This window comes from Rhodococcus huquni (assembly GCF_055231055.1).
Map to the genome: position 1 here is coordinate 401,096 of NZ_JBUYWE010000001.1, position 57,671 is coordinate 458,766.

Sequence of the window (57,671 nt, forward strand, 5' to 3'; positions counted from 1 at the left end):
TGGTCGACGACGTGCTGTTCTCAGGGCGCACCGTGCGGTCTGCGCTGGATGCCTTGCGGGATCTGGGTCGACCCAAGGCCGTGCAGCTCGCAGTGCTCGTCGACCGCGGCCATCGGGAGCTTCCGCTTCGGGCCGACTACGTCGGCAAGAACGTACCCACCGCCCGTAGCGAGGACGTGAATGTGCTCCTCGAAGAACACGACGGCCGCGATGCGGTCATGATCTCCGGGGGAAAGCACCTGTGAAGCATCTGCTGTCGATCGCCGACCTGAACAAGGAAAGCGCGATCGGTCTTCTCGACGAGGCGGAGAGATTCGAACAGGCCCTTCTCGGGCGTGAGGTGCGCAAACTGCCCACGCTGCGCGGGCGCACCGTGATGACCGTGTTCTTCGAGAACTCGACACGAACGAGGGTGTCGTTCGAAGTTGCCGGCAAATGGATGAGCGCGGATGTCATCAACGTCAGCGCCTCCAGTTCGTCGGTGTCGAAGGGCGAGTCCCTGCGCGACACCGCGATGACCCTGCGTGCCGCTGGTGCGGACGCGCTGATCGTTCGGCATCCGGCCTCCGGCGCCGCGCACCAGATCGCCGCGTGGACGGGTGCGCACGAAGACGGTGGCCCTGCCGTGATCAACGCGGGTGACGGAACGCACGAACACCCGACCCAGGCTCTGCTCGACGCGCTCACGTTGCGTCAGCGGCTCGGAGACATCGAGGGCAAACGAGTCGCGATCGTCGGCGACATTCTGCACAGTCGAGTGGCGCGCTCGAACGCCTTGTTGCTGTCGATGCTCGGTGCGGAGGTCGTCCTGGTAGCGCCGCCGACTCTTCTGCCGGTGGGTGTGTCGACGTGGCCGGTGACGGTGGCCCACTCGCTGGATGCGGAACTTCCCGGGCTGGACGCGGTGCTCGTGCTGCGGGTCCAGGCCGAGCGTATGAACGGTGGATTCTTCCCCTCCCAGCGTGAGTACTCGATCAACTACGGGTTGTCCGAGCGTCGTATGGCTTTGCTTCCCGAGCACGCGGTGGTGCTGCATCCGGGACCGATGCTGCGGGGTATGGAAATTGCGTCCGCGGTGGCCGATTCGTCCCGCACTGCGGTCCTTCAGCAGGTGACCAACGGCGTGCACATGCGCATGGCCGTGCTGTTCGGTCTGCTCGTGGGCTCGGAGGATGTGGCCGGATGACCAGCGGGGACACTGAAACAGGAGATGTGTGGGTGGCTGATCGAAGTTCTGCCGTGTTGATTCGGAACGTACTGCTGTACGGAGAGGGCGAGCCGACCGATGTGTTGGTCCGCGGCGGCGTGATCACCGAGATCGGCGCCGAACTCTCGGCGTCGGATGCCCAGATCGTCGCGGGTGACCGGCAGGTTCTGCTGCCCGGCTTCGTTGATATGCACACCCACTTGCGTGAGCCGGGACGTGAGGACACCGAGACGGTGGACTCCGGCTCGGCGGCCGCCGCGATCGGGGGCTACACAGCGGTGTTCGCGATGGCCAACACGAGTCCGGTCGCGGACTCGGTCGTGGTGACCGACCACGTCTGGCGGCGTGGCCAGGAAGTCGGACTGGTCGACGTACATCCGGTCGGTGCGGTGACGGTGGGACTCGAAGGCAAGCAACTCGCCGAGATGGCGACGATGGCCGGGGGAGTCGGCCGCGTCCGCATGTTCTCCGACGACGGTCATTGCGTGCACGACCCGCTCATCATGCGTCGCGCTCTCGAGTACTCGAGTTCACTGGGTGTGCTCATCGCGCAGCATGCGGAGGAGCCGCGACTGACGGTGGGTGCGGTCGCTCACGAGGGGCCCACAGCTGCCCGACTGGGTCTCGCGGGGTGGCCCAGAGCCGCCGAGGAGTCCATCGTGGCGCGTGATGCTCTCCTCGCGCGTGACGCCGGTGCACGCGTGCACATCTGCCACGCTTCGACTGCAGGCACGGTCGAGCTGGTGAAATGGGCCAGGACGCAGGGTATTTCGATCAGCGCGGAAGTTACCCCGCATCATCTGCTGCTCGACGACTCGCGACTCGAGACGTACGACGCCGTGAACAAGGTCAATCCGCCGCTCCGCGAGAAGAGCGACGTCGAGGCGCTGCGCCGCGGCCTGGCCGAAGGCACGATCGACTGTGTCGCGACCGATCACGCACCGCATGCCGAGCAGGACAAATGCTGTGAGTTCGCCGCTGCGCGTCCCGGCATGCTGGGGCTCGAGACTGCACTGTCGATCATCGTCGAGACGATGGTGCGTCCAGGACTGCTCGACTGGCGCGGCGTCGCACGGGTCATGAGCGAGCGGCCCGCGGAGATCGTCGGTCTCGAGGATCAAGGCCGGCCGTTGGCCGTGGGCGAACCCGCCAATCTGGTGCTGGTCGATCCCGACGCGGAGTGGACGGTCCACGGGCCGGACCTCGCGAGCATTGCATCCAACACACCGTTCGAATCGATGACGCTGCCCGGCAAGGTCACCGCCACGCTTCTGCGCGGACGAATCACCGCTCGCGACGGCGTCGCGCAGCAACGCGAAGGAGCGTGATCGACATGGATCGAGCGTTGTGGGTCATCGGACTCGCCATCTTCTGGGTGGCGGTCATCGGATTGATGTATTGGGGTTGGCGTGGACGCGCACGCCGTCAGACCGATCGCATCGGCGACCTGCCGCCGGTGCCGAACGAGCTGGGCGAGCAGACGGTGGCTCCGGTCACCGGTTTGTACGTCGGCAGCACCATCGCACCGAGCTGGCAGGACCGGATCGCAGTGGGGGACCTCGGTTTCCGTGCTGCCGGTGAGATCGTCCGATACACCGCCGGGATCCTGCTCGAACGCGACGGCGCCACCCCGATCTGGATTCCGGAGTCGTCGATTCGAGCGGTGCGCACGGAGCGAGGCCTCGCGGGCAAGGTCATGACCAAGGACGGCGTGCTCGTCATCCGATGGGAATTGCCCACCGGAACCGAGGTGGACACCGGTTTTCGTGCCGACGACAAGTCGGTGTATCCGAATTGGGTTCGGGACGCCGGGAGCGCCGACAAAGACATCAGCACCGACACTGAAGATTCATCGAATGCGACCGGCTCGGGCCAGGTCGAGCAGAACGGAGAGAGTGCGTGAGCGGCGCAGCGACGACAACGAGCACCCCGATGGGTACGGGACCGGCGGTCCTCGTCCTCGAAGACGGACGGACGTTCCGGGGAACCACGTTCGGAGCATCAGGACAGACCCTCGGCGAGGCCGTGTTCAGCACGGGAATGACCGGGTATCAGGAAACGCTCACCGACCCGAGCTATCACCGCCAGATCGTGGTCTCGACGGCGCCGCAGATCGGCAACACCGGCTGGAATCAGGAGGACGACGAATCGGTCGGTCCTACCGGAAGCAGCGCGGAGGCGAAGATCTGGGTCGCCGGTTTCGTGGTCCGCGACCCGTCACGCCGCACTTCGAGCTGGCGAGCCACCGGTTCGCTGCAGGACGAGCTCGTGCGTCAGAACGTGGTCGGAATCGCCGAGATCGACACGCGGGCCCTCGTCCGGCATCTCCGATCACGCGGGTCGATGCGTGCCGGAGTGTTCTCCGGTGACGCGATCGCCTGGACGGGAGACGCGATCGATACCGAGACGTTGGTCGATCGGGTACGTCAGCAGCCGTCGATGCTCGGCGCCGATCTTGCCGGCGAAGTGACCACGAGCAGCGGGTACGTCGTGGAGCCGGCCGGGGGAGAGGCTCGGTTCACCGTCGCTGCCATCGATCTGGGTATCAAGACGAACACCCCGAGAATGTTCGCCGAGCGAGGTGTTCGAGTACACGTCCTCCCGTCGAACGCGACCCTCGAACAGATCGTGGACCTGAAGGCGGACGGTGTCTTCCTGTCCAACGGACCCGGCGACCCGGCCACCGCGGACGGTGCGGTCCACCTGACGAAGGAGATCCTGGGCAAGGGGCTGCCATTGTTCGGCATCTGCTTCGGCAACCAGATCCTCGGCCGCGCACTCGGGCTCAGCACCTACAAGATGAAGTTCGGACACCGCGGCATCAACATTCCGGTGGTCGAGCACGAGTCCGGCAGGATCGCGATCACGGCCCAGAACCACGGCTTCGCGCTGGAAGGTGAGGCCGGTCAGGAATTCGACACCCCCTTCGGGAGGGGCGTCGTCAGCCATACCTGCGCCAACGACGGAACCGTCGAGGGCGTCCGTCTGCTCGACGGCAGCGCGTTCTCGGTCCAGTACCACCCGGAGGCGGCGGCGGGCCCCCATGACGCCGCCTACCTGTTCGATCGTTTCGCCAGCCTGCTCGAGGGAGAGAAGAAGTAATGCCACGTCGTGAAGATCTCTCGCACATCCTGGTGATCGGATCCGGTCCGATCGTGATCGGTCAGGCCTGCGAATTCGACTACTCGGGAACGCAGGCGTGCCGGGTGCTGCGCGAGGAGGGGCTGCGCGTCAGCCTCGTGAACTCCAACCCGGCGACGATCATGACCGACCCCGAGTTCGCCGACGCCACCTACGTCGAGCCGATCACCGCCGAATTCGTAGAGAAGGTCATCGCGCTCGAGGCCGAGAAAGGCCACCCGATCGACGCGGTGCTCGCGACGCTCGGTGGGCAGACGGCACTCAACACCGCGGTCGATCTGCACGAGCAGGGAATTCTCGAGAAGTACGATGTCGAACTGATCGGCGCCGACTTCGAAGCCATCCAGCGCGGTGAGGATCGGCAGAAATTCAAGGACATCGTCGCGAAGGTCGGTGGCGAATCGGCACGTTCACGGGTCTGCTACACCATGGACGAAGTGCGGGACACGGTGTCGGAACTCGGATTCCCGGTGGTCGTGCGTCCGTCGTTCACGATGGGCGGCCTCGGTTCGGGTATGGCCTACGACGACACCGACCTCGACCGGATCGCGGGCGGCGGCCTGGCTGCGTCGCCCACGGCCAACGTGCTCATCGAGGAGTCGATCCTCGGCTGGAAGGAGTACGAGCTCGAGTTGATGCGCGACGGGCGCGACAACGTCGTGATCGTTTGCTCGATCGAGAACGTAGACCCGGTGGGCGTGCACACCGGCGACTCCGTGACCGTGGCTCCGGCGATGACATTGACCGACCGCGAGTACCAGGCCATGCGGGACCTCTCCATCGACATCCTGCGTGAGGTCGGTGTCGACACCGGCGGTTGCAACATTCAGTTCGCCATGGATCCGACCGACGGGCGCCTCGTCGTCATCGAGATGAATCCGCGCGTGTCGCGGTCGTCGGCCCTGGCGTCCAAGGCGACCGGCTACCCGATCGCCAAGATGGCGGCGAAGTTGGCCATCGGCTACACGCTCGACGAGATCGTCAACGACATCACCAAGGAGACCCCGGCCTGCTTCGAGCCGACTCTCGACTACGTGGTCGTGAAGGCGCCTCGGTTCGCGTTCGAGAAGTTCCCGGGTGCGGACGGCACACTGACGACGACGATGAAGTCCGTCGGTGAGGCCATGTCGATCGGCCGAAACTTCACCGAGGCGCTCGGCAAGGTGATGCGTTCGCTCGAGACCAAGAAGTCGGGATTCTGGACGGGTGCTCCTGTCGAGGGCGACCTCGGAGAGGTGCTCGAGTCGCTGCGTACGCCGCACGACGGTCGGCTGTACGGCATCGAGCGGGCTCTGACACTCGGCGCCACCGTCGAGCAGCTCTTCGAGGCCACCGCGATCGACCCCTGGTTCCTCGATCAGTTCGAGCAGATCCACGAACTGGGGGAGCGGATCCGGGACGCCGGCGACATGTCGGAGGAGCTGCTGCGTCGCGCGAAGCACCACGGTCTGTCGGACCGTCAGTTGGCCGTGTTGCGCCCGGAGCTGGGTTCCGAATCGGCAGTTCGTGCGCTGCGCGAGTCGCTCGGCGTGCACCCGGTCTACAAGACGGTCGACACCTGCGCTGCCGAGTTCGAGGCCAAGACGCCGTACCACTACTCGACGTACGAGCTCGACCCCGAGGCAGAGTCCGAGGTCGCACCGCAGGCCGAGCGCCCGAAGGTGCTGATCCTCGGTTCCGGACCGAACCGCATCGGACAGGGCATCGAGTTCGACTACTCGTGCGTCCATGCTGCGCAGACGTTGTCCGAGGCCGGGTACGAGACCGTCATGGTCAACTGCAACCCCGAAACGGTATCCACCGACTACGACACCGCCGATCGGCTGTACTTCGAGCCGCTGACCTTCGAGGACGTACTCGAGGTCTACCGGGCCGAGTCGGAGTCCGGAACCGTGGCAGGCGTGATCGTGCAGTTGGGTGGTCAGACACCCCTCGGCCTCGCGCACGCGCTGCAGAACGCGGGTGTCCCGATCGTCGGTACCAGCCCGGAGGCCATCGACCTGGCCGAGGATCGCGGTGAGTTCGGCAAGGTGCTGGTGGAGGCCGGCCTGCCGGCGCCGAAGTTCGGTACCGCGACCTCGTTCGAGGGTGCGCGCGACATCGCGAGCCGGATCGGCTACCCGGTGCTGGTTCGCCCGTCGTACGTGCTCGGTGGCCGCGGCATGGAGATCGTCTACGACGAGCCCTCTCTCGAGAGCTACATCTCGCGCGCGACCGAGATCTCCGACGACCGCCCGGTGCTGGTCGATCGCTTCCTCGAAGACGCCATCGAGATCGACGTCGACGCCCTGTGCGACGGAACAGAGGTGTACCTCGGTGGGATCATGGAGCACATCGAGGAGGCCGGTATCCACTCCGGCGACTCGGCTTGTGCCTTGCCGCCCATCACATTGGGCAGGGCGGACATCGAGAACGTCCGTCGCTCGACGGAGGCGCTCGCCAAGGGCATCGGAGTCAAGGGGCTGCTGAACGTGCAGTACGCGCTCAAGGACGACGTTCTCTACGTGCTCGAGGCGAACCCGCGTGCGAGCCGCACGGTGCCCTTCGTGTCGAAGGCGACGGCGGTGCAGCTGGCCAAGGCGTGTGCACGGGTCATGCTGGGCGAGAGTATTGCGGATCTTCGTGCGAGCGGGCTGCTGCCGGCCGAGGGTGACGGTGGAACCGTGCCCCAGGGCGCACCGGTTGCGGTGAAGGAAGCGGTTCTTCCGTTCAACCGGTTCCGGCGTGCCGACGGCACCGGTGTCGACACGCTGCTGAGCCCCGAGATGAAGTCGACGGGCGAGGTCATGGGAATCGACGCCGACTTCGGCACCGCTTTCGCCAAGAGTCAGGCTGCTGCCTACGGGTCGCTGCCGACCTCCGGGTCCGTCTTCGTCTCCGTCGCGAACAAGGACAAGCGCTCACTGATCTTCCCCGTCAAGCGTCTCGCGGATCTCGGATTCACGATTCTTGCGACCGAGGGCACGGCGGACGTGCTCCGACGCAACGGAATCGCGTGCGAGCAGGTGCACAAGCACTCCGGCGAGGAACTCGAGGAAGGTGCCCGCACCATCGTCGAACAGATTCGTGACGGCGAGGTGGACATGGTGATCAACACTCCGTACGGCAACTCCGGTCCACGCGTGGACGGCTACGAGATTCGCAGCGCCGCAGTGTCGGCGACCATTCCGTGTGTGACCACCGTGCAGGGTGCTTCCGCAGCCGTACAGGGCATCGAGGCGGCCATCCGAGGGGACATCGGTGTCCAGTCGCTGCAGGACCTGCATGCGCGACTGCGCGAGCCGGTGAAGGCCGCGAAGTCGTGACGGCAGGGCATACCTGGGGGCAGCGGCTGCGTGGCGCCGTTGCCCACCGGGGCCGCCTGTGCGTGGGGATCGATCCGCATCCCGAGCTGATGCAGGCCTGGGGCCTGCCGCTGTCGGCCGACGGCCTCGAAACCTTCGCCGAGATCTGTGTCGAGGCGTTCGTCGGCGAGGTGGCCCTCGTCAAGCCTCAGGTGGCCTTCTTCGAGGCCTACGGGTCCGCTGGGTACGCGGTCCTCGAACGCACGATCTCGGTGCTTCGCGATGCCGGCACCTTGGTGGTGGCGGACGCCAAGCGTGGCGACATCGGCTCGACCATGGCGGCATACGCGCAGTCGTGGCTGGGTGACGGCGCACCGCTGGCTGCGGACGCCGTGACCGTCTCGCCCTACCTCGGGTACGGGTCGCTGGAACCTGCGCTCTCGCTGGCGCGAGAGAACCACCGTGGCCTGTTCGTGCTCGCCCGCACCTCGAATCCCGAGGGCGGCGTCGTTCAACAGGCCCAGACCGCCTCCGGAGTGGCCGTCGCGCAGTCGATCGTCGACGAATCGGCGGCGGTCAACGCGGGTGAACCGGACATTGCAGGGCTGGTGGTGGGCGCGACACGCGGACACGGCTTGGATTTGTCGAAATTTTCCGGACCGATTCTTGCGCCCGGTCTCGGCGCCCAGGGCGCGACCGTCGCCGACCTCGCGGATATTTTTCCGCATTCACGAGAGCTGTTGCTTCCCAACACATCTCGCGGAGTTCTCCGCCACGGCCCCTCGGTGGAATCGCTCCGTGAGTCTGTGATGAAGGTTCGCGACGAGATCGAAGCCGGACTCGCATAGCCCACCCGAATCCGCGTCTGACCTTGGGGGGTGGGTTCGCAATCGGCGCCAAGCCTGAGTACGGTCGCTATCGCCGCTGGTTAACCAGTGGTTTGGACTGTTTGCCAACGATGAGACGGAGGAACCGTGGCCCTTCCCCAGTTGACTGATGAGCAGCGCGCCGCTGCTTTGGAGAAGGCGGCTGCTGCCCGTCGTGCCAGGGCTGAGCTCAAAGATCGCCTCAAGCGCGGCGGCACGGACCTGAAGCAGGTTCTGGCCGACGCCGAGAAGGACGAGATCCTCGGCAAGATGAAGGTGTCGGCGCTGCTCGAGGCCCTGCCCAAGGTGGGCAAGGTCAAGGCGCAGGAGATCATGACCGAGCTGGAGATCGCTCCGACCCGTCGCCTTCGTGGCCTCGGTGATCGGCAGCGCAAGGCTCTGCTCGCCAGGTTCGATTTCGAGGCCTGAGTACGACAGTGGTGGCTGACGCACAAGTGTCAGAGCGCAAGACCGCAGTGCGGAGGGGTCGGCTGGTTGTTCTGGCCGGCCCCTCGGCTGTCGGTAAGTCGAGTGTGGTGCGGATGCTGCGTGAGCGGCTTCCGGAATTGATGTTCAGTGTGTCCGCGACGACGCGGGCACCCCGCCCCGGTGAGGTCGACGGCGTCGACTACAGATTCATCTCCGGTGCGGAGTTCCAGCAGATGATCGACGACGGAGACCTGCTCGAGTGGGCCGAGATCCACGGCGGCCTGCAGCGGTCCGGAACGCCGGCCGAGCCGGTCGAGGAAGCTCTCGGAGCCGGTAGGCCGGTGCTGGTGGAGGTCGATCTGGCGGGCGCGCGCGCGGTGCGGGCGGCGATGCCGGAAGCGGTGCTGGTCTTCATGGCACCGCCGAGCTGGGACGTTCTCGTCGACCGACTGACCGGCCGAGGCACCGAGCCGCCCGAGGTCGTCGAGCGTCGGCTCGAGACCGCACGCGTCGAATTGGCGGCTCGAGACGAGTTCGACCAGGTGGTTGTGAACGAGGATGTCAGCCGTTCGTGCGACGAGTTGGTATCCTTGTTGGTCGGACGGCTGTGACCGCCGCCCAGTAAGCACTGTTCGTTCCTGTCGAATCGCGAATCGTCGCAGGTCGAACAACCCGAACCTAGATCCAATTCAGGAGATACCGAGTGAGCAGCACCCCCGCAGCAGCGTCCGCAGCCGAGGCCCACGGCCTGCCTGCATACGACACCCCGCTCGGCATCACCAACCCGCCCATCGACGAGCTCCTCGACCGGACCTCCTCGAAGTACGCGCTGGTGATCTACTCGGCGAAGCGAGCTCGCCAGATCAACGACTACTACAACCAGCTCGGTGACGGCATCCTCGAGTACGTCGGCCCCTTGGTGGAGCCGGGTCTGCAGGAGAAGCCCCTCTCGATCGCACTCCGCGAGATCCACTCCGACCTGCTCGAGCACACCGAAGGCGAGTGAGCGGAGGAGTCGCGATGCCCGAGCATGCATCCGATTCGTTCGATACCCCGGTGCGTGGGTCGACGCCGTCGGTTCGTAAACGGATCATCGTCGGTGTCGGCGGCGGAATCGCGGCCTACAAGAGTTGCGCGATCATCCGGAGTTTCACCGAGAGCGGCCATCACGTCCGGGTGATCCCCACCGAGTCCGCGCTCGAATTCGTCGGCCGCGCGACGTTCGAGGCACTCTCCGGAAATCCGGTGCAGACCGGCGTGTTCGCCGACGTGCCCCAGGTCCCGCATGTTCGCCTCGGGCAGGAAGCCGACCTTGTCGTCATCGCACCCGCAACGGCGGACCTGATGGCGCGTGCCGCCACCGGACGTGCCGACGACCTGCTGACCGCGACTCTGCTCACGGCGCGGTGCCCGGTCGTGTTCGCCCCGGCAATGCACACCGAGATGTGGGAACACTCCGCAACCGTTGCCAACGTCGCCACTCTGCGCGAGCGCGGTGTCACCGTCATCGAACCCGCATCCGGCCGATTGACCGGCAAGGACACCGGCGCAGGACGCCTTCCGGAGCCGGAAGAGATCGTCGGTTTGGCATCGTTGCTGCTCGAACGTGCCGACGCACTACCTCGTGACCTCGTCGGGATGCGGATCGTCGTGTCTGCCGGCGGCACTCGCGAGCCCCTCGACCCGGTGCGTTTCCTCGGAAACCGCAGCTCCGGCAAACAGGGGTACGCGATCGCGCGTCTCGCGGCTCAGCGCGGCGCCCACGTCACTCTTGTCGCTGGATACACCGCAGGCCTCGATGCGCCCGCCGCAGTCGATGTGGTGGACGTCAAGACGGCAGAAGACATGCGCGTAGCGGTCGACAAGCAGGCGTCGGCGTGTGACGCGGTGATCATGGCGGCCGCCGTCGCGGACTTCAGGCCCACGACGGTAGTGGCCAGCAAGATCAAGAAGGGCGCGGACGAACCGAATGCCATCGCGCTCACTCGGAACGAGGACATCCTCGCGGGGTTGGTCCAGTCACGGGCGTCCGGCGACATCGACGCATCCACCGTCATCGTGGGGTTCGCCGCGGAAACCGGCGATGCTGACGGCGACGTCCTGTCTTATGCGCGCGCGAAACTGCGCCGAAAGGGCTGCGACCTTCTGGTCGTGAACGCAGTGGGGGAGGGCAAGGCTTTCGAGGTCGATCACAACGACGGGTGGTTGCTGGGCGCGGACGGATCCGAATCCGCCCTCGAACACGGGTCGAAGGCTCTGATGGCGAGTCGAGTGCTCGATTCGTTGACGCCGCTGCTCGCAGCAGGTCGATAACCCACGATCTCAGCTGAAAGTAAGTCTGTCCCCGGTCGGATGCGGGCGCTAAGGTCGTCCGCGATGCGTCGTGACTAAGCTGAGTCACGAGGGTGGGAATCACTTTCCGCCACTGACCGTTCCTACAAGAACACGTCGTCGAGAGGGTATGTCTGTGAGCAAGTCCGGTAGTCGGCTATTCACCAGTGAGTCCGTGACGGAAGGTCACCCGGACAAGATCTGTGACGCGATCAGCGACTCGATTCTCGATGCGCTTCTTGCCGACGACCCCCGTGCCCGCGTGGCGGTCGAGACCATGGTCACCACCGGCCAGGTTCACGTTGCCGGTGAGGTCACCACCACCGCGTGGGCAGACATCCCGAAGATCGTGCGCGACACCGTCCTCGAGATCGGATACGACTCGTCGGCGAAGGGCTTCGACGGAAACTCGTGTGGCGTCAACGTCGCGATCGGCGCACAGTCGCCGGAGATCGCCCAGGGCGTCGATCACTCGCACGAGGTGCGTACCGGCGAGCTGAGCGACGACGAGGTGGAGCGTCAAGGCGCCGGCGACCAGGGCCTGATGTTCGGTTACGCGAACAAGGACACCCCCGAACTGATGCCGCTGCCGATCGCGCTCGCGCATCGGTTGTCGCGCCGGCTCACCGAAGTCCGTAAGTCGGGTGTGCTGCCTTACCTGCGTCCGGACGGCAAGACCCAGGTCACCATCGAGTACGACGGTGACAAGCCGGTCCGGCTGGACACAGTGGTCATCTCCACCCAGCACGCTGCCGATATCGATCTCGACAATCTGCTCACCCCCGACCTTCGCGAGAAGGTGCTGGGCCACGTGCTCGGCGAGCTGAACCTTCCGGATCTGGACACGTCCGAGGTGCGCCTTCTGGTCAATCCGACCGGCAAGTTCGTGCTCGGTGGTCCGATGGGCGACGCCGGTTTGACGGGCCGCAAGATCATCGTCGACACCTATGGCGGTATGGCTCGGCACGGCGGCGGCGCCTTCTCCGGCAAGGACCCCTCCAAGGTCGACCGGTCGGCCGCATACGCCATGCGTTGGGTTGCCAAGAATGCTGTCGCCGCCGGGCTTGCGGACCGCATCGAGGTGCAGGTCGCGTACGCGATCGGCAAGGCCGCACCGGTGGGTCTGTTCGTCGAGACCTTCGGGACCGAACACACCGATACGGCGCGCATTCAGCAAGCCATCTCGGACACGTTCGACCTCCGTCCGGGCGCGATCATTCGGGACCTGGACCTGCTTCGCCCGATCTATGCGCAGACTTCCGCGTACGGGCATTTCGGTCGCACGGACATCGACCTTCCCTGGGAGAACACCGATCGCGCGGAGAAGCTCCGAGCTGCCGCCGGCCTCTAGATCGGAGAAGTCCGTAGCCCGCACCAACGTGGCCAAGGAGAGAACAGCAGCGGCGGAGAATCCCGTCGCGCGGGTTCTGCCGATGCTTCCCCTGGCTCACCTCGACCGTGAGTTCGACTACCTAGTTCCGGAGGAGTCGGGCGAGGAGGCGCAGCCCGGCGCCCGCGTCCGGGTGCGGTTCGCTGGTCGTCTCGTGGATGGGTTCGTGGTTTCGCGAGCCGCGAGCAGTGACCACCAAGGCAAGTTCGGCTGGATAGAGCGGGTCGTGTCTGCCGAAGTTGTCCTCACACCCGAGATCGCGAAGCTCGTGGATGCGGTTGCGGACCGCTACGCCGGCACTCGTGCCGACGTGTTGCGTCTCGCGATCCCACCGCGGCACGCGCGAGCGGAGTCGGAGAAGACGTCGGATGGGGGCTCGCCGGAGGTCACCGGCGAGGTGGACGTCGCGGGGTGGAATCGGTACGTCCACGGCGGCGCATTCGTCGACGCGCTGGCAGACGGGCGGATGCCGCGAGCGGCGTGGCAGGCTCTGCCCGGTGAGGATTGGCCGCGGCGCCTCGCCGAACTGGCGGCCGTGACTGCGGCAGGCGGCCGCAGCGCGGTTCTGGTCGTCCCGGATCAGCGTGATCTCGATCGGTTGGTCGAGGCATGCTCGGCGGCTGTCGGTGGTGACCGTGTAGTCGGCCTGTCGGCAGGACTGGGGCCTGCTGCCCGGTATCGGAGATGGCTCGCCGCACTGAGAGGTACCGCGAAGGTCGTCGTGGGAACGCGAGCCGCTGTCTTCGCCCCTACGCCGAACATCGGTCTGATCGCGCTGTGGGACGACGGCGACGACAATCTGGCCGAGCCGCGCGCCCCGTATCCCCACGCGCGCGAGGTCGCCCTCCTGCGTGCACACGGCTCGGGATGTGCGCTGGTGCTCGCCGGCCACTCGAGGACTGCGGAGGCACAAGCCCTCGTCGATTCGGGATGGGCGCACGACCTGGTCGCCACACGCGAGACGATTCGATCCTGTTCGCCGAAGATCACCGCCCTCGCCGACAGCGATCAGGCACTGGCGCGCGATCCCGGTGCTCGTGCGGCGCGCCTGCCCGCCATTGCGTTCGCTGCCGCACGTGAGGCGCTGAAGGCCGGCATGCCGGTGTTGGTTCAAGTTCCACGTCGGGGCTATGTGCCCAGCCTGGCGTGCGGGAAGTGCCGCGCGCCGGCGCGTTGTCGCCGTTGCAACGGGCCGCTCGCTCTTCCGGCCGCCGCCGGTGCGGACGGTGCCGTCACGCCTGCGTGCAAATGGTGCGGGATCTCGGACCCGGCGCACAGGTGTCACGCCTGCGGCACTCGAAAGCTGCGTGCTGTGGTGGTGGGCGCGGGCCGGACGGCCGAAGAATTGGGGCGTGCGTTCGCGGGTGTGACGGTGCGAACGTCGGGGGGACAAGATGTTCTGTCGGAGGTGCCTGCGGGCCCGGCGCTTGTCGTGGCGACTGTGGGGGCAGAGCCGCCCGCGCACGGGGGATACGGCGCGGCGCTGCTTCTCGACGGTTGGGCGCTCCTCGGCCGCGCCGATCTGCGGGCGGCGGAGGAGACGATGCGCCGATGGATGACTGCTGCGGCGCTTGTGGTGCCGTTCGACTCCGGCGGTCAGGTCGTTGTTGTCGCCGACTCGGGAATCCCCACAGTTCAGGCGTTGGTCCGGTGGGATCCGGTGGGGCATGCGCGTTCTCAAGTCGAGGAACGCGCAGAGGTGGGGTTTCCTCCGATGGTGCATCTGGCCGCGATCGACGGCAGTTCCGAGGCGATCGGTGAGTTGGTGGCTGCGGCCGACCTCCCGCCCGGGGCCGAAGTGCTCGGCCCGGTGGACCTGCCGGTCGGTGCCAGGCTGCCGTTTGCCGAGGACAGTGCTGAACCCGAAGAGGTGCTGCGGATGCTGGTGCGCGTTCCGCGCACACAGGGACGCGAAGTGGCGAGAGCGCTCTCGGCTGCTCGAGCAGCGCGGAGTGCACGGCGTTCGTCGCAGCCAGTGCGCATTCAGATCGATCCATCGCGCATCGGCTAGGACGGCAGCGGGGTCAGGACTGCGTGGAGGTCGGGCGCCTTGTCGTATCCGAATTGGCGATATATCGTTGATGCATCACCAATACGTCAATCAAGGAGAGTGACATGGAAGGATTCGAACGCGGCAGAGGTCCGCGACAGGGTCAAGGAGCCGGACACCCCCGGTTCACGAACAGCGAAGGGCCGTATCGCCGCGGACCGCGGCGAGAACGCTTCGGTTTCGACGACGGCATGCACGGTCCCGGAGGCCACTTCGGTCGAGGCCGTGGCCGGGGCGGAAGAGGTCGGCGCGGCGACGTCCGCGCGGCAATCCTCCTTCTGCTCGGAGAGAGTCCGATGCATGGCTACGAACTGATCCAGCAGATCGTCGGGCGCAGCGAAGGGGTGTGGAAGCCAAGTCCTGGTTCGATCTACCCCGCTCTCGCCCAGTTGGAAGACGAGGGGCTGGTAGTCATCGAGAAGGTGAAGGGACGCAAGACCGCACGCCTGACCGAAGAGGGAACCACCTATGTGGAGACGAACCGTGACGACCTGGGATCTCCCTGGGACGATGTCCGGGACACGGTGGGCCGGTCGGCTCAGGACCTCCGCAGTCTCATCGGTTTGCTGATGGGTGCTGCAGGACAGGTGGCAGCAGTCGGGGACGACGAGCAGAATCGTCGCGCTGCCGACGTTCTCGCAGAGGCACGTCGATCGTTGTACCGCATCCTGGCCGAGGAGCCCGACTCCACAGGCGCGGACACGTCCGATGCCGAGGGGCAGTCGGGCGACGCCGAGAGATAGCGGCGCGATCGCAGGGTGCTCACACCGAGCATCGTCGATATCGAATGGACGTGGTTCCGCTACGCAAACGTGATCGTGGCGCGCCATCTTTCACTCCCGACGGAGGGCAGGCTCGAAGAGTCCGCCGGTACGGATCGGAGAGGAAGTGGTGTGCATGGAACGGTGCCGAAAGACGAAGTCGCCGAGTCGGCTGGCATGTATCTGTGTCGGCGTGACGATCGCCTGCGGAGGTCATGTCGCAGTCGCGAATTCGCAGCCCGCCCAGACGGTGCAAGGACCGGTTCAGGAGACTCGGAGTGCAGCGGTCGCGTATGCGGAATCGCATCCGGGAAACTCACCGAGCGGTGCCAACGACTTCGGATGCACACCGTCTCCTGAGCACCCTGATCCGGTCGTGCTGGCTCACGGCACCGATTCGAGTGCATACCGGGACTGGGCGAAGTTGTCGCCGATGTTGGTGGAAGACGGCTACTGCGTCTTCGCTCTCGATTACGGCGGCGATCCGAGCGATCGATCGGGTGAGGAATCCTTCGGCACTGGCGATCTCGTCACGAGCGCACACCAGTTCGGCGGATTCGTCGACGAAGTCCGCCGCGCGACCGGGGCGTCACACGTCGATGTGGTCGGGTATTCGCAGGGCGCGAACGTCTCGCGGTACTACGTGAACAAGCTGGGCGGATCGGCCCATGTGCGGGAGTGGGTCGGGCTGGCTTCGCCGACTTACGGCGGCACCATGTACGGCCTGGGGCCGGCGCTCCACGCCCTGCCGGGCGGAGACGGCGTCGTCGTGAAGGCCACCTCGGTCGCGGTGTTGGAGCAATTGCAAGGTTCGCCGTTTCTGAACGAGCTGAACAGTCCGGACGACACCGTGCCGGGCGTTGCGTACACCACCATCGGCTCGCGTTACGACGAGATGATCCAGCCGTACACGAACCAGGCGCTACGGAATCCGGACGCGACGAACGTACTCGTACAGGACGTCTGTCCACAGAACGCGTCCGGCCACTTCCGGGCCCCCTACGATCCGTTCACTCTGGATCTGGTGCGGACCGCTCTCGACGCGAAGGCGAAGCCGAAGGCGCAATGCGCTTTCGTGCCGCTCGGCGCGGACATTCCGCAGGTGATCATCGACAGCAATTCGTGAGGGCGGCAGGACACTCGAGTGTCCTGCCGCCCTCACGGTGTGCTTGTTGCCGGTGTGTCTACTCGGCGAGCTTCGCCACCGCCTGCGCCCACAGGAAGAACTTGTTGGTGCCCAGATCCTTGACGGTCTTGATGTTGAACGCTGCCTTCAGGTGCTCGGCGTCCGAATCGCTGACACCCTGCAGGGCCTCGACCGGTGCGTTCACCAGTTCCTCGATCGGCTTGGTCTCGTACGCCTTGTCGAACTTGTTCTCGATTCCTGCCATGTGTTGTCTCCAAACCTCGGGGTTTCGGGTACCGGCCCGACCGTAAGCGTCGATAACGGGCCGTGCAACAGTCGACACGCCGCGAGGCGGGTGTTGCGGAAGGCGCGCCGGTGGACGCCCGTCGTTTGCCGAATGTTCTCGTAGACGCCGAGTCCTTAGACTGGTCCTCGCGCCGGGCAGTCCGGCGCCGATCTGTCGAGGGAGTCTTCTTGGTGTCGGAGCATGTGCCCGCGTTCGCCGTTGCCGCGATGGGGTGGTCCGAGTGCGCATAGTCTTCGCCGGTACCCCGGACGCGGCAGTACCCTCCCTCGAGCGTCTGATCGGGTCGACCAGGCACGACGTCGTCGCCGTGGTGACGAGGCCGGACGCAGCGGCGGGACGCGGCCGCAAAGTGGTGCGGTCACCGATCGGCGCCCTCGCCGACTCCCACGGCATCGAGGTACTCACCCCGAATCGTCCGTCGGACCCCGAATTCGTCGACCGCCTGAGTGCATTGGCGCCGGACTGTGCTCCCGTCGTCGCATACGGCGCACTGCTGCCCGAGAACGTTCTCGAGATTCCCGTCCACGGCTGGGTGAACCTGCACTTCTCGCTGCTACCCGCCTGGCGTGGGGCGGCACCGGTTCAGGCTGCGATCGGCGCCGGCGACGACATGACGGGTGCGAGCGCCTTTCGCCTCGAGGCCGGTTTGGACACCGGACCGGTGTACGGAGTCGTGACGGAACGGATCCGCGACACCGACACGTCGGGGGAGCTGTTGGCTCGCTTGGCCACCGGTGGCGCGATTCTTCTCGACTCCGTACTGGACGGCATCGAGGAAGGGGCACTGTCGGCTGTTCCGCAGTCGTCGGACGGAGTGTCGTACGCACCCAAGGTGACCGTGGATGCTGCGCGCATACGGTGGGATCTGTCCGGCGCGGCGATCGATCGTCACATTCGGTCGGTCACACCGGCGCCGGGTGCGTGGACGACGATCGGCGATCTGCGGGTGAAGATCGGGCCGGTGACCTTTGCGGAGGATCGACTCGAGCCAGGACGGATAGCGGTGTCGAAGGCCGGCATGTTGGTGGGCACGGCCACGAACGCGGTACGACTCGATCGAGTACAGCCGCAAGGCAAGAAGGAAATGGCTGCGCTCGATTGGGCACGCGGCGCACGACTCGACGCGGAGGTACGAGCACAGTGAGCGAATCCAGACGACCGTCGAGGCCGGGCCGCGGTTCCGGGGCGCGGGACGACAAGACGTCCCGCGGCAACAGAGGATCGCGCGGTAACCGCGCTCGGAACGACCGGCCGAAGCAACCCGGGCGTCCCGACGCTTCGCAGGCCGGCCTGGATCAGCCACGCCTGGCCGCGCGCGATGTTCTGCGGGCGGTTCGCGAACGCGATGCGTACGCGAACCTCGTACTGCCGGGGCTGCTTCGCGAGCGTCGCCTCGACGGGCGTGATGCGGCGCTGGCCACGGAACTCGCCTACGGGGCCTCGCGTGCCCAGGGGTTGCTCGACGCGGTGATCACGGAATGCGCAGGCCGACCGATTGCGGAGGTCGACGGCGAACTGCTCGATGTTCTACGCCTCGGCGCCTATCAGTTGCTGCGGACCCGAGTCGCACCCCATGCCGCAGTGGCCACCTCGGTCGATCTGGCTCGGGCGGAAGCCGGGCCGGGAAAGTCGGGATTCGTGAACGCCGTTCTGCGACGGGTGTCGGAGAAATCCCAGAAGGAGTGGGTCGATCAACTGGCTCCCGCCGACCCGGTGGGACGGATCGCTTTCGAGCACGCACATCCCACCTGGATCGCGCAGGCCTTCGCCGACGCGCTCGGTGCGGATGCGGGGGAGCTAGAGGACGCACTGGTCGCCGACGATGCGCGGCCGGCAGTTCATCTGGTCGCCCGTCCAGGGGAGATCTCGGCCGAGGAGCTCGCGCTCGTCACCGGGGGAGAGATCGGCCGGTATTCGCCGTACGCCGTGTATCTCGACGGCGGTGACCCCGGCCTGCTGGACGCCGTGCGTGAAGGGCTGGCGGGCGTGCAGGACGAAGGTAGCCAGCTCGTCGCCCGTACGCTCGCCGAGGCTCCGGTCGAAGGCCCCGATACTGGTCGCTGGCTTGATCTGTGTGCCGGGCCGGGCGGTAAAGCGGCCCTCCTCGGTGCGCTCGCCGGAATCGAGGGTGGACGACTCGATGCGGTGGAACCGGTGGAACATCGCGCCGAACTCGTCCGTAAGACGACCCGTGAACTTCCGGTGGACGTGCGGGTGGCGGACGGGCGTGAGTCCGGTCTCGATCCCGGCTACGACCGGATTCTGGTCGATGCGCCGTGCACCGGCCTCGGCGCACTTCGGCGTCGACCGGAAGCGCGGTGGCGCCGACAGCCGTCGGACGTCGCCGGTCTCGCGAAGCTGCAGCGGGAACTGCTGGCGGCCGCGATCGAACTGGTGCGCCCCGGCGGTGTCGTGCTCTATTCGACGTGTTCACCCCATCTGTCCGAGACCGTGACGGTTGTCGCGGACGCGGTTCGCCGGTACGGGATGGAGCAGCTGGACACACCGAGTCTGCTGCCGAACGTGCCGAACCTCGGCTCGGGGCCGGGCGTGCAGCTGTGGCCGCATCGGCACGGCACCGATGCGATGTTCCTCGCAGCGCTGCGGAAGCCGATCGAGTAGTCCGTCATTTCTGGAACGTGTTCCAGAAAATGCTAAAACGTGTTCTACTTCCAGTCTCGTCATGCATCACACCGACTGGAGGATTTCGATGAATCGCGTTGCCGGCAAGGTCGTCCTCATCACCGGAGCTGCCCGCGGACAGGGGCGTAGTCACGCAGTGCACCTCGCGGACGAGGGCGCTGACATCATTGCGTTCGATCTGTGCGAGAACATCGCGTCCAACGAGTATCCGCTCGCGACGGAAGCGGATCTCGAGGAGACGAAGAAGCTGGTCGAGAAGTCCGGTCAGCGAATCGTCACCGCGAAGGTCGACGTTCGCGACCGGGCCGCGCTGAAGGCCGCACTGGATTCGGCAGTGGCGGAGTTGGGCAAACTCGACGTCGTGGTCGCGAATGCAGGAATCGCGCCGCTCGGTCCCGAGGTTCCCGTCGAAGGATTCGTCGACGCGTTCGACGTCGACTTCATGGGCGTGATCAACACGATCCACGTGGCGATTCCGCACCTCGACGAAGGTGCGTCGATCATCGCCACCGGTTCGGTCGCGGGACTCGTTCCCCAAACGGGGCTCAACGGGCAGCAGGCGCTGCAGGGTCCGGGCGGCGACGGCTACGGGCTCGCCAAGAAGATGATCTGGACCTACACGAACTCACTTGCCCTGACCTTGGGGCCCAAGTCGATCCGGGTCAACGCCGTTCACCCGACCAACTGCAACACGGACATGCTGCAGAGCGCCCCGATGTACCGCACGTTCCGTCCCGATCTGCCGAACCCCACGGCCGAGGACGCAAAGGTCACCTTCCCGTTCATGCAGTCCATGCCGACCCCGTGGGTCGAGCCGTCGGACGTCTCGCACGCCGTCGTCTTCCTCGCCTCGGACGAGTCACGGTTCGTGACGGGCCAGCAGCTTCGGATCGACGCCGGTGCAGGATTGAAACTGGGAGTCTGATCTACGGATGCGATCGCGGCTCGTCGTCGAGGAGTGCGACGAGTCGCGCGGGCGCCTTCGCACGCCAGGCGTCCTCCACGAGTTCGGCGAGCCGACGCTCGTCGGCCTGTTCGAGATTCACGAGGATTGCGCCGTAACCGTCGTAGTGGGGCGTGGTGTAGAACGGTGCGCCCTCGGCGAGGAGTGCCTGCTTCTCGTCGAGGGCGCACATCAACACCAGTCCATCGTCCGATTCGGTGCGCAGGCGCGCGAACGTCTTGCCGCGCACCTTCAGTGCAGGAGTTCGGTAGGACGTGCTCTCTTCGACCTCCGGAAACCTCCCGGCGACCGCCACGACCTGTTTCCACGTCGACATCCCTCCATTATCGCGGTGGGTCGCCGAACGTGTAGGTCCAACCGACTAAACTTCCCCGCGTGGCACATCCGATGATCGCACCGTCCATTCTGTCCGCCGATTTTGCGCGCCTGGCCGACGAGGCCGCCGCCGTCGCGGGATCCGACTGGCTACACGTGGACGTCATGGACGCACACTTCGTACCGAACCTCACCCTGGGTCTACCGGTGGTGGAGAGCCTGCTGAAGGCCACCGACATTCCACTCGACTGCCACCTGATGATCGAGAATCCCGGCCGCTGGGCGCCGCCGTACGCCGAGGCCGGCGCCCACAACGTGACGATCCACGCCGAGGCGACCGACGACCCGCGTGCGGTCGCCCGTGATATTCGGGCGGCGGGCGCAAAGGCCGGTCTCAGCGTGAAGCCGGGTACCCCCATCGAGCCCTATCTCGAAATCCTGAAGGACTTCGACACACTTCTCGTCATGAGCGTCGAGCCTGGATTCGGTGGTCAGTCGTTCATGGCCGAGGTGCTCGACAAAGCACGCGCCGTCCGCAAACTCGTCGATTCCGGTGAATTGACCCTCCTCGTGGAGATCGACGGCGGCATCAACACGAACACGGTCGAGCAAGCAGCAGAGGCCGGAATCGACTGCTTCGTCGCCGGATCGGCTGTCTACGGTACGGAGGATCCCGCAGAGGCCGTCCGCTCCCTGCGCCGGCAGGCAGCGAAGTCGTCACCGCACCTGACGCTGGCGATCTGACAGATTCGTGGCCCACACCAACAGTCGCGCCGACATCGAGGCGTCGATGGCGATCGCGATCGAGGCCGCCGAGTCGGCCCGTGGGTTCAGCACGCCGAATCCTCCCGTGGGAGCTGTGATCCTGGCGACGGACGGCACGATCGCCGGCGTCGGCATGACGCAACCGCCGGGTGGCCCGCATGCGGAGATCGTCGCGCTCCGACAGGCCGGTGATGCTGCCCGTGGTGGAACTGCCGTGGTGACGCTGGAGCCGTGCAACCATCAAGGCCGAACGGGACCGTGCGCCCGCGCGCTGGTGGACGCCGGTGTGAAAGTGGTCCACTACGCGGTCGCGGACCCCAACCCGACCGCAGCGGGGGGCGCCGCCACTCTGGAGGACGCAGGGGTCCAGGTCACGGCCGGCATCGGCGCCGACGCAGCTTCCAGGGGAGCGTTGCGAGCGTGGTTGCACAGGCAGCGCACCGGTCGCCCCCACATCACCTGGAAGTACGCCGCGACCCTCGACGGGCGAAGTGCGGCTGCGGACGGAACGAGTCGATGGATCAGCGGACCTGCCGCCCGGGCCCGGGTGCACGAGGACCGCGCGAAACTCGATGCCATCGTGGTGGGCACCGGAACGGTGATCGCCGACGATCCGTGGCTCACGGCGCGGATGCCGGACGGATCTCTCGCGGCCAGACAACCGTTGCGCGTGGTCGTCGGTACCCGCGACATTCCGGCAGGTTCGCGCATTCTCGACGACGTGGCTCCCACTCTGCACCTGCGAACGAGAGATGTCCGTGAGGTCATCGACACGCTCGTAGATCTCACCGATGTGCTGGTCGAAGGCGGCCCGAAGCTGGCCGGCGCCTTTCTCGCGGCCGATGGCGTCGACCGCATCCAGGCGTTCGTCGCGCCGAAGATTCTCGGTGCGGGCGTACCCGCCGTGGGCGACGCAGGTGTGCAGACGATTGCGGACGCTCGCGTGTTCACGCGCGAATCGGTGGAATCTATCGGGCCCGACATCATGTTGAGCTTGATACGGGACGAGAACTAGCTTGATTCGGGATCAGAACTAGGGAGTAGCCGAACGTGTTCACTGGAATTGTCGAAGAACTGGGTGAGGTAGTCGCCAAGGAAGAGTTGGTCGATGCCGCGCGCTTCACGGTTCGTGGTCCGTTGGTGACCTCCGACGCGTCCCACGGTGATTCGATCGCCGTCAACGGGGTCTGCCTGACCGTCGTGGACGTGCTCGCCGACGGTTCTTTCACCGCCGATGTGATGAAAGAGACTCTCGACCGGTCGAGCCTCGCGGGTATCGATGCCGGTAGCCGAGTGAATCTCGAGCGTGCGGCGGCCCTGGGGAGCCGGCTCGGTGGTCACCTCGTACAGGGGCATGTCGACGGAACCGGTCACGTCGTCAGCCGCAGTCCGTCCGAGAACTGGGAAGTGGTTCGAATCGGTCTGCCCGACACCGTCTCTCGGTACGTCGTCGAGAAGGGGTCGATCACCGTCGACGGAGTATCGCTGACGGTGTCTGCGTTGGGCGGCGAGAAGGGAGCCGAGTATTTCGAGATCTCGCTGATTCCCACCACGCTCGAGATGACGACACTCGGTGGTGCCGAAGTGGGCTCTCCGGTGAATCTGGAGGTCGACGTGATCGCGAAGTACGTGGAGCGACTGAATGCCGCCTCCGGCTAGGTCGTACTGTTGGGTTGCATCCCTGGGATGCGTCCGCATGTATTCGTAGATGCTCTAGTGAAGACTTTGGAGACCGAGCACGTGACCAGGTTCGACAGCATCGAGCGCGCAGTCGCCGATATCGCCGCAGGCAAGGCGGTCGTCGTCGTGGACGACGAGGATCGCGAGAACGAGGGCGACCTCATCTTCGCGGCCGAGATGGCAACGCCGGAACTCGTGGCGTTCATGGTCCGATACACCTCGGGCTACCTGTGTGTTCCGCTCGACGGTGCGGATTGCGACCGTCTCGGATTGCCGCCGATGTACGCGACCAATCAGGACAAGCACGGAACCGCGTACACCGTGACCGTCGATGCGCGCGAGGGCATCGGAACCGGTATTTCGGCGTCCGATCGGGCCGCCACGATGAAGCTGCTGGCCGACCCGTCGACCGGTGCCCAGGACTTCACCCGGCCCGGCCACGTCGTCCCGCTGCGTGCGAAGGAAGGCGGAGTGCTCCGTCGTCCAGGACATACCGAGGCCGCCGTCGACCTTGCGCGGATGGCAGATCTGCGTCCCGCCGGAGTCATCTGCGAGATCGTCAGTCAGAAGGACGAAGGCGCGATGGCGCAGACGGACGAGCTGCGCGTGTTCGCCGACGATCACGATCTGGCCCTCATCTCCATTGCCGATCTGATCGCGTGGCGTCGTAAGCACGAGAAGCACGTCGAGCGCATCGCCCAAGCCAGAATTCCCACCAGGCACGGCGAGTTCACGGCCGTCGGATACCGGAGCATCTACGACGATGTGGAGCATGTGGCTCTGGTTCGTGGCGACATCCCGGGGACCGACGGCGACGGCAGCGACGTCCTGGTGCGCGTGCACTCGGAGTGCCTGACCGGCGACGTGTTCGGTTCGCTGCGCTGCGACTGCGGACCGCAACTCGATGCGGCGCTCGACATGGTGGCGCAGGAAGGTCGCGGGGTCGTGCTCTACATGCGCGGTCACGAGGGACGCGGCATCGGGTTGATGCACAAATTGCAGGCCTACCAGCTACAGGACGCAGGCTCCGACACCGTCGACGCCAACCTCGAACTCGGCCTCCCGGCCGACGCCCGTGACTACGGCATCGGAGCCCAGATCCTCGTCGACCTCGGAATCTCGTCGATGCGGCTCCTGACCAACAACCCGGCGAAGCGGGTCGGTCTCGACGGCTACGGACTGCACATCACCGAACGGGTATCGATGCCCTTGAGGGCGAACGCGGAGAACCTGACGTACCTGCGCACGAAGCGCGACCGGATGGGGCACGACCTGATCGGGCTCGACGAATACGAGGCCGGTGAAGTGCGGTGAGTGGTGAGGGAGTCCCACAGCTTGCCGTCACCGATGCGAAGGACCTCAAGCTGGCGATCGTCGCCGGTCGTTGGCACACCGACATCTCGGACGCACTTGTCGCGGGCGCCCACCGGGTCGCCGCGGAAGCCGGGATCGAAGAGGTGACCTTCGTGAGGGTCGCCGGTGCCATCGAGTTGCCGGTGGTCGCGCAGACGCTGGCGCGGTCCCACGATGCAGTGGTCGCACTCGGGGTCGTCATTCGCGGTGGAACGCCGCATTTCGAGTACGTGTGCGACGCGGTCACCGCCGGCCTCACCCGGGTCTCGCTCGACGAGAGCACCCCGGTCGGCAACGGCGTTCTGACGACCGACACAGAGCAGCAGGCTCTCGATCGCGCGGGCCTCGTCGATTCCAAAGAAGACAAGGGTGCCGAGGCGTGTGCGGCCGCCCTCGACGCAGCAGTGACCTTGAAGCACCTGCGTCAGCCGTGGACGGAAGAGTCGTTCCGGTGACGCGCGACGACAACGACGGGGCCGCCGACGGTCCGTGGGAGCTGATCGCTCGTCCACGCAAGTCGAGAAATGCCGCGATAGCAGTCGCCGTACTGTTGGTGGTGATCCATGTGACGTTGGGCATCCTGCTGCGTACCGAGCAGACAGGGGTGTTCTTCCAACGGTCCGATCAGCTCGCGATGGCCGGGCTCGGATGCATCCTGGCTGCCGGCGTACTGCTGCTCACACGGCCCCGCCTGCGCGTAGGGCCTCAGGGCATCGCCGTCCGAAACGTACTGGGCGAGAAGATCGTCGACTGGGATCTCGCCCAGGGTCTCTCCTTTCCCGACGGTGCGGCCTGGGCCCGAATCGAACTTCCCGACGACGAATACATCCCTGTGATGGCCATACAGGCGAACGATCGTGGGTACGCCGTCGACGCGGTGCGTCGCTTCCGTGCCGTGGAGGCGGAACAGACGTCGTCCTGAGATCGGTTGCGTCGGTAGCTGCCGCTAACGTGGTGGTGTGCCTGATCCCTCGACCTACCGACCGGCAACCGGAACCATCCCTGTCGCGCCAGGGGTGTACAAGTTCCGGGACCCGCACGGTCGCGTGGTCTACGTAGGAAAGGCGAAGAGTCTCCGTTCGCGGCTCAACTCGTACTTCGCCGACATCACCGGCCTTCATCCGCGGACTCGCCAGATGGTCACCACCGCTGCCAGCGTCGAATGGACGGTGGTGAGCACCGAGGTCGAGGCACTGCAACTCGAGTACAACTGGATCAAAGAATTCGATCCTCGCTTCAACGTCCGATACCGGGACGACAAGACCTATCCGGTGCTGGCCGTCACTTTGGGTGAGGAGTTTCCGCGCCTGTTCGTGTACCGGGGCCCGCGTCGCAAGGGGGTCCGCTACTTCGGTCCCTATTCGCATGCCTGGGCGATCAGGGAAACCCTCGACCTGCTGCTGCGGGTGTTTCCCGCCCGAACCTGCTCGGCGGGCGTGTTCAAGCGACACCAGCAGATCGGGCGCCCGTGCCTGCTCGGGTACATCGACAAGTGTTCGGCACCCTGTGTGGGACGCGTGTCGCCGGCCGAACATCGGCAGATCGTGGAGGACTTCTGCGACTTCCTGGCCGGACGGACGGATCGCCTCGTCCGCGAAGTGGAACGTCGCATGCAGAACGCGGCGGAAGAACTCGACTTCGAACTGGCCGCGCGGTTGCGAGACGACCTCGGCGCTCTGAAGAAGGCGCTCGAGAAGCAGGCGGTCGTGCTGGGCGACGGCACGGATGCAGACCTCGTCGCCTTTGCCTCGGACGATCTCGAGGCGGCGGTCCAGGTGTTCCACGTCCGCGGCGGTCGTGTGCGCGGTCAGCGCGGCTGGGTGGTCGAGAAGTCCGGTGACGTGGCCGACGCAGCAGCAGACGAACGCCGCGGCGAGTCGGATCTGCCCGCGCTCGTCGAGCAGTTCCTGACCCAGTTCTACGGCGAACAGGCTGCGTTGTCCGGCGACAGTGGGGCGGAGTCGCCCACCAACGCAGTGCCTCGCGAGGTACTGGTCCCGGTTCTACCGGACGGCGCTCCGGAGATTGCGGAGTGGCTGAGCGAACTTCGGGGATCTGCAGTGCAGTTGCGGGTCCCACAGCGCGGCGACAAGAAAGCGCTGGCAGAGACCGTACAGCGCAATGCCCACGAGGCGCTCACTCAACACAAGCTGCGGAGGGCAGGGGACTTCACCTCCAGAACCGCTGCTCTACAGGGGATACAAGAAGCCCTGGATCTGGATTCCGCACCGCTGCGGATCGAGTGCGTCGACATCAGCCATGTCCAGGGAACCGATGTGGTCGCATCGCTCGTCGTATTCGAGGACGGATTGCCCAAGAAGTCGGACTACCGCCACTACGGGATCAAGGAGGCTGCGGGGGACGGGCACTCCGACGACGTCGCGAGCATCGCAGAAGTCACGCGGCGCCGATTTCTGCGTCACAACAAAGACGTCGCGATTTCTGCCGACGACAACGCCGGCGTGGGGACCGAGGGCGGAGACGGCGGCGATCTGGCGCCGGAGGCGGCCCTGGACCCGCAGACCGGTAGACCAAGGCGGTTCGCGTACCCCCCGAACCTCTACGTGGTCGACGGCGGTCTGCCTCAAGTGAACGCGGCGGCCGCGGTCATGGACGAACTGGGCGTGACGGATGTCGCCGTCATCGGTCTCGCGAAGCGGCTCGAAGAGGTATGGGTGCCCGGCGAAGAAGATCCCGTCATCCTTCCGCGTGCGAGCGAGTCTCTGTATCTGCTGCAACGGGTGCGCGACGAGGCGCACCGATTCGCCATCACGTTTCACCGCAGCAAGCGTTCGCGGCGCATGACCGCGTCGGCTCTCGACTCGGTGCGGGGCCTCGGGGAGACCAGGAGGAACGCACTGGTGACGCACTTCGGTTCGGTGGCGAAGCTGAAGGAAGCCACCATCGAGGAGATCACCGCTGTGCCGGGTGTCGGCGCGGCCACCGCACGCGCCGTACTGGACGCTCTCGCGCCTGGCGAGGCGCACACCAATGAACAGTCCGAAGCTGCGGGGGAGTCGGCTGCGCCGGTGATGCCCGTAAGGGATGATGAAAACGGTGGACGGCCAGTGGACGGACCGTCCGGTATGCAAGATCCACACACCCGAACACAACGAACAGGGCAGAGTGTCGAGTGAGCGATCAACAGGGGCAGGGTGCGGCAGATCAGGATGTGGACGTGCAGGCGGACATAGACGAGACCACCGACGAGATCACGATGGAGTTCCTTCTCGTCACCGGGCTCTCCGGCGCCGGCCTGCAGACCTCTGCGAAGGTGCTCGAGGACCTCGGGTGGTACGTCGCGGACAACCTCCCGCCGGAGCTGATCTCGAGGATGGTGGACCTGTCGCTCGAGTCGGACTCGCGTATCGAGCGGTTGGCGGTCGTGATCGATGTTCGGAGCCGGCTGTTCACCGGTGACTTCGGTTGGGTGCTCACCGAACTCTCGTCGAAGCCGATCCGTACGCGGGTTCTCTACCTCGACGCATCGGACGATGTGTTGGTCCGCAGGTTCGAACAGGTTCGGCGCAGCCACCCGCTGCAGAGCGACGGAATCGACGGCACGCTCTCGGAGGGGATCGCGGCCGAGCGAGATCAACTGGCGACCGTCAAGGCCGCCGCCGATCTGGTGATCGACACTTCGGCACTCGCGGCACATCATCTGCGTCAGAAGATCGAGGACGCGTTCGGTGGCGATGCGAACAGCACCGTCCAGGTGACCGTTCAATCCTTCGGATTCAAGTACGGTCTGCCGATGGACGCGGACGTGGTCTGCGACGTCCGGTTCCTGCCGAATCCACATTGGATACCGGAATTGCGCGAACACACCGGACAGTCGGCGGGCGTGCGTGACTACGTATTGGCGCAGGCGGGCGCTGTCGACTACCTGACTACCTACCATCATTTGATGGAGCTGACGATCGCAGGCTACCGGCGGGAGGGTAAGCGCTACATGACGATTGCGGTGGGTTGCACCGGTGGTAAACATCGGAGTGTGGCCATGTCCGAAGCCCTGGCAAGTCGTCTGGGGACCGACGCGGGTCTGAACGTGCGCGTCGTACATCGTGACCTGGGGCGCGAATGACGTCGGCCGATTCCGCGGTGACAGCGCCGCGCACGGTGGCCCTGGGTGGGGGACACGGACTCTTCGCGACGCTGAGCGCAGCGCGGCGGCTCAGCCGGGACGTCACCGCCGTCGTGACCGTGGCCGACGACGGCGGATCCTCCGGGCGACTGCGGTCCGAACTGGGAGTGTTGCCGCCCGGTGACCTTCGCATGGCGCTCGCGGCGCTGGCCGCGGACGACCCCGATGTTGCCGACTGGACCGAGACCATTCAGCACCGCTTCGGAGGAATCGGCGCCCTGGCGGGACATTCTGTCGGGAACCTGATGCTGGCCGGGCTCACCGAGGTGCTCGGAGATCCGGTTGCGGCGCTCGACGAACTTGCAAAGCTACTGCGGATCGACGGACGCGTGCTGCCGATGTCACCTATCGCGCTGGACATCGAAGCGGACGTGCAGGGATTGGAAGCCGATCCGCGGGTGAGTCGGTGCATTCGAGGGCAGGTGGCAGTCGCGACCACACCGGGCAAGGTTCGTCGCGTTCGACTGTTGCCCTCCGGACCACCTGCCTGCCCGGACGCAGTGGACGCGATCGAGCGCGCGGACGTAGTCGTTCTCGGTCCCGGGTCCTGGTTCTCCAGTGTGATCCCGCATGTCCTCGTGCCCGAGGTTCTCGAAGCGCTTGCCGGCACTCGGGCTCGCAAGGTGCTGGTTCTCAATCTTGCGCCGGAGCCGGGTGAGACCGCCGGATTCTCTGCAGAACGCCATTTGCACGTACTCTCCCAACACGCACCGGACTTGAAAGTCGATGATGTCGTAGTCGATTCCGGCTCGGTGCCGGCCGGGCGCGAACGCGAACACCTCGACCGTGCCGCACGTAAGTTCGGTGCACGGACGCTGTACGCCGACGTGGCGAGGAACGGCACTCACACGCACCATGCAGACAAACTGGCCGCAGTGTTCGAACGGCTCTGGATCGAAACCTCCTCGGCGGTTCCGGTCGGCGCCGACAGCGAGCATGCGGTGAACGAGAGGGAGAGCGCTTCGTGGCAATGACACCGGAGGTTTCGTCGTGGCAATGACAGCAGAAGTCAAGGACGAACTCAGCCGTCTGGTGGTCAGCCAGGTGAGCTGCCGAAAGGCCGAGGTGTCGGCCCTGCTCCGGTTCGCCGGGGGACTGCACATCGTCGGTGGGCGCGTGGTGGTCGAGGCCGAACTCGATCTCGGAAACACGGCACGCCGGCTGCGTCGTGAGATCTTCGACCTCTTCACCTACAGCTCGGAAGTTCACGTCCTCAGTGCCGGTGGCCTCCGCAAGTCGTCGAGATACATCGTCCGGGTCGCGAAGGACGGTGAGGCACTTGCGCGACAGACCGGGTTGCTCGACCTTCGCGGTCGACCGGTTCGCGGACTTCCTGCGCAGGTCGTGGGCGGTAGCGTTGCCGATGCAGAGGCTGCGTGGCGTGGAGCGTTCCTGGCGCACGGTTCACTCACGGAACCGGGACGGTCGTCGGCGCTCGAGGTCAGTTGCCCGGGCCCGGAGGCTGCCCTCGCCCTCGTCGGTGCGGCGCGGCGGCTCGGTATTTCGGCGAAGGCCCGAGAAGTTCGTGGAACGGATCGAGTTGTGATCCGCGACGGCGAGGCGATCGGTGCACTCCTCACTCGCATGGGTGCCCAGGACACCCGCCTCGTGTGGGAAGAACGCCGCATGCGCCGCGAGGTCAGGGCGACGGCGAACCGCCTCGCGAACTTCGACGACGCGAACCTACGTCGGTCGGCGCGAGCGGCCGTGGCAGCGGCGGCGAGGGTCGAGCGGGCATTGCACATCCTGGGAGAGGACGTGCCCGATCACCTGGCAGCGGCGGGCCACCTCCGCGTCGAGCATCGGCAGGCTTCGCTCGAGGAACTCGGCCAGTTGGCCGACCCGCCGATGACGAAGGATGCCGTCGCAGGGCGTATACGCCGGCTCCTGTCGATGGCGGACCGCAAGGCGAAGGAGACCGGGGTCCCTGACACCGAGTCCGCGGTGACGGCGGATCTGCTCGACGACGCCTGAACGACGGCTTTGCCCGAAGTGCGGGATCGCGCGGTGGCCACACCTGCAAGGGTGGGCTTCGCACTGCTCGGCCTCGCGCATTAGGGTATGGAACACATCGACCGATGAACCGTGTCCGACCGATCACTCACACGTGTTCGGTGTACGGGCGCGAAAGAGCTGCACCACAGATGATGATGGGCAAAGGAGCTAATTGTGACTGTCCGGGTTGGCGTAAACGGTTTCGGCCGTATCGGACGTAACTTCTTCAGGGCGGTGGATGCGCAGAAGGCGCTGGGAACCACCGACATCGAGATTGTGGCGGTCAACGACCTCACGGACAACGCTTCGCTGGCTCACCTGCTGAAGTACGACTCGATCCTCGGTCGTCTGCCGTACGACGTCTCGCTCGAGGGCGACGACACGATCGTCGTCGGCGATCAGAAGATCAAGGCGCTCTCGCTGCGGGAAGGCCCCTCCGCACTTCCGTGGGGCGACCTGGGTGTCGACGTCGTCGTCGAATCCACCGGTATCTTCACCGACGCCACCAAGGCGAAGGGGCACCTCGACGCAGGCGCCAAGAAGGTCATCATCTCCGCGCCCGCCAAGGGCGAGGACATCACCATCGTGATGGGCGTCAACGACGACAAGTACGACGGCAGCCAGAACATCATCTCCAACGCTTCGTGCACCACCAACTGCCTCGGCCCCATCGCCAAGGTTCTCGACGACGAGTTCGGCATCGTCAAGGGCCTAATGACGACGATTCACGCATACACGCAGGATCAGAACCTGCAGGACGGCCCGCACAGCGACCTGCGTCGTGCTCGTGCTGCCGCACTGAACGTCGTGCCCACCGGAACCGGCGCAGCCAAGGCCATCGGCCTCGTGCTCCCGCAGCTCCTCGGCAAGCTGGACGGCTACGCACTGCGCGTGCCGATCCCCACGGGTTCGGTCACCGACCTCACGGCGAACCTGACGAAGTCGGCTTCGGTCGAGGACATCAACGCCGCGATGAAGGCTGCTGCCGAGGGACCGCTCAAGGGCATCCTCAAGTACACGGATGCGCCGATCGTCTCCTCCGACATCGTCACCGACCCGCACTCCTCGATCTTCGACTCGGGACTCACCAAGGTCATCGACGACCAGGTCAAGATCGTGTCCTGGTACGACAACGAGTGGGGCTACTCCAACCGCCTGGCCGATCTCATCGGTCTCGTGTCCAAGTCTCTCTGAGCGAAGGTTCGATTACCGTGGCAGTTCAGACACTGAAGGATCTGCTGGACGCTGGGGTGGAGGGGCGCACCGTACTTGTGCGCTCCGACCTCAACGTCCCGCTGGACGGTCCGAATATCACCGATCCCGGACGCATCATCGCTTCCGCGCCGACGCTGAGCGCGTTGGCCGAAGCCGGTGCGAAGGTCGTCGTCACCGCCCATCTCGGTCGCCCGAAGGGTGAGCCGGATCCCAAGTTCTCGCTCGCCCCGGTGGCGGCGAAGCTCGCAGAGGTGCTCGGACGTAACGTCCAGCTCGCCGGCGACGTGGTGGGCCAGGACGCGTTGGCGCGTTCCGAAGGGCTCACCGACGGCGACGTTCTCCTCCTCGAGAACATCCGTTTCGACCCCCGTGAGACCAGCAAGGACGAGGCCGAGCGAACCAAGCTCGCAAAGGCGCTCGTGGAGCTGGTGGGAGACGACGGCGCCTTCGTGTCCGACGGTTTCGGTGTGGTTCATCGCGCTCAGGCGTCGGTGTACGACGTCGCCAAGTTGCTCCCGCACTACGCGGGCAACCTGGTTGCAGCCGAGGTCGACGTACTCACCCGATTGACGGAGGACGCCGAGCGCCCGTACGCGGTCGTGCTCGGTGGCTCGAAGGTGTCGGACAAACTCGCAGTGATCGAGGCGTTGGCTCCCAAGGTCGACACCCTCGTCATCGGCGGCGGAATGTTCTACACGTTCCTCGCTGCCCAGGGCCTTTCGGTCGGCAACTCGCTCTGCGAGGAGTCGATGATCGACACCTGCAAGGATCTGCTCGACCGGTATGCAGACGTGCTGCACATTCCGCAGGACGTCGTGATCGGCGACTCGTTCTCCGCCGACGCGGAAGCGAAGACGGTGCCCGTCTTCGAGATTCCCGACGGGTGGATGGGTCTCGACATCGGACCCGAATCCGTGAAGCGTTTCGGACACATCCTGAGGGGTGCCAAGACGATCTTCTGGAACGGACCGATGGGTGTCTTCGAGTTCGAGAAGTTCGCGGCCGGCACCAAGGGTGTGGCCGAGGCGATCGTGGAGGCGACCGGCAAGGGTGCGTTCAGTGTCGTCGGCGGAGGTGACTCCGCTGCGGCGGTTCGCCAGCTGGGGCTTCCGGACGACGGGTTCTCCCACATCTCCACCGGTGGTGGAGCGTCGCTGGAATACCTCGAGGGCAAGCAGCTTCCGGGCATCTCGGTTCTGGAGGGATGAGGGTGGCAAGGAAACCGCTCATCGCGGGCAACTGGAAGATGAATCTGAACCACTTCGAGGCCATCGCCTTGGTTCAGAAGATTGCCTTCTCGCTCCCGCCGAAGTACTTCGACAAGGTCGATGTCACGGTGATCCCGCCGTTCACCGACATTCGTAGTGTGCAAACGCTGGTCGAGGGCGACAAACTGCTACTCACGTACGGTGCCCAGGATGTGTCCGCGAACGACTCCGGTGCGTTCACCGGTGAGATCAGCGGAGCCATGTTGGCGAAGCTGGGGTGCACCTTCGCAGTGGTGGGGCACTCCGAGCGACGGACACTCCACGGGGAGACCGACGAGACGGTGCTCGCGAAGGCGAAGGCTGCCTTGAAGCACGGTCTCACCCCGATCGTGTGCATCGGTGAGGGACTCGAGGTCCGCGAAGCAGGCGAGCACGTCGCATACAACGTCGAGCAGCTTCGTGGGTCGCTGGCCGGCCTGTCTGCCGACGAGATCGCAAAGGTCGTCATCGCCTACGAGCCGGTGTGGGCCATCGGTACCGGCAAGGTCGCGTCCGCTGCCGATGCGCAGGAGGTGTGTGCGGCCATTCGTGGCGAGCTAGCCACCTTGGCCTCGCCGGAGGTCGCGCAGTCGGTGCGGGTGTTGTACGGCGGTAGTGTGAGTGCCAAGAACGTCGGCGAGATCGTCGGGCAGACCGACGTCGACGGTGCGCTGGTCGGCGGCGCGTCACTGAAGGCGGACGAGTTCTCGACGCTGTCGGCTATCGCCGCCGGCGGTCCGCTGCCCTGACATGCCGCTGTTCTGACATCCTGCATCCCGCGGGTACGCTTCCTCTGTCGCTTCGGCGACCAGAGCGGCGCGCCCGCGGGACGCGTCTGTAATGTGGACATGATTGTCGTACCGTATTTGTCGTTATCGGATGGGTGGACGTAAACAGACATGGCACTGTTCCTCGATATCTTGCTGGTTGTGACCAGTCTGTTGCTGATCGTTCTGGTACTGCTGCACCGTGCCAAGGGCGGCGGTCTGTCGAGCCTGTTCGGTGGCGGCGTGCAGTCGAGCCTCTCGGGCTCGACCGTTGTCGAGAAGAACCTCGACCGCCTCACCGTGTTCACTGCTGCGGTCTGGGTGATCGCCATTGTCGGTATCGGCTTGGAGATCAAGTTCGGCTGATCCAGCCCCGCGTGGATCTGTGAATCGGATCCAGCCCCGCGTGGATCGAAGCCCGTGGTGCCGCTGTGTCGCCATGCATGTCGGGCGGCTCCGGTCGATACTGGGGAGATGACCGATACGGAATACGGCGCTTCTTCTGCCAGCCTCGGCGACAGCGATGAACAGCGGGAGCTCACAGAGCCGCTACGCGACGATATTCGCCTACTGGGCGGCATCCTCGGACAGATCGTCCGCGAGCAGGCCGGCGAGGATATTTTCGACCTCGTAGAGAAGGCGCGGGTCGAATCCTTTCGGGTGCGCAGGTCGGAAATCGATCGCGCGGATCTGGCTCGATTGTTCGACACGATTTCGACCGGTGATGCGATCCCGATCATTCGTGCGTTCAGCCACTTCGCGTTGCTCGCGAACCTCGCCGAGGACATTCACCGCGAGCGCCGCCGCGCCGCTCACATCGACGCCGGCGAATCACCACCGGACAGCACTCTTGCCGCAACCTTCGCAAAGCTCGACGCTGCGCAACTGAGTTCGGACACCGTGCGCGATGCCTTGCGCGGTGCACTCGTGGCGCCGGTGATCACCGCTCATCCCACGGAGACCCGCCGCAGAACCGTGTTCGAGACGCAAACTCGTATCACCGAACTCATGCGGTTCCGTGAGCGAACGGCATTGAACGGCGACGAACTCGCCGAGGTGGACGTGAAGCTCCGCCGGCAGATTCTGACGTTGTGGCAGACGGCGCTGATTCGGTTGTCTCGACTGCGGATCCAGGACGAGATCGACGTCGGACTGCGCTATTACGACATGTCGCTCTTCGAGGTCATCCCACAGATCAACGCCGATATTCGCCGCGCCTTGCGGTCACGGTGGCCGGATGCAGAGCTACTCGACGAGCCGATTCTTCGTCCCGGTTCGTGGATCGGCGGTGACCGCGACGGCAACCCGAACGTCACCGCTGAGGTGGTGCGCGCCGCGACCACACGAGCAGCAGGCACCGCGTTCGCGCACTATCTGGGTGAGTTGGAGGTTCTCGAACGCGAACTCTCCATGTCGGAGCGGCTGGTTCGCGTCACGCCCGCCCTGGACCTGTTGGCGGCAGCGTCGGGCGACGAGTCGCCGTTTCGGGCGGACGAGCCGTATCGGCGTGCCGTACGGGGCATTCGCGGGCGGATGACCGCGACGGCAGCGTCGATGCTCGAGCAGATGCCGGTATCGGGCCTCGACGTGGGACTGGAACCGTATGCGGGGCCGGGCGAGTTGTCGGAAGACCTCGCGATCGTCGACGAGTCGCTACGGTACGGCGGCGACGCCAGTATCGCGGACGATGGTCTGGCTCGTCTGCGTGACGGGGTGGAGGCATTCGGGTTCCATCTTTCGAGCCTGGATATGCGGCAGAACTCGGACGTGCACGAGAGCGTGATCGCGGAGTTGTTCGCATGGTCGGGTGTGCATGCCGACTACACGTCGTTGAGTGAAAGCGAACGGGTCGAATTGCTGACCGCCGAATTGTCGACGCGGCGGCCACTGACGTCGCCCGACGCGGAGTTCGACGAACTGACCACCAAGGAACTCGGGATCCTGAGGGCAGACGCCGAAGCCGTGCACAACTTCGGTGCGGGCGCCGTGCCCAACTACATCATCAGTATGTGCACGTCGGTGAGTGACATGCTCGAGGCAGCCGTACTCCTCAAGGAGGTCGGACTGCTCGATCCAGGTGTCGGGGACGCGCCGCCCTCGTGCCCGATGGGAATCGTGCCGCTGTTCGAGACGATCGAGGACCTGCAACAGGGGGCCGCGACTCTCACGGCGATACTCGACGTGCCCGTCTATCGTGCGCTCGTGTCGTCGCGTGGCGACTCGCAGGAGGTCATGCTCGGCTACTCGGATTCAAACAAGGACGGCGGGTATCTGGCCGCGAACTGGGCCCTCTACCGCGCAGAACTCGATCTCGTCGAGGTGGCCCGAGAGACGAACATTCGCCTACGGCTTTTCCACGGACGTGGTGGCACGGTGGGGCGCGGCGGCGGCCCCAGCTACGACGCGATTCTCGCTCAGCCTCCCGGCGCAGTCACGGGTTCGCTGCGCATCACCGAACAGGGCGAAGTGATTGCTGCCAAGTATGCCGAGCCGCGATCTGCACGCCGAAACCTCGAGACGCTTCTGGCGGCGACGCTGGAATCGACCCTCCTGGACGTGGAGGGACTCGGTGAGTCCGCCGACGAGGCGTACGAGATCTTCGACGCGCTGGCGGCGTCGTCTCGGCGGGTCTATTCCGACCTGGTGCACGACACACCAGGATTCGTCGAATACTTCGAGACGTCGACTCCGGTGGCAGAGATCGGTGCTCTCAACATCGGCAGTCGGCCCACTTCCCGCAAGCAGACGAAGTCGATCTCGGATCTACGTGCGATTCCGTGGGTGTTGTCCTGGAGTCAGTCTCGGGTGATGCTGCCCGGCTGGTACGGGACGGGCGCTGCGCTGGAGGAATGGATCGGGGACGACCCGGCGCGCGTTGCGACTCTGACGAGGCTGTACGAGACATGGCCCTTCTTCCGGACAGTGTTGTCGAATCTGGCGATGGTCATGGTGAAGTCGGACATGGGTTTGGCGGCCCGCTACTCGGAACTGGTTCCCGATGTGGCCCTGCGCGAGCGCGTGTTCGGAAAGATCGCTGCGGAGCACGAGCGGACCGTGCGGATGTACCGTCTCGTCACCGGTAACGATTCGCTGTTCGCCGACAACCCAGGCCTCGGGCGGTCCGTTCACAACAGATTCCCGTACCTGGAGCCGCTCAATCACCTTCAGGTGGAGCTTCTTCGGCGTTTCCGTGCCGGTGACGACAGTGATCAGGTCCGTCGCGGCATCCAACTCACCATGAACGGTCTCGCGACGGCTCTGCGCAACAGCGGTTAGACCGGAGGGAACCGAATCGTGCCGTCGTGCGTCGTATTGGACAGATGGATCATTTGTCCGATACCGAGGGGGTCGCATGACGAAGAGCAGGGGAGGCCGTCGCCAGTGCTACCGCGGTTTCGGTCGCGGCGGGTCGGTCCGGGGCAGTGGGTCGGGCCGGGTGCCGGTGCCGTGCGTCGTCACCCGAACTCCTCGGGTCTCGGACGATTCTCCGCCGCTGCCGTTCGACGATCGCGAGCGGTAGCCGCTGTTGAGCGGATCAGTCGGTGCGCGGGAGATCCTTCGCGGCAGCGTCGTCGAGCAGCCAACGGGTAGCGGCACGTCCGCGTGCACCCGCGGCCGGGATGTCGACCGACTCGGCACCGCCTATTGCTGCCGCAACAGCCTCGGCCTTGGCTTCGCCGGACACGACGAGCCAGACCTCTTCGGAATGCCGAACAGCAGGCAGAGTGAGCGTGATTCTCACCGGGGGCGGCTTGGGGGAGTCGATCACGGCGACGACGTTCGACTCGGTCTCGCGCACCGCATCGGTATGAGGGAAGAGGGAATTGACGTGTCCCTCACCGCCCATGCCGAGCAGGTGGACATCGAAGGTCGGAAGGGACTCGCCATCGGCGGCGCGTGACGCCAGCATCTGAGCGTAGGCGCCCGCGGCCGCGTCGGGGTTCCCCTCGTAGATTCCGTCGGAGGTCGGCATGGCATGTACCCGGTCCGGATCGACGCCGATGTGATCGAGGAGGGCTGCGCGCGCCTGCACCTCGTTTCGTTCGGGATCACCGGCCGGAAGGAAGCGCTCGTCGCCGAAGTAGATGTCGATCGCCTGCCAGTCGATCTCGCCGGGTTCTGCGTGGACCCTTTCCAGAATCCCGATCCCGGTTCCACCGCCGGTCAGCACGACGGCTGCGGTGCCGCGAGCCCGCTGTGCCGACACCACCGCAGCAACGAACTTTCGGGCAACGGCGGCCACCAGTGTGTCGGCGTCGGCGTGAATTTCGACGATCGGGTCACTCATACGTCACCTTGGTCAGTCCTGTGAGTGCGGCCTCGTAGATCTCGTCCGGATCGAGCCGACGCAGCTCCTCCGCCAGGCAGTCGCTGGTTTCGCGGCGTCCCAATGACACCCGAGAATCAGGCATCCCGGTGCGGCTGAGTGTTGCCGTGGTCTCCGTTTGCGGACGAGAGATGCGGATCGAGTTGCCGTCTACGAATCGCACTTCGACGTAGAGCGGGCCGGTGTGCCTCGTGACGGGGGCGTCGAGGCAGCTTGCAAGCCACCCCGCGATCATGTCGACGGCGGGTTCGTCGATCAAGCCGGACACAGTGACGGATTCGACGGTGGGGTGCGGCGGCACATCGAGGGCTGCGGCGATCAGCGCTCGCCAGTAGGTGACGCGACTCCACGCGAGATCCGTGTCTCCCTCGGCGTAGGACGAGAGTCGACTCTTGATCTCCTCGACCGGATTCACGCGACCGGTCGCGTCGGTGATACGCCGGATCGCGAGCTTGCCGACCGGGTCCTTCGACGGGACGGCCGGAGCCTCCTCGGGCCACCACGCGACGACGGGCGTGTCCGGGAGAAGGAACGGGACCACCACACTGCTCTCGTGATCCGCCAATGCGCCGTACAGGCGCAGAACCACCACCTCGGACGCTCCCGCGTCGCCACCGACGCGGATCTGCGCATCGAGACGCGAAGTCGCTTCACGGGGCCCACGGGCCACGACGATGACACGGCAGGGGTGCTCCCGGCTGGCTTCGTTGGCCGCATCGATGATGGCTTCGGCGTTCTCGCTGTCGTGGGTGCAGATGACGAGGGTCAGCACACGGCCCAGGGTGACGGCGCCGCCGGTCTTTCGTAGTTCCACCAGCTTCTTGCTGACTGCGGTGGTGGTCGTCGAAGGAATGTCGATGATCATCGCTACGGTCTCCTCCATTCGCGCCCGGTGCGGTGCATCATCTCGTCCGCAGCGGGGGGACCCCAGGTTCCGGCCTCGTACGCTTCCGGCGTGCCGCCCTCTGCCCAGTGTTCGAGAACCGGATCGAGGATCTCCCAGGACAATTCGACCTCCGCGTTGACCGGGAACAGTGAAGGCTCGCCGAGAAGCACGTCCAGGATGAGTCGTTCGTACGCCTCGGGGGACGACTCGGTGAACGCCTGGCCGTAACTGAAGTCCATGTTGACGTCGCGGACCTCCATACTCGAACCCGGGACCTTCGAACCGAACCGCATGGTGACGCCCTCGTCGGGCTGGACACGGATGACGAGTGCGTTCTGGCCGAGTTCTTCGGTCATCGTCTGATCGAAGGGGAGGTGCGGCGCGCGCTTGAAGACGACCGCGATCTCGGTCACGCGCCGTCCGAGCCGCTTGCCCGTCCGCAAGTAGAAGGGAACCCCGGCCCACCGTCGAGTGTCGACTTCGAGCGTGATGGCTGCGAAGGTCTCGGTGGTCGAGTCCGACGCGAAACCTTCTTCCTCGAGCAGCCCGCACACTTGCTCGCCGCCCTGCCAGCCGCCGGCGTACTGACCCCGGGCGGTGGTTTCGTCGAGAGGCTCTGCGAGGCGAGTCGCCGAAAGCACCTTGATCTTTTCGGCCTGCAGTTCGGACGGCTCGAAACTGATCGGCTCCTCCATCGCAGTGAAGGCCAACAGCTGAAGGAGATGGTTCTGGATGACGTCCCGAGCGGCGCCGATTCCGTCGTAGTATCCGGCACGGCCGCCGAGCCCGATGTCCTCGGCCATGGTGATCTGGACGTGATCGACGTAGTGCGCGTTCCAGATCGGGTCGAACAGTTGGTTCGCGAAACGGAGCGCCAGAATGTTCTGGACGGTTTCCTTACCCAGGTAGTGGTCGATCCGAAAGACGGTGTCTTCGGGAAAGACTTCGTTGACCACTGCATTCAGTTCGCGGGCACTGGACAGGTCGTGGCCGAAAGGCTTCTCGATCACCACCCGCCGCCACTGGCCGTCCTCGGACTGGGCCAGTCCGGCCTCCGAGAGTTGCTTGAGCACGACCGGGAACGCGTTCGGCGGGATCGCCAGATAGAACCCGTGATTGCCGCTGGTGCCACGCTCGGCATCCAATTCCTCGAGTGTCGAGGCCAGCTCGGCGAACGAGTCGGGATCGTCGAACGATCCCTTGACGAAGCGAAGCCCCTCCGCCAGCCGATCCCACACGTCCTGACGAAACGGAGTGCGGGAGTGGTCGCGGACGGCGTCGTGGACCACTTGGCCGAAATCCTCCGTCGCCCAGTCGCGCCGGGCGAAGCCGACGAGCGAGAACCCGGGTGGCAGAAGTCCACGATTGGCGAGATCGTAGATTGCCGGCATCAACTTGCGGCGCGCCAAGTCGCCTGTCACACCGAAGATCACCAGAGCACACGGTCCCGCGATGCGCGGAAGCCGTTTGTCCCTGCTGTCTCGGAGTGGATTGACCCAGTTGTCCGACACCTCGGGGTCGCTCACCGGATCAGCTCTTCTGGCCCGCTGCGCGCAGCTGTTCGGCTGTCGCGTCCAACAACTCGTTCCAGGCGACCTCGAATTTCTCGACGCCTTCGCGCTCGAGAACGGTGAAGACGTCCGGAATGTCGATGCCGACCTCGGCGAGTTGGTCGAAGACGACCTGTGACGCCGCAGCCGTTCCCGACACCGTGTCGCCGCTGATCTCGCCGTGATCGCCGACGGCGTCGAGGGTCTTCTCCGGGATGGTGTTGACGGTGTTCGGCGCAACCAGCTCGGTGACGTAGAGCGTGTCCGGGTAGTCGGGATTCTTCACGCCCGTCGACGCCCACAGCGCGCGCTGGGGGAGTGCCCCGGCCTCGAGGAGAGTCTGGAAACGCGGCTCGACCTCGAACGCCCGCTGGTACGACGCATAGGCGAGGCGTGCGTTGGCCAGTGCTGCCTTGCCGCGCAGAGCGAGTGCGTCCGGTGTGCCGATCTTCGTGAGCCGGTCGTCGATCTCGGTGTCGACCCGGGATACGAAGAAGGAGGCCACCGAGTGGATCTTCGACAGATCGTGGCCCGCCGTCTTCGCAGTCTCGAGACCTTCGAGGTAAGCGTCGATGACGGCCTCGTACCGCTCGACCGAGAAGATCAGCGTCACGTTCACGCTGATTCCCTCGCCGATGACCTTGGCGATCGCCGGAACACCCTTCTGGGTCGCAGGAATCTTGATGAACAGGTTCGGGCGATCGACGATCTTCCACAGCTCGACCGCCTGGGCGACGGTCTTCTCGGTCTCGTGAGCGAGCCGCGGATCGACCTCGATGGACACTCGTCCGTCGACGCCGTTGCTCGCCTCGAACTGTGGGGCGAGGACGTCGCACGCATCGCGGACGTCGTCCGTCGTGACGGTGCGGATGGTGGATTCGACGTCCGCACCGCGCTCGGCGAGTTCCTGAACCTGCGCGTCGTAGGCGGTGCCCTTGCTGAGTGCACTCTGGAAGATCGACGGGTTGGTCGTGACACCGACGATGCTCTTCGTGGCGATCAGCTCGGCGAGGTTTCCCGACTTGATCCGATCACGGGACAGGTCGTCGAGCCAGACCGATACCCCGGCCTTGGAGAGCTTCTCGAGGTTGGCGTTCTGAGTCATAGCTTCATCCCTTCACGTGTGTGAGCGAGCGCTGTGCGGCCGAAACGACGGCCTCGGCGGTGATGCCGAACTCGCGGAACAGGGTCTTGTAGTCGGCCGATGCGCCGAAGTGCTCGATGGAGACGACTTCACCCGCATCTCCGACGAAACGCTGCCACGGCATCGCGATGCCGGCCTCGACCGCGACACGTGCCTTGACGGCCGGCGGAAGAACGCTGTCGCGGTAGGACTGGTCCTGGGCGTCGAACCACTCCACACACGGCATCGACACGACGCGCGTCGGGTGACCGTCTGCCTCGAGCGTCTCGCGTGCCGCAACCGCCAACTGCAGTTCCGAACCGGTGCCGATGAGAACGATCTCGGGAGTGCCGGAGGAGGCCTCGGCGAGGACGTAGCCACCGCGGGAAACACCCTCGTAGTCGGTGCCTTCGAGGACCGGCAGGTTCTGGCGAGTCAAGGCGAGCCCGGCCGGTGCGCGAGTGGCTTCGTCCGAACCCTTCTCGAGCACGGCGCGCCATGCGTGCGCCGTCTCGTTGGCGTCGCCGGGTCGGAGCACGTAGAGGCCGGGAATGGCGCGGAGCGCAGCAAGGTGCTCGATCGGTTGGTGAGTCGGACCGTCCTCGCCGAGACCGATCGAATCGTGAGTCCACACGTAGGTGACGGGCGTCTTCATGATGGCGGCGAGTCGCACGGCGGGGCGCATGTAATCGCTGAACACCAGGAAGGTTCCGCCGTACGGACGGGTGGGCCCGTGCAATGCGATGCCGTTGAGGATCGACCCCATCGCGTGCTCACGAACACCGAAGTGCAGGGTGCGGCCGTAGGGAGTGGCGGTCCACATGTCGGTGGAAATGGATTCCGGGCCGAACGACTGCGAACCCTTGATGGTCGTGTTGTTGCTCTCCGCGAGGTCGGCGGAACCGCCCCACAGCTCGGGCAGCACCGGACCGGCAGCGTTGAGAACCGCGGCCGATGCCTTGCGGGTCGCGATCTCGTCGCCGCCCGGCTCCCACGTGGGCAGCGTGTCGGCCCATCCGGCCGGCAGGTCGCGACCGGTGAGGCGCTCGAGCAGTGCCTTGCCCTCCGTGGACCGAGCGGACCACTCGTCGAACGACGTCTGCCATGCCTTGTGCGCCTGCGCGCCGCGATCGAGTGCCTTGCGGGTGTGGGCGATGACCTCGTCCGTCACCTCGAAAGTCTTTTCCGGGTCGAAGCCGAGGGCCTTCTTGATGCCGGCGACCTCGTCGTCACCGAGCGCGGCACCGTGTGCTGCGCCCGTGTTCATCTTCTTCGGCGCGGGGTAGCCGATGATGGTGCGCAGCAGGATCAGCGAAGGGCGAGCGGTCTCCGCGTTGGCAGCCTTCAAAGCATCCTCGATGGCGACGACGTCCTCGCCCCCTTCCACTACCTGAACGTGCCACCCGTAGGCCTCGTAGCGAGCCGCAGTGTCCTCGGACAGTGCGATGGCGGTGTCGTCCTCGATCGAGATCTTGTTGTCGTCGTAGATCAGCGTGAGGTTGCCGAGCTGCTGCGTGCCCGCGATGGACGACGCCTCCGAGGTGACGCCCTCCTCGATGTCGCCGTCCGACGCGATGACGTAGACGTGATGGTCGAACGGACTCTGTCCGGCAGCGGCGTCCGGGTCGAACAGGCCGCGCTCGCGGCGTGCTGCCATTGCCATGCCGACCGCCGAGGCGAGTCCCTGACCCAGTGGGCCGGTGGTGATCTCGACACCACGGGTATGACCGTGCTCGGGGTGCCCGGGCGTCTTCGAGCCCCACTGTCGAAGGGACTGCAGATCTTCCAACTCCAGGCCGTAACCGGCGAGGTAGAGCTGGATGTAGAGCGTCAGGCTCGAGTGTCCGCACGAGAGGACGAAGCGATCACGGCCGATCCAGTCGGCATCGTTGGGGTCGTGCCGCATCACGCGCTGGAAGAGTGTGTAGGCGAGGGGAGCAAGGCTCATCGCAGTGCCGGGGTGGCCGTTTCCGGCCTTCTGTACTGCATCGGCGGCGAGCACACGGATGGTGTCGACGGCCTTGGTGTCCAGCTCCGTCCAGTCCTCTGGATGAACCGGTTGCGTGAGGGCGCGGATCTCGTCTGTGATCGACACGGGCAGAAGTCTCCTGACATGGGTGAACGTGGAGCCTGAGGATGCGTGAACCTCTTGTGCATCCCCAGCCTAGTGTGCGGTCCTATCCGGGTCGATTCGGTTCGCGCATATCGGCGGTCTACCATCGTCTGTAGTAGTGAGAGCGCGACGTCGTGTTCGACGGCGACAGTAACGAGCAAGTGGTGCGAGGAGAGAACGTGCGGACAGGGCATCAGCCGAGCGGTCACGGTCTCGGTAGCTCGAGCACCACACCACGCGCCACCTCCGACACCCCGGTGGGACGTGCTACCGCGAAGGTTCTCGCCTACGTCGCGCTCACCAAGCCGCGGGTGATCGAGCTTCTTCTGGTCGCCACCATTCCGTCGATGCTTCTCGCTGCCCGCGGAACCGTCGACATCGTGCTGATTCTCAGCACGCTCTTCGGTGGCTGGATGGGCGCGGCAAGCGCCAACTCGCTCAACTGCGTCGTCGACGCCGACATCGACAAGGTCATGAAACGCACGGCGCGCCGCCCGCTGGCGCGTGAAGCGGTACCTACCTCCCACGCCTTCGTCTTCGGCATGGTGCTCGGTGTCGCCTCGTTCGCCTGGCTGTGGTGGCGAGCGAACCTGCTGGCGGGTGCGCTGGTCGTTCTCACGATCGCGTTCTACGTGCTCGTCTACACGATGGTCCTCAAACGCCGCACCTGGCAGAACGTCGTATGGGGCGGCGCCGCCGGATGCATGCCGGTGATGGTCGGTTGGGCTGCAGTGACAGGCTCGCTCAGCTGGCAGCCGCTCGTCCTCTTCCTCGTCATCTTCTTCTGGACTCCGCCGCATACGTGGGCACTCGCGATGCGCTACAAGGAGGACTACAAAGCCGCCGGGGTGCCGATGCTTCCGGTCATCGCGACCGAAGAGCACGTCACCAAGCAGATCGTTCTGTACAGCTGGGCGATGGTGATCACTTCACTCGCCCTCGTCCCGGCAGCAGGCCTCGTGTACCTGGTCGTTGCGCTCCTCTCCGGAGCGTGGTTCCTGGTGCTGTCGCACCAGCTGTACCGCGGAGTTCGCGGCGGAGCGACCGTGAAGCCGCTCCGCCTGTTCCTGCAGTCGAACAACTACCTGTCGGTGCTGTTCGTCGGACTTGCGATCGATTCCGTGCTCGGCCTCCAGACCGTGACCGATATGTTCGGCTGATCTGGTCTCAGGGAATCAGCACGATCGAGCCCGTGGTGGCGCGGCCTTCCAGATCTCGATGCGCTCTCTCTGCTGCGTCCAATGGATATTCGGCACCCACCGTCAACTGAAGCGAACCGTCGGCGAGCGCGGTGAACACGTCGCCGGCGCGCCATTCGAGCTCTTCTCTGGTGCGTATGTGGTGCGCGAGAGTGGGCCTCGTGAGGAAGAGCGAACCCGCTGGGTTGAGGCGTTGTGGATCGAACGGCGGCACCACGCCACTCGCGGCGCCGAACAGGGCGACGGTGCCCCGAATGCGGGTAGCGGCGAGGCTGGCGTCGAACGTCGCAGCGCCGACGCCGTCGTAGACCGCAGCCGCGCCCTCTCCGTCCGTGAGTTCGCGTACGCGCGCGGCAATGTCGTCGTCGTAGCGCAGAACGGTGTGCGCGCCCGCAGCCCGGGACAGCTCCGCCTTGGCATCCGTCGAGACGGTGGTGACCACGCGCGCACCGAGCGAAACAGCCATCTGCGTGAGTAGTAGACCGACACCGCCGGCACCGGCGTGGACGAGGATCGTCTCACCGTTCCGAACCGGATGGGTCGAGTGGAGCAGGTAGTGCGCTGTCATTCCTTGGAGCAGGGCGCTCGCAGCCTGGGGCGCGGCCACCCCCTCGGGGACGGGGACCGCTACGGACGCCGGCACTTGCACGTACTCGGCGTAACTGCCCGGTGCCGCCGTCCACGCGACGCGATCTCCCACCGCGAACTTCGATACTCCCTGTCCCACTTGCTCGACTACACCCGTTCCCTCGTCACCCGGCACGTAGGGGAGAGGTCGGCTGTAGGTACCGGTTCTGAAATATGTGTCGATGTAGTTGATCCCGACGGCGTCGGTACGGACCAGCAGGTCGTGATCGCCGGGGGTGGGAGCATCGATGTCGACGACCTCGAGTACCTCGGGTCCACCGTTCTTCTTCACCTGAATTGCGCGCATGGCGTCCGTTCTACACCCCGGACCGCGATTCCCGGGCTCAGCGGTACACGATCCACCCGAACAGTCCGAATTGCACAACCGAATCGGCGAGACCGCTGTCGATACGGCTCGGGTCCGGGTTCGCGAGGGCTTGGACGGCGTGGTCGCTGTCGGTGCTGCGCATCGCCAGAAGGCCGCGTTGTGCGACGTCCACGTCGATCACGTGCACGGTCCCACCCGTCTCGGTGATCCGTGCCGCCGAGTGGCCGTCCCATTCGTCGACCGTCGCCCAACCGGCGATTGCCGCACCCTCGACGGCCTCCAGGATAATCGCGGCCGACAGTTCGGCATCTTCGTGCGTCCGAGCGACCGACATTCTTTCCTCCACAGCGATGTCACGAAACCGTCCGATGCGGAACCCCGTGGCATCAATTCGTCAGAAGGTCAGTATTCTCGAACCATGAGCACCGACACCACCGAACCGGACAAGAAGGCAGCCGAAACTCCTGCCCCGAAGTTGCCGGAAGCCGCGGTCAAGGCAATCGAGAAGTTCCTGTCCGAACACGGCGAGACGGCGAAAGCAGTGATTCAGCCGGTCGGCGTGTCGAGTGTTCGGATCACCCTCGTCGGCGAGGACGGAATTCTCGGCGATCAGGTCGTCGCAGACGTGGCCACCGCGAACGCAGTCGTGGCGTCCTTCGACAAGATCTCGGTCTCCGAGTGGGACCGGGCCGTCACCAGCATCGTCACGCCGCAGGAAGGTCACTTCGCGAAGATGGCCGGCTGGGTCGCCAAGCAGACGCGCTTCCCGAAGGCGCGCAACGAAGGCTAGACGGTTGCGCTTCGGCTGTCGGCCGAAACTTCTGTGGGCTGTGAGACGGACTCTCGGGTGCGTCCCGCAGCCCACACTGCTGCGGTAGCGGCCGTGCAGAGGCCCGCTCCGGCGACGTGCACGGTGACGAGCGCGGCCGGCACTTCGGTGAAGTACTGCACGACGCCGACAAGTCCCTGAGCGACCACCAGCGCGAGCAGGACCTTCAGTCGCAACTTCACAGCCTGGGTGGCACCGACCGCGTACACACCGAAGGTGAGTCCGACGAGAAGCGCGAGATAGGCGACCAACGTCTGTGAATGCAGGTGCACCAGCGTGACGATGTCGACGTCGAGGCGAGGAACGATCCGGTCCACGCTCTTGTCTCCCGCATGGGGCCCGGCGCCGGTCACGAGCGTGCCTGCGACGAGGGTGCAGGCGAGGGCGACGCCCGACAGCGCCGTCAACCATCGCAAAGGGTTCGGCACAGACCGAGTGACCACACCGTCGTCCGGTTCGCACACCTTCGCGAACATCACGGTCGCGACCCACACCATCGCCATCGAGGCGACGAGGTGGATGGCCACGGTCCACCACAGGAGTCCGGTGAGCACGGTGATGCCACCGATAACGGCCTGTACGACGGTGCCCAGGGGCATCATCCAGGCGTAGACGAGCACTTCCCGGCGACGACGCGCGCGGGTGACTGCCAGCACGATCAATGCGGCCGCGACCACGACGACGAACGTCAGGAGTCTGTTGCCGAACTCGACTACCTGATGGAGAACAGCGACCTCGCCGTGCAGTACAGGCGTGAAACTTCCATCGAAGCACTGCGGCCAGGTGGGGCAGCCGAGTCCCGACGCGGTCACCCGAACCACCGCGCCGGTCACCGCGATTCCGCCTTGGGTCACGATCACGACGAACGCCAGCACACGTTGGAGTCGCACGGAGGGTAGCGGGAGTCGATCGACCAGGCTCAGGAAGCGGCGATATAGCACGCCAACGATGGTAATGGTCGATCAACTACAGCCTGTCGTTGGGCCGGTTCGATCACGGTTTCGGACGGACCTTCAGGAATCCGGTGATGGTGCCCTGCAGGAAGGAGCCGGCCTTCGTGATCAGCCCGGACATCTGAAGCGTGTCGTTCGCGATGGTTCCAGGCAACGGCGTGGCCGAGAGGACCCGACCGTCGACCGGATTCAGGACGGTGAACGCGAAGGTGTCGAGAGGCGTCGTGGACTCCGGTCCGCCGCGTGCCACGGTGTAGAGGTTGCCATCGCCGGTGGACAGATGTGGAACCGCAGAACTTCGGACCGGGGAGTTCCAGACCTGGTGGCAGCCGACCGGGTCGATGTCGACCCGGGTCAGGCCGCCGCCGAAGGGTGCCGATTCGGGTACCGCGGGACCCGCTCCGTCCGGCGTGGCGGGGTACGGGTAGCCGTAGGTGCTTGCGACGTAGACCGAGTTTCCGATACCGATGGGGGAGTTCTCGCTCCCGTTGGGACGGTCGTTGCTGTCGAGAACGGGAATGGTGCACACGTCACGGCCGGACGAGGTCTCGAAGACACGCAACGACACCGTCGGATCGGCGTTGTCCACGATCGCGAGGTAGTCGCTACCGGTGGCCGGGCCGAAGTACGTCGGTGTGGAGCCGGTGCCCCAGCTGAGCTGGCCGGGTTTGCGAGCCGGGCCACGGTTGTACGGCTGCTTCCAATCCATCTCGATCCGGTCGTCGACAAGGCGCAGCTGGTACAGCGCATGGGTGGTGGCGACGGCGGTTCCGGCGGGTGACGTGGAGATGCTGTTCTGCACCTGTTCACCCGGTTCGAGGGTGCGTGATCGCACCTGTCCGTCGCGGTCGACGGCACCCACGACACCGGCCGCCGTAGCGAACCAGACGTTTCCTTCCCAATCGGGGGACAGTCCGGTCACGTTGTCGTCGTCGGCGATCGCGCTGGACAGGTTGACGGTCTCGTCGACGTGCAGAGACCAGCGGCCGGCGGCGTCACGGGTGTGGGCGATTCGCTGCAGATTCTGTTCCCCGTCGACCGCCACGAGCCGATCACGGTTGTCGAGATACGCGTACACACCGCCGAGGAGTGATCCCTTCGCCAGTTCGAGCTGGGCCAGCGATCCGCCGAGCGGCGTCGGGGACTTCGGGTCGAGAAGGTGCACTGTGGGCGTGCGTCCGATGATCGGGGTGCACAGCGCCACCATCATCTCGTCCGTCCCCTCCAAGATCGTGGGGCATGCGGCCGCCAGCGGGCGTGCGTCCACGGAATGCGCCCCCGAACCGGGTCCGGGCAGAGGTGTGACGTCCGACGAGGCCGCGTCACCGTGCATGGTGGCGGTGCCGACCGGGCCCAGATACGGATTCGGCGGAGTCGAAGGTCCCCATTGCGGTACGGCAGACGCCGTCGGAATGCACATCACGAGTACGCCGAGGGCCGCCAGGATCGGTGTGAGCACACGACGCGTGACAACTCCCACGACGAGGCTCGTCGCAACGGCATTTTCCTGGGCGCACTGCCCTTCTCTCGAACGCACTGGACGAGCCTTCTCTCGGAAGTCGACGACGGCCACGGTTCGAATCACACGAACTTGAACGTCTTGGCTGCCGCCGTACCGGCAACGGCTGCCCACACGGCGAGTATCACGACACTGAGCCAGTCGACGCCGCCTGCGAGTGCCGACTGGAGCGCGTGCGCAAGAGCCCCGGACGGAATGAGGCGGGCGCCGGTGTGAAGAGCTGCTGGGACGTCGCCGGTCACGAACACGATGCTGCCGACACCCAGCATCACGAACCACAGAATGTTCGCGAGGGCGAGGACGATGTCTGCGCGGAGTGTGCCGCCGAGAAGGAGACCCATGGCTGCGAACGTGACGGTGCCGAGTGCGAGGACCAGCGCGCCGAGGAGTAGTCCGAGGACGGTGGGCCGCCACCCGAGCGCCAAGCCGATGGCACCGAGGAGCACTGCCTGGAGGGCCACGACGAGCACCACCGCAGCACTCTTACCTGCAATGATTCCCCACTTGGGAAGTGGGGTCGCGCCGAGGCGTTTGAGCGCGCCGTACCGCCGGTCGAAGCCAACCGCGATGGCTTGGCCGGTGAACGCCGTCGACATCACGGCGACCATCATGACCGCGGGAACCACGGTGTCGACACGGGAAGCGCCGAGATCGCCGACCGGCAGAAGGCACAGTCCGATCAGCAGGGTGATCGGGATGAACATCGTGAGGAGCAGTTGCTCGCCGTTGCGCAGTAGGAGCTTGAGTTCGAGTGCCGTCTGGGCCCGCAACATCGCGGACGGTGCACTGGGGCGCGGGTTCGGGGTGAAAGTGCCCGCCTCGAATCGGTTACCCGACAGACGATCTCCGATGGTCACGTTCATCCCCTCAGTTCCTTGCCCGTGAGCTCGAGGAATACGTCTTCGAGGCTCCGCTGGTCGACTCGGATCTCGCCGATCAGAGCGCCGAGATCCGCGCACCAGGACGCGACTGCGCTCACGATCGCTGGATCGATCGAACCTTCGACGACGTAGGTTCCCGGTGTCGATTCGTGGGCCGTGAATCCGCTGGGCAACTTCGCGGCGAGTTGCGCGACATCCAATCCCGGTGGCGCGGTGAGGCGAAGCCGACCCTCGGCGCCGTGGCGAGTGACCTGCGCCGGAGTGCCGGACGCCACGATACGACCGTGGTCGATGATGACGAGCTCGTCGGCGAGTTCCTCTGCTTCGTCCATGAGGTGAGTTGTCAGGAGCACGCTCACACCGTCACGTCGGAGAGCGTCGATGAGCTCCCAGACGAGGAGTCGTGCTTGCGCGTCGAGTCCGGCCGTGGGCTCGTCGAGAAACACCAGTTCCGGCCGTCCGACCAAGGCGCAGGCCAAGGACAGTCGTTGCTGTTGGCCGCCGGACAGCCGTCGGTAGGGCGTGCGCCGGGCGTCGTCGAGTCCGAGGCTGCCCAGCAGCCAGTCGACGTCCAGTGGATCCGCCGAGTAGGAGGCGACGAGTTCGAGCATCTCGCCTGCCTTGGAACCGGGGTACGCGCCGCCGCCTTGGAGCATCACTCCGATACGGCTGCGGAGTTGTGCGGACTCGCTGATCGGATCGAGGCCGAGCACTCGGACACGCCCCGAATCGGGGTGTACGAAGCCTTCGCACATCTCGACGGTGGTGGTCTTGCCGGCGCCGTTCGGTCCGAGCAGAGCGAGAACTTGGGAGCGGTGCACGGTGAGGTCGAGTCCGGCAACAGCGGTCTTCCCGTCGTACGCCTTCGTCACGTTCTCGAGATGAACTGCGGGTGCCGAGGTCCCGCGCGCGTTGGCCGTCACGGGGACTCAGCGTAAGCCTCGGCAGGATCGTCGCGACCGCCTGCCCTGGCTTTGTCGGTGGCGGATTCGACGCGCCACGGAAGTCGGTTACGGGTGATCACGATGAGAGTTCCCACGGTGAACACGGTGGCGATCGCGGCCTGCACGATCACGAACGGCTGTTCCTCACCGCCCTTGGGCATCAGGATCACGCTGACTATGGACGAGAAGATGATGGCCGGGATTCGGAAGGACCGAGCGGTTGCCCATGCGGCCAACGGCAGAATCGCCCACAGCAGGTACCACGGCTGGACCACGGGGAACAGCAGGACGATGGCGCCGACGGCGAGACCGAGTGCGCCGACCGCGTGGATACGCCCGTACAGAACGGCGAACAACATCCGGACGGTGATGTAGGCGGCCACGAGCGAGGCGATCGGTCGAGTGAGACTCAGTACAGCCGTCGTGTGATCGCCCAGCCCCAGCAGGACTCCGCCGAGACCGGTGACCATGCCGAGGAGCGTCGGTATCGACATCCAACTGCGGACTGCGTTGGCCGTACCGAGAGTGTGAATCCATCCGATTCCTAGGCCGCTCCCGATGCTGATCGCCGCGGTGACGAACAGGGCGATCCCGGCAAGCAGCGCGGCAGCGAGCATCACCGCCTTGAACGTGCCACCCCATCTTCGGGCCAGCGCCATACCCACGAATCCCAACGCCAGCAGGGACGGAATCTTGATCGTGGACGACAAGGCGATGAGCACCACCCCGGCAAGGAGGAACCACATGGCCTTGCCCCGCAGCGGACTCGAGCTTTCGATGGCACGCATCGCGAGTTCGATGCCCGCGAGCATCAGACCGAGCATGAGGGCCTCGTTGTGGATTCCGGCCACGAGGTGGAAGAGCACGAGTGGATTCGCCGCTCCCAGCCACAGCGCGGCGACCGAGGAGACGCCGCACCTGCGCGCGAGCCGGGGGAGTGCCCAGACGATCATTGCGACGCCCGCGAGGGCGAGGAGTCGGTGCAGGAAGATGCCCGCGACGATGTTTTCGCCGGTCAGTGCAGTGATTCCCTTGCCCATCCACAGGAAGAGGGGACCGTAGGGCGCGGGGGTGTCACGCCAGATGGTCGGCACGGTCCTGGTCAGGATGTGGTCGACTCCGAGCGCGCCGGCGGGGCCGATCGCGTAGGGGTCGAGTCCACGGGCAGCGATCTCGCTCTGCGCAAGGTACGAGTACGCATCCTTGCTGAACATGGGTGGCGCCACGATCAGCGGCAGGATCCACAACAACAGGGTGCGATCGAGTTGTGAGCGGTTGAGCTGGCGGCGCACCGCGCCGCCCTTGCGTCCCAGATTGCCGACGGCGAACCGTCCGAGGAGGAGCCAGGCCAGGACCACCATGACGGTTCCCGTCATGGTCAAAGTGAGGGCTGCGCTGGGAATTCGTGCGGGTAGCCCGAGTACGCGCAGGCCCTGGACGGGATTCTGTAGGACTGGGTGCGACCCGGCTCCGAGCGATCCGACGAGCATGAGGACGGCTCCGGTGGCCCCGAATCGCCGGATGCCTCGGAACTGCTCGTTCTCCTGTTGGTTCAGGCCCGGTGCATCGTCCACTGCGGTGGGTTCGCCCGCATCTTCGTGCAGTGCGTCTGCCACCGACGGGCGATGCGTGCGACCGTCTATACCGAGGAACCGTCGAACCAATTCGATCGGCTGTCGACGCGGGGTCGATGGTTGCCGATCTGTCGGGGGCGCCGGAACGGTGGATTCCGGTGTCTCGGGAGTCTGCGGCACATGTGGCAGCGTAGTCGGGAGGTCGTATCGGTCCGTAGGGCCGGTACGACGGCGCGAACAACAGTCGTTGTCGGGTTGTTCCCGCGTGTCGGGCAGGTAACCCTTAGTGGACCAGCGTTGGCAATTCCGTCACACTGGTGTTGTGAAAACGGATGCGACGCGAAGTGTGACCGATGAGGGTGCTGGTAGAGCACCGTCCTCGGTGGTGCCGTCCGCTGCGCAGTCACCCGTTGTGATCGGTCACGAAGGCCAGACCCGCGCCGCGGTCGTCAAGCTGCTCCTGGAAGAGGGGCCCATCACCGCGTCCGAGATCGGACGTCGGCTGGGACTCAGTGCTGCCGGGGTCCGGCGACATCTCGATGCGCTTCTCGATTCGGGTGAGGCGAGGGAAGCGTCCACGGTTGCGGTGCGGCACCGCGGGCGTGGGCGGCCGGCCAAGCATTTCCAGATCACCGCGCGTGGCCGCGGACGGCTGGGCCACGCATACGACGACCTCGCGGGCGCTGCGATGCGGCAACTGCGTGAAGTCGGCGGGAACGCGGCGATTGCCGAATTCGCGAAGCGGCGCGTCGACGCCATCGTCGGTGACGTGGAAGCTACCGACGGGCAACGCTCCGACGAGGTGGAGAAGACCGCAGGAGCGATTGCGGACGCATTCACCGAGGCCGGGTTCGCGGCGTCCATCAGGCCGGTCGGTAACGGTGTGCAGATCTGTCAGCACCACTGCCCGGTGTCTCACGTGGCGGAGGAGTTCCCCGAACTCTGCGACGCGGAACGCGATGCGTTCACCGAACTGCTGGGCACCCACGTCCAACGCTTGGCAACCATTGCGAACGGGGATTGTGCCTGCACGACACATGTTCCGCTCGGGCCCGCACCGCCCGAACCACCACCCGGTTCCGGGTCCACCTAGTTCCCGGATCCACACCAACGTCCCCCGGCGAGCAGCCCCTCGCCGACAAAGAATCAAGACTCCGGAAGGAGCTCGCATGACCGTCACTTCGGACCAGGTCGATGCCACTCAGGGCGGCACCGAGCCGCTGACTCAGGAAGAGACCATCGCATCGCTCGGCCACTACGGCTACGGCTGGTCGGACTCGGACGAGGCCGGCGCAGCAGCGCAGCGCGGCTTGTCCGAGGCAGTTGTGCGCGACATCTCGGAGAAGAAGAACGAGCCGGACTGGATGCTCGAGAGCCGCTTGCGCGCACTCAAGACCTTCGACAAGAAGCCCATGCCGAACTGGGGCTCGAATCTCGAAGGCATCCACTTCGACAACATCAAGTACTTCGTCCGCTCGAGCGAGAAGCAGGCCGAGAACTGGGAAGATCTTCCCGAGGACATCAAGAACACCTACGACAAGCTGGGCATCCCCGAAGCGGAGAAGCAGCGCCTCGTCGCAGGTGTGGCCGCGCAGTACGAGTCGGAGGTCGTCTACCACTCGATCCGTGAGGACCTCGAGTCGCAGGGCGTCATCTTCCTCGACACGGATTCGGGTCTGCGTGAGCACCCCGAGCTCTTCAAGGAGTACTTCGGCTCGGTCATTCCGGCAGGCGACAACAAGTTTTCCGCGCTGAACACGGCGGTCTGGTCGGGCGGCTCGTTCATCTACGTTCCTCCGGGCGTCCACGTGGACATCCCGTTGCAGGCGTACTTCCGCATCAACACCGAGAACATGGGCCAGTTCGAGCGCACTCTCATCATCGTCGACGAGGACGCTTCGGTGCACTACGTCGAGGGATGTACCGCGCCCATCTACAAGTCGGACTCCCTGCACTCGGCAGTCGTGGAGATCATCGTGAAGAAGGGCGGCCACTGCCGCTACACGACCATCCAGAACTGGTCGAACAACGTGTACAACCTGGTCACCAAGCGCACCAAGGTCGAGGCCGGCGGATCCATGGAGTGGGTCGACGGCAACATCGGGTCGAAGGTCACCATGAAGTACCCGGCCGTCTGGATGATGGGCGAGCACGCACGTGGCGAGGTTCTCTCGGTGGCTTTCGCAGGTGAGGGCCAGCACCAGGACACCGGCGCGAAGATGCTGCACCTCGCACCCCACACGTCGTCCACGATCATCAGCAAGTCGGTCGCACGTGCCGGCGGCCGGTCGTCGTACCGAGGACTCGTGCAGGTGAACAAGGGCGCCCACGGCTCCAAGTCCACGGTGAAGTGTGACGCGTTGCTCGTGGACCAGATCAGTCGCTCGGACACCTACCCGTACGTCGACATCCGTGAGGACGACGTGACGATGGGGCACGAGGCGACGGTGTCGAAGGTGAGCGACGACCAGTTGTTCTACCTCATGAGTCGCGGATTGACCGAGGACGAGGCAATGGCCACCGTGGTGCGCGGGTTCGTCGAGCCCATCGCCAAGGAACTCCCGATGGAGTACGCGCTCGAACTCAACCGCCTGATCGAACTGCAGATGGAAGGGGCGGTGGGTTAGTGACCACGCCAGAAACCGATGTCAACCGAACCGATGTCGACAAGCTCGGCGTGACGGGAGCCGTCGCGGGGGAGAACCCGACGCGGACCGCAACCGGATCGCCGATCGTCAACAAGGGTGAAGTCTTCACCTCGTACGACGTGAATGCTTTCGAGGTCCCGGGTGGCCGCGACGAGGTGTGGCGATTCACGCCGCTTCGCCGGCTCCGCGGATTGCACGACGGCACCGCCGTGGCGTCCGGGGCAGCGTCCACCGAGGTGAACGGTCCCGACACCGTGAAGGTCGAGACGGTCGCACGTACCGACGAGCGGCTCGGACAGGGCGGCGCTCCCGCCGACCGTATTGCGGCGCAGGCGTACTCGTCCTTCGAGTCGGCCACCGTGGTGACGGTCGGCCGTGAGGTGGAAGTACCCGAGACCGTCAACGTGATCGTGACCGGTCCGGGCAAGGACAAGGTTGCATTCGGGCATCTCCAGATCCGTCTCGAAGAGTTCGCGAACGCGACCGTCGTCCTCGACCATCGCGGGAGCGGAACGTACGCGGAGAACGTCGAATTCGTTCTCGGTGACAGCGCCCGGCTGACTGTCGTCGCTGTCCAGGACTGGGAGGACGACGCCGTTCACGTGACGGCCCACCATGCGCGTCTGGGACGTGACTCCGTTCTGCGGCACACCAACGTGAGCCTCGGCGGCGATCTCGTCCGGCTGACCGGCACGGTGAAGTACACCGGACCCGGTGGTGACGCCGAGTTGCTCGGGCTCTACTTCGCGGACGCGGGTCAACATTTCGAGCAGCGACTGCTCGTCGATCATTCGCAGCCGCACTGCAAGTCCAATGTGGTCTACAAGGGTGCGCTGCAGGGCGATCCCGGTTCCGGCAAGCCGGACGCGCACACCGTCTGGATCGGTGACGTGCTGATCCGTGCAGAGGCGGAGGGGACCGACACGTTCGAGCTCAACCGCAACCTGGTTCTCACCGATGGTGCTCGCGCCGATTCGGTTCCGAACCTCGAGATCGAGACCGGTGAGATCGTCGGCGCCGGCCATGCCAGCGCCACCGGGCGGTTCGACGACGAGCAGCTGTTCTACCTGCGTGCTCGCGGTATTCCAGAGGAGCAGGCTCGCCGCCTGGTCGTCCGCGGCTTCTTCCACGAGATCATCAACAAGATCGCGGTTCCCGAACTGCGTGAACGCCTCGAGGCAGCCGTCGAAACCGAACTGGCCGCCGTCGGCGTCTGACGCCATCCCTTTGCCGGCAATCCTCATAATTTCGAAGGAACAGAATGTCTACTCCTGAAAACTCCCTTCCCGAGAACTCCGTTCTCGAAGTCCGCGATCTCCACGTCGATGTCGCGAACACCGACGTCAATGCCGACCCGATCAACATCCTCAAGGGCGTGAACCTGACGGTTCGCTCGGGCGAGACGCACGCGATCATGGGCCCGAACGGCTCCGGAAAGTCGACGCTGTCGTACGCCATCGCGGGACACCCGAAGTACCAGATCACGTCCGGGTCGATCACTCTCAACGGTGAAGACGTCCTGGAGATGAGCGTCGACGAGCGGGCGCGTGCCGGACTCTTCCTTGCGATGCAGTACCCCGTGGAGGTCCCCGGTGTGTCGATGTCGAACTTCCTTCGTACCGCGGCAACTGCGGTACGCGGTGAAGCGCCCAAGCTCCGTCACTGGGTGAAAGAGGTCAAGGAGTCGCTGAGCGAGCTCGACATCGACCCGTCGTTCGGTGAGCGCAGCGTCAACGAGGGATTTTCCGGTGGCGAGAAGAAGCGTCACGAGATTTTGCAGCTCGGCCTCCTGAAGCCGCGGATCGCGATCCTCGACGAGACCGACTCGGGCTTGGACGTCGATGCGTTGCGGGTCGTCTCCGAGGGAGTCAACCGGTACAAGGATCGTGAAAACGGCGGAATCCTGCTCATCACGCACTACACCCGGATCCTGCGGTACATCACTCCCGATTTCGTTCACGTGTTCGTGGACGGTCGCATCGTCGAGTCCGGTGGGCCCGAGCTTGCCGACGAACTCGAGGCCAACGGCTACGAGCGTTTCACTCAGGCCGCAGCGAACCAGGCCTCCGCAACCCAGGGAGCGTAAACACAGATGACCACTTCGGTGCGCGCACTGGACGTCACCAGGATTCGGGAGGACTTCCCGATCCTGGGGCGCACCGTGCGCGACGGCAAACCGCTCGTCTATCT

At 65.5% G+C, this 57,671-nt stretch carries 54 protein-coding genes (2 of these 54 running past the window's edge); 40 read left to right on the forward strand and 14 right to left on the reverse strand.

The genetic code is table 11. The features are described from left to right. The 15 genes from pyrR to ACZI8R_RS02000 form a co-directional block, all read left to right on the forward strand. Positions 1-245: the end of a bifunctional pyr operon transcriptional regulator/uracil phosphoribosyltransferase PyrR gene (gene pyrR, locus ACZI8R_RS01930; RefSeq protein ID WP_463377860.1), read on the forward strand. The gene continues 367 nt to the left of window position 1, outside the view; the window shows 245 of its 612 coding nt (coding positions 368-612); its start codon lies beyond the left edge, outside the window; its stop codon occupies positions 243-245. Then, positions 242-1,186, forward strand: a complete 945-nt coding sequence (locus ACZI8R_RS01935; RefSeq protein ID WP_463377861.1) for an aspartate carbamoyltransferase catalytic subunit — start codon at positions 242-244, stop codon at positions 1,184-1,186. The genes pyrR and ACZI8R_RS01935 overlap by 4 nt, the downstream gene beginning before the upstream one ends. A 32-nt stretch (positions 1,187-1,218) precedes the next feature. Further along, positions 1,219-2,535 (forward strand): dihydroorotase, encoded by a 1,317-nt coding sequence (locus ACZI8R_RS01940; protein WP_463377862.1) that lies wholly within the window; start codon positions 1,219-1,221, stop codon positions 2,533-2,535. Positions 2,536-2,540: 5 nt separating this feature from the next. Beyond that, a complete protein-coding gene (locus tag ACZI8R_RS01945; protein ID WP_463377863.1) occupies positions 2,541-3,110 on the forward strand; it encodes a PH-like domain-containing protein in 570 nt (189 codons plus the stop codon). Positions 3,111-3,139: 29 nt separating this feature from the next. Further along, positions 3,140-4,309, forward strand: a complete 1,170-nt coding sequence (gene carA / locus ACZI8R_RS01950) for a glutamine-hydrolyzing carbamoyl-phosphate synthase small subunit (RefSeq protein ID WP_463378196.1) — start codon at positions 3,140-3,142, stop codon at positions 4,307-4,309. Next, positions 4,309-7,653, forward strand: coding sequence for a carbamoyl-phosphate synthase large subunit (carB, locus tag ACZI8R_RS01955; protein ID WP_463377864.1), 3,345 nt, complete (start codon positions 4,309-4,311; stop codon positions 7,651-7,653). The genes carA and carB overlap by 1 nt, the downstream gene beginning before the upstream one ends. Further along, the gene (gene pyrF, locus ACZI8R_RS01960) at positions 7,650-8,480 is read left to right on the forward strand and encodes an orotidine-5'-phosphate decarboxylase (RefSeq protein WP_463377865.1); all 831 of its coding nucleotides are present in this window, start codon (positions 7,650-7,652) and stop codon (positions 8,478-8,480) included. The genes carB and pyrF overlap by 4 nt, the downstream gene beginning before the upstream one ends. A gap of 126 nt (positions 8,481-8,606) precedes the next feature. Further along, positions 8,607-8,927, forward strand: coding sequence for an integration host factor, actinobacterial type (mihF, locus tag ACZI8R_RS01965; protein ID WP_378576471.1), 321 nt, complete (start codon positions 8,607-8,609; stop codon positions 8,925-8,927). 8 nt (positions 8,928-8,935) lie between these two features. Continuing rightward, positions 8,936-9,538, forward strand: coding sequence for a guanylate kinase (gmk, locus tag ACZI8R_RS01970; RefSeq protein ID WP_463377866.1), 603 nt, complete (start codon positions 8,936-8,938; stop codon positions 9,536-9,538). 92 nt (positions 9,539-9,630) lie between these two features. Further along, positions 9,631-9,933 (forward strand): DNA-directed RNA polymerase subunit omega, encoded by a 303-nt coding sequence (gene rpoZ, locus ACZI8R_RS01975; protein WP_463377867.1) that lies wholly within the window; start codon positions 9,631-9,633, stop codon positions 9,931-9,933. 14 nt (positions 9,934-9,947) lie between these two features. Continuing rightward, positions 9,948-11,240 carry a bifunctional phosphopantothenoylcysteine decarboxylase/phosphopantothenate--cysteine ligase CoaBC gene (coaBC, locus tag ACZI8R_RS01980; protein ID WP_463377868.1) on the forward strand — a complete coding sequence of 431 codons (1,293 nt, stop codon included), beginning with the start codon at positions 9,948-9,950 and terminating at the stop codon, positions 11,238-11,240. 154 nt (positions 11,241-11,394) lie between these two features. Beyond that, entirely contained in the window at positions 11,395-12,609 is a 1,215-nt protein-coding gene (gene metK / locus ACZI8R_RS01985; RefSeq protein WP_463378197.1) for a methionine adenosyltransferase, read from the forward strand. A 28-nt stretch (positions 12,610-12,637) separates the two neighbouring features. Continuing rightward, entirely contained in the window at positions 12,638-14,659 is a 2,022-nt protein-coding gene (locus ACZI8R_RS01990; RefSeq protein WP_463377869.1) for a primosomal protein N', read from the forward strand. Between the two features lie 104 nt (positions 14,660-14,763). After that, positions 14,764-15,441, forward strand: a complete 678-nt coding sequence (locus tag ACZI8R_RS01995) for a PadR family transcriptional regulator (protein ID WP_463377870.1) — start codon at positions 14,764-14,766, stop codon at positions 15,439-15,441. 154 nt (positions 15,442-15,595) lie between these two features. Further along, on the forward strand, positions 15,596-16,585 hold the full coding sequence (locus ACZI8R_RS02000) for an esterase/lipase family protein (RefSeq protein WP_463377871.1): 990 nt from the start codon (positions 15,596-15,598) through the stop codon (positions 16,583-16,585). Positions 16,586-16,643: 58 nt separating this feature from the next. Here ACZI8R_RS02000 and ACZI8R_RS02005 read toward each other — a convergent pair whose 3' ends face one another. After that, positions 16,644-16,850: a hypothetical protein gene (locus ACZI8R_RS02005; RefSeq protein ID WP_463377872.1), complete on the reverse strand. Its 207-nt coding sequence runs from the start codon at positions 16,848-16,850 to the stop codon at positions 16,644-16,646. A gap of 262 nt (positions 16,851-17,112) precedes the next feature. Here ACZI8R_RS02005 and fmt point away from each other — a divergent pair, with 262 nt between their 5' ends. The 3 genes from fmt (at position 17,113) to ACZI8R_RS02020 (ending at position 20,460) form a co-directional block, all read left to right on the forward strand. Beyond that, positions 17,113-18,036 (forward strand): methionyl-tRNA formyltransferase, encoded by a 924-nt coding sequence (gene fmt, locus ACZI8R_RS02010; protein WP_463377873.1) that lies wholly within the window; start codon positions 17,113-17,115, stop codon positions 18,034-18,036. Then, entirely contained in the window at positions 18,033-19,514 is a 1,482-nt protein-coding gene (locus ACZI8R_RS02015) for an RsmB/NOP family class I SAM-dependent RNA methyltransferase (protein WP_463377874.1), read from the forward strand. The genes fmt and ACZI8R_RS02015 overlap by 4 nt, the downstream gene beginning before the upstream one ends. 88 nt (positions 19,515-19,602) lie before the next feature. After that, the gene (locus tag ACZI8R_RS02020; RefSeq protein ID WP_463377875.1) at positions 19,603-20,460 is read left to right on the forward strand and encodes a mycofactocin-coupled SDR family oxidoreductase; all 858 of its coding nucleotides are present in this window, start codon (positions 19,603-19,605) and stop codon (positions 20,458-20,460) included. Position 20,461: 1 nt separating this feature from the next. On the opposite strand, the gene ACZI8R_RS02025 is transcribed toward ACZI8R_RS02020, so the two are convergent. Further along, on the reverse strand, positions 20,462-20,815 hold the full coding sequence (locus ACZI8R_RS02025; RefSeq protein ID WP_463377876.1) for an MmcQ/YjbR family DNA-binding protein: 354 nt from the start codon (positions 20,813-20,815) through the stop codon (positions 20,462-20,464). Positions 20,816-20,874: 59 nt separating this feature from the next. Here ACZI8R_RS02025 and rpe point away from each other — a divergent pair, with 59 nt between their 5' ends. The 15 genes from rpe to ppc all read left to right on the forward strand — a co-directional run bounded on the left by rpe (position 20,875) and on the right by ppc (position 37,256). After that, positions 20,875-21,558: a ribulose-phosphate 3-epimerase gene (gene rpe / locus ACZI8R_RS02030; RefSeq protein ID WP_463377877.1), complete on the forward strand. Its 684-nt coding sequence runs from the start codon at positions 20,875-20,877 to the stop codon at positions 21,556-21,558. Between the two features lie 7 nt (positions 21,559-21,565). Then, positions 21,566-22,594 carry a bifunctional diaminohydroxyphosphoribosylaminopyrimidine deaminase/5-amino-6-(5-phosphoribosylamino)uracil reductase RibD gene (ribD, locus tag ACZI8R_RS02035; RefSeq protein ID WP_463377878.1) on the forward strand — a complete coding sequence of 343 codons (1,029 nt, stop codon included), beginning with the start codon at positions 21,566-21,568 and terminating at the stop codon, positions 22,592-22,594. 35 nt (positions 22,595-22,629) lie between these two features. Next, the gene (locus ACZI8R_RS02040) at positions 22,630-23,238 is read left to right on the forward strand and encodes a riboflavin synthase (RefSeq protein ID WP_463377879.1); all 609 of its coding nucleotides are present in this window, start codon (positions 22,630-22,632) and stop codon (positions 23,236-23,238) included. An 81-nt stretch (positions 23,239-23,319) separates the two neighbouring features. Next, positions 23,320-24,573, forward strand: coding sequence for a bifunctional 3,4-dihydroxy-2-butanone-4-phosphate synthase/GTP cyclohydrolase II (locus ACZI8R_RS02045; RefSeq protein ID WP_463378198.1), 1,254 nt, complete (start codon positions 23,320-23,322; stop codon positions 24,571-24,573). Continuing rightward, positions 24,570-25,067, forward strand: a complete 498-nt coding sequence (gene ribH, locus ACZI8R_RS02050; protein ID WP_463377880.1) for a 6,7-dimethyl-8-ribityllumazine synthase — start codon at positions 24,570-24,572, stop codon at positions 25,065-25,067. The genes ACZI8R_RS02045 and ribH overlap by 4 nt, the downstream gene beginning before the upstream one ends. After that, the gene (locus ACZI8R_RS02055; RefSeq protein WP_463377881.1) at positions 25,064-25,534 is read left to right on the forward strand and encodes a PH domain-containing protein; all 471 of its coding nucleotides are present in this window, start codon (positions 25,064-25,066) and stop codon (positions 25,532-25,534) included. The genes ribH and ACZI8R_RS02055 overlap by 4 nt, the downstream gene beginning before the upstream one ends. A gap of 37 nt (positions 25,535-25,571) precedes the next feature. Then, complete coding sequence (uvrC, locus tag ACZI8R_RS02060; RefSeq protein WP_463377882.1) at positions 25,572-27,749, forward strand: excinuclease ABC subunit UvrC; 2,178 nt, start codon at positions 25,572-25,574, stop codon at positions 27,747-27,749. 80 nt (positions 27,750-27,829) lie between these two features. Then, positions 27,830-28,696, forward strand: a complete 867-nt coding sequence (gene rapZ, locus ACZI8R_RS02065; RefSeq protein ID WP_463378199.1) for an RNase adapter RapZ — start codon at positions 27,830-27,832, stop codon at positions 28,694-28,696. After that, positions 28,693-29,730, forward strand: coding sequence for a gluconeogenesis factor YvcK family protein (locus tag ACZI8R_RS02070; protein ID WP_463377883.1), 1,038 nt, complete (start codon positions 28,693-28,695; stop codon positions 29,728-29,730). The genes rapZ and ACZI8R_RS02070 overlap by 4 nt, the downstream gene beginning before the upstream one ends. Positions 29,731-29,746: 16 nt before the next feature. Next, a complete protein-coding gene (gene whiA / locus ACZI8R_RS02075; RefSeq protein ID WP_463377884.1) occupies positions 29,747-30,730 on the forward strand; it encodes a DNA-binding protein WhiA in 984 nt (327 codons plus the stop codon). A gap of 195 nt (positions 30,731-30,925) precedes the next feature. Further along, the gene (gene gap / locus ACZI8R_RS02080) at positions 30,926-31,945 is read left to right on the forward strand and encodes a type I glyceraldehyde-3-phosphate dehydrogenase (protein WP_463377885.1); all 1,020 of its coding nucleotides are present in this window, start codon (positions 30,926-30,928) and stop codon (positions 31,943-31,945) included. A gap of 17 nt (positions 31,946-31,962) precedes the next feature. Further along, positions 31,963-33,174 carry a phosphoglycerate kinase gene (locus ACZI8R_RS02085; RefSeq protein WP_463377886.1) on the forward strand — a complete coding sequence of 404 codons (1,212 nt, stop codon included), beginning with the start codon at positions 31,963-31,965 and terminating at the stop codon, positions 33,172-33,174. Between the two features lie 2 nt (positions 33,175-33,176). Beyond that, on the forward strand, positions 33,177-33,962 hold the full coding sequence (gene tpiA, locus ACZI8R_RS02090) for a triose-phosphate isomerase (RefSeq protein WP_463377887.1): 786 nt from the start codon (positions 33,177-33,179) through the stop codon (positions 33,960-33,962). Between the two features lie 150 nt (positions 33,963-34,112). Continuing rightward, positions 34,113-34,346: a preprotein translocase subunit SecG gene (gene secG / locus ACZI8R_RS02095; protein WP_463377888.1), complete on the forward strand. Its 234-nt coding sequence runs from the start codon at positions 34,113-34,115 to the stop codon at positions 34,344-34,346. Between the two features lie 108 nt (positions 34,347-34,454). Then, positions 34,455-37,256, forward strand: coding sequence for a phosphoenolpyruvate carboxylase (ppc, locus tag ACZI8R_RS02100; RefSeq protein WP_463377889.1), 2,802 nt, complete (start codon positions 34,455-34,457; stop codon positions 37,254-37,256). Positions 37,257-37,515: 259 nt separating this feature from the next. On the opposite strand, the gene pgl is transcribed toward ppc, so the two are convergent. From pgl to tkt, 5 genes are read right to left on the reverse strand one after another with little or no spacing between them, the layout of a single operon-like run. Then, a complete protein-coding gene (pgl, locus tag ACZI8R_RS02105) occupies positions 37,516-38,268 on the reverse strand; it encodes a 6-phosphogluconolactonase (protein ID WP_463377890.1) in 753 nt (250 codons plus the stop codon). After that, positions 38,261-39,172, reverse strand: a complete 912-nt coding sequence (gene opcA, locus ACZI8R_RS02110) for a glucose-6-phosphate dehydrogenase assembly protein OpcA (RefSeq protein ID WP_463377891.1) — start codon at positions 39,170-39,172, stop codon at positions 38,261-38,263. The genes pgl and opcA overlap by 8 nt, the downstream gene beginning before the upstream one ends. A 2-nt stretch (positions 39,173-39,174) precedes the next feature. Continuing rightward, positions 39,175-40,719 (reverse strand): glucose-6-phosphate dehydrogenase, encoded by a 1,545-nt coding sequence (gene zwf, locus ACZI8R_RS02115; protein WP_463377892.1) that lies wholly within the window; start codon positions 40,717-40,719, stop codon positions 39,175-39,177. A gap of 4 nt (positions 40,720-40,723) precedes the next feature. Next, entirely contained in the window at positions 40,724-41,848 is a 1,125-nt protein-coding gene (gene tal / locus ACZI8R_RS02120) for a transaldolase (RefSeq protein ID WP_463377893.1), read from the reverse strand. A gap of 4 nt (positions 41,849-41,852) precedes the next feature. Then, positions 41,853-43,961 carry a transketolase gene (gene tkt, locus ACZI8R_RS02125; protein ID WP_463377894.1) on the reverse strand — a complete coding sequence of 703 codons (2,109 nt, stop codon included), beginning with the start codon at positions 43,959-43,961 and terminating at the stop codon, positions 41,853-41,855. A gap of 197 nt (positions 43,962-44,158) precedes the next feature. On the opposite strand from tkt, the gene ACZI8R_RS02130 reads away from it, so the two are divergent. Next, the gene (locus tag ACZI8R_RS02130; protein ID WP_463377895.1) at positions 44,159-45,139 is read left to right on the forward strand and encodes a heme o synthase; all 981 of its coding nucleotides are present in this window, start codon (positions 44,159-44,161) and stop codon (positions 45,137-45,139) included. Positions 45,140-45,146: 7 nt separating this feature from the next. Here ACZI8R_RS02130 and ACZI8R_RS02135 read toward each other — a convergent pair whose 3' ends face one another. Further along, positions 45,147-46,112 (reverse strand): quinone oxidoreductase family protein, encoded by a 966-nt coding sequence (locus tag ACZI8R_RS02135; protein WP_463377896.1) that lies wholly within the window; start codon positions 46,110-46,112, stop codon positions 45,147-45,149. A 37-nt stretch (positions 46,113-46,149) separates the two neighbouring features. Next, positions 46,150-46,467, reverse strand: a complete 318-nt coding sequence (locus ACZI8R_RS02140) for a hypothetical protein (protein ID WP_463377897.1) — start codon at positions 46,465-46,467, stop codon at positions 46,150-46,152. Positions 46,468-46,551: 84 nt separating this feature from the next. Between ACZI8R_RS02140 and ACZI8R_RS02145 the strand changes: the two genes are divergently transcribed. Continuing rightward, complete coding sequence (locus tag ACZI8R_RS02145; protein ID WP_463377898.1) at positions 46,552-46,923, forward strand: hypothetical protein; 372 nt, start codon at positions 46,552-46,554, stop codon at positions 46,921-46,923. On the opposite strand, the gene ACZI8R_RS02150 is transcribed toward ACZI8R_RS02145, so the two are convergent. From ACZI8R_RS02150 to mptB, 5 genes are all read right to left on the reverse strand, one after another. Continuing rightward, positions 46,920-47,903 (reverse strand): COX15/CtaA family protein, encoded by a 984-nt coding sequence (locus tag ACZI8R_RS02150; protein ID WP_463377899.1) that lies wholly within the window; start codon positions 47,901-47,903, stop codon positions 46,920-46,922. The two genes, ACZI8R_RS02145 and ACZI8R_RS02150, sit on opposite strands and share 4 nt — an antisense overlap. A gap of 52 nt (positions 47,904-47,955) precedes the next feature. After that, entirely contained in the window at positions 47,956-49,335 is a 1,380-nt protein-coding gene (locus ACZI8R_RS02155; protein ID WP_463378200.1) for a hypothetical protein, read from the reverse strand. A 161-nt stretch (positions 49,336-49,496) separates the two neighbouring features. Next, on the reverse strand, positions 49,497-50,297 hold the full coding sequence (locus ACZI8R_RS02160; RefSeq protein WP_463377900.1) for an ABC transporter permease: 801 nt from the start codon (positions 50,295-50,297) through the stop codon (positions 49,497-49,499). Further along, positions 50,294-51,238 (reverse strand): ABC transporter ATP-binding protein, encoded by a 945-nt coding sequence (locus tag ACZI8R_RS02165; protein ID WP_463377901.1) that lies wholly within the window; start codon positions 51,236-51,238, stop codon positions 50,294-50,296. Before ACZI8R_RS02165 ends, ACZI8R_RS02160 begins: the two co-directional genes overlap by 4 nt. Further along, complete coding sequence (gene mptB / locus ACZI8R_RS02170) at positions 51,235-53,013, reverse strand: polyprenol phosphomannose-dependent alpha 1,6 mannosyltransferase MptB (protein WP_463377902.1); 1,779 nt, start codon at positions 53,011-53,013, stop codon at positions 51,235-51,237. Before mptB ends, ACZI8R_RS02165 begins: the two co-directional genes overlap by 4 nt. A gap of 106 nt (positions 53,014-53,119) precedes the next feature. Between mptB and ACZI8R_RS02175 the strand changes: the two genes are divergently transcribed. From ACZI8R_RS02175 to ACZI8R_RS02195, 5 genes are all read left to right on the forward strand, one after another. Then, positions 53,120-53,926 (forward strand): helix-turn-helix transcriptional regulator, encoded by an 807-nt coding sequence (locus ACZI8R_RS02175; RefSeq protein ID WP_463377903.1) that lies wholly within the window; start codon positions 53,120-53,122, stop codon positions 53,924-53,926. 76 nt (positions 53,927-54,002) lie between these two features. Next, positions 54,003-55,460 (forward strand): Fe-S cluster assembly protein SufB, encoded by a 1,458-nt coding sequence (sufB, locus tag ACZI8R_RS02180; RefSeq protein ID WP_463377904.1) that lies wholly within the window; start codon positions 54,003-54,005, stop codon positions 55,458-55,460. Beyond that, positions 55,460-56,698, forward strand: a complete 1,239-nt coding sequence (sufD, locus tag ACZI8R_RS02185; protein WP_463377905.1) for a Fe-S cluster assembly protein SufD — start codon at positions 55,460-55,462, stop codon at positions 56,696-56,698. The genes sufB and sufD overlap by 1 nt, the downstream gene beginning before the upstream one ends. A 44-nt stretch (positions 56,699-56,742) precedes the next feature. Further along, positions 56,743-57,567 (forward strand): Fe-S cluster assembly ATPase SufC, encoded by an 825-nt coding sequence (gene sufC / locus ACZI8R_RS02190; protein WP_463377906.1) that lies wholly within the window; start codon positions 56,743-56,745, stop codon positions 57,565-57,567. A 6-nt stretch (positions 57,568-57,573) separates the two neighbouring features. After that, positions 57,574-57,671 carry the 5' end (the start) of a cysteine desulfurase gene (locus ACZI8R_RS02195; RefSeq protein WP_463377907.1) on the forward strand. It continues 1,192 nt past the right edge of the window, so the window shows 98 of its 1,290 coding nt (coding positions 1-98); the start codon lies at positions 57,574-57,576; its stop codon lies beyond the right edge, outside the window.

Coding starts and splice junctions, on each gene's coding strand:
- sufC (WP_463377906.1), top strand. CDS start 56,743: ATGTCTACTCCTGAAAACTCCCTTCCCGAGAACTCCGTTCTCGAAGTC.
- ACZI8R_RS02145 (WP_463377898.1), top strand. CDS start 46,552: ATGAGCACCGACACCACCGAACCGGACAAGAAGGCAGCCGAAACTCCT.
- coaBC (WP_463377868.1), top strand. CDS start 9,948: ATGCCCGAGCATGCATCCGATTCGTTCGATACCCCGGTGCGTGGGTCG.
- ACZI8R_RS02140 (WP_463377897.1), bottom strand. CDS start 46,467: ATGTCGGTCGCTCGGACGCACGAAGATGCCGAACTGTCGGCCGCGATT.
- ACZI8R_RS01995 (WP_463377870.1), top strand. CDS start 14,764: ATGGAAGGATTCGAACGCGGCAGAGGTCCGCGACAGGGTCAAGGAGCC.
- ACZI8R_RS02160 (WP_463377900.1), bottom strand. CDS start 50,297: ATGAACGTGACCATCGGAGATCGTCTGTCGGGTAACCGATTCGAGGCG.
- ACZI8R_RS01945 (WP_463377863.1), top strand. CDS start 2,541: ATGGATCGAGCGTTGTGGGTCATCGGACTCGCCATCTTCTGGGTGGCG.
- ACZI8R_RS02005 (WP_463377872.1), bottom strand. CDS start 16,850: ATGGCAGGAATCGAGAACAAGTTCGACAAGGCGTACGAGACCAAGCCG.
- opcA (WP_463377891.1), bottom strand. CDS start 39,172: ATGATCATCGACATTCCTTCGACGACCACCACCGCAGTCAGCAAGAAG.
- secG (WP_463377888.1), top strand. CDS start 34,113: ATGGCACTGTTCCTCGATATCTTGCTGGTTGTGACCAGTCTGTTGCTG.
- pgl (WP_463377890.1), bottom strand. CDS start 38,268: ATGAGTGACCCGATCGTCGAAATTCACGCCGACGCCGACACACTGGTG.
- ACZI8R_RS02000 (WP_463377871.1), top strand. CDS start 15,596: ATGGAACGGTGCCGAAAGACGAAGTCGCCGAGTCGGCTGGCATGTATC.
- ACZI8R_RS02020 (WP_463377875.1), top strand. CDS start 19,603: ATGAATCGCGTTGCCGGCAAGGTCGTCCTCATCACCGGAGCTGCCCGC.
- carA (WP_463378196.1), top strand. CDS start 3,140: ATGGGTACGGGACCGGCGGTCCTCGTCCTCGAAGACGGACGGACGTTC.
- ACZI8R_RS02135 (WP_463377896.1), bottom strand. CDS start 46,112: ATGCGCGCAATTCAGGTGAAGAAGAACGGTGGACCCGAGGTACTCGAG.
- tal (WP_463377893.1), bottom strand. CDS start 41,848: ATGACTCAGAACGCCAACCTCGAGAAGCTCTCCAAGGCCGGGGTATCG.
- ACZI8R_RS02025 (WP_463377876.1), bottom strand. CDS start 20,815: ATGTCGACGTGGAAACAGGTCGTGGCGGTCGCCGGGAGGTTTCCGGAG.
- ACZI8R_RS02070 (WP_463377883.1), top strand. CDS start 28,693: ATGACGTCGGCCGATTCCGCGGTGACAGCGCCGCGCACGGTGGCCCTG.
- sufB (WP_463377904.1), top strand. CDS start 54,003: ATGACCGTCACTTCGGACCAGGTCGATGCCACTCAGGGCGGCACCGAG.
- ACZI8R_RS02155 (WP_463378200.1), bottom strand. CDS start 49,335: ATGTGCATTCCGACGGCGTCTGCCGTACCGCAATGGGGACCTTCGACT.
- carB (WP_463377864.1), top strand. CDS start 4,309: ATGCCACGTCGTGAAGATCTCTCGCACATCCTGGTGATCGGATCCGGT.
- rapZ (WP_463378199.1), top strand. CDS start 27,830: ATGGAGTTCCTTCTCGTCACCGGGCTCTCCGGCGCCGGCCTGCAGACC.
- ppc (WP_463377889.1), top strand. CDS start 34,455: ATGACCGATACGGAATACGGCGCTTCTTCTGCCAGCCTCGGCGACAGC.